Genomic DNA, 48,551 nt, shown 5'->3' with positions numbered 1-48,551 from the left:
CTTTAACTGATCGGCATTAGCCTCATGAAGGCGGTTTTATTTATCAATCAAACTGAAGCTTAATATTACGCTTGCTGTTTTTGTAGCTCAGCTTCTTTCGCTTCGTCTTCGATTAGAGAATCAACGATGACTGCACATGCTGCATCACCAGTGATGTTTAGAGCAGTACGGATCATGTCGAAGATACGGTCTAGAGCGAACAACAGAGGTAGACCTTCAATAGGGATACCAGCTGCTAGAAGAACCGCAACCACTAGGAAAGAAGGACCTGGAACACCTGCTTGACCAACTGCGCCTAGAGTCGACGTTACGATGATAGCAATGTAAGCGCCCATAGACAGGTCGATGTTGAACAGCTGTGCGAAGAAGATAGCAACTAGGCCGTAGTAAATTGCGTTACCAGACATGTTGATCGTCGCACCAAGTGGCAGAACGAATGAAGCCGTAGAGTTACGAACGCCAAGTTCTTTCTCTACCGTTTCCATTGTTACTGGCAGTGTCGCCATTGAAGAGGCTGTTGATAGTGCAACCGCTTGAGGCTTCTTCATTGCCACTAGGAACTTCTTAGCAGAAGTCTTAGTGAAGATTTGAATCATTAGCGGGTAAGCAACAAAGCCGAAGATCAGAATCGCAGCGATGTAGACAACGAACAGTTTGAACACAACCATAAGTGCGCCAAAGCCGAATGTACCCACAGCTTCTGCCATTAGGCCGAATACGCCTAGTGGTGCAATGATCATAACCTTGTTGATCATCCAAACCATAGCGTCAACAATCGCGTTTACGCCATTGATGATAGGGTCACGTTTCTCTTTCGCTTGTTTAGAAATCGCAATACCGAAGAATAAGCAGAAAACTAGAATTTGCAGAATGTTTGCTTCATTCAGTGATTGGAAAACGTTGGTCGGGATCATGCCTGTGATGGTTGCCCAGAACGTTGGAAGTTCACCTTTCGCAGCGTATTCAGAAGAGAACATGCCTTCAACGCCAGAAACATCGATACCACGACCTGGTTCGAATATTTCACCCATTACTAGCGCTAGTGCTACAGCAAGTGCAGACGTTAGTGCAAAGTAACCTAGAGTGGTCACGCCCACTTTACCTGCTGATGAGCTGTTGCCTAGACCAGCAGCACCTGAAATTAGGGCAACCGCGACTAGAGGGATAACCAGCATCTTGATCAAATTGATGAAGATAGCACCCAGTGGAGCGAACATAGTTGCGCTGTCACCCATCATCGCACCGACTAGGGTACCGATGATCATTGCAATAACGACTTGAACGCCGATGTTGCTTAGTAAACTCTTTTCTTTTAACACTTCCATAACCTCTGTGCTACTAAATATAAAAATCCCAGAACTACTCACCAATGTACGATGTACCATTGGATTAATATTTCGCGAGAAGTTTTACACGTATCTTTTACATTTATCAATATGAGCAGAGATGAAAGAACACCAAAAAGCAGTAATCAAATGTCATTTGATGATTTTTCACACTAAAGCAAACGTTTGCTTTTTGATTTGTCATTATTTTTATAAATGGTGGTGATGTTTTGGTGGGGTATTATAGGTGTGCTACAGGTTTGTATGAGGTGTTGTTTTTGTCAGAAATTTAACAATTGAGAGGGTTTGGACGTGTTCTCGGAGAAAAACTCCCACAGCGCTAATTATCGCACTAGTGGGAGCCTATTTATTATTTTTGCGTTGCCGCTTTCATTGGCGTAACAAATTCAGCAAGTGCTTTAAGCATTGCTTCTGGTTGTTCAACGTTGTTTTCAATGATTTTCACAACCGCAGAGCCAGAGATAGCACCAGCAGCGCCAGCTTCGATGGCTTCTTTTACTTGCTCAGGAGCAGAGATACCGAAACCAAGCAGTGCTGGTGGCGCATCAAACTTGTTCAAACGGTCAAGTAGGGCTGTCACAGGCATGTTTGCTTTGGTTTCTGCACCCGTTACGCCAGCACGAGAAAGTAGGTAAGTGTAACCACCACCTAGCTCAGAAACCGATTGAAGCGTCTCATCACTTGCTGTTGGTGGAGCAATAAATATTGGGTGAATACCAAACTTCTTAGCTGCAGCAACAAACTCGCCACTCTCGTTGGTTGGTACATCAGCAATCAATACTGAATCGATACCTGCATTCGCACAACGCTCGTAGAAGTTCTCGATACCACGTGCGTACACCAAGTTTGCGTACATCAGTAGGCCGATTGGCAGATCTGGGTATTTAGCACGAATTTGACCAATAAGATCAAAACACACATCTGGCGTTACTTTTGAATCTAACGCACGAATGTTTGCACCTTGGATTGTCGGGCCATCTGCAAGCGGATCTGAGAATGGAATACCAAGTTCAAGTGCATCAGCACCCGCTTCAACGAGTGTTTCCATGATCTTAAGAGACTGCTGAGGGGTAGGATCGCCAACCGTTACGAATGGTACAAATGCGCCCTGATTCTTTTCAGCTAAGCGAGTGAAGAGTGATTGATAGCGATCCATTATAATGCTCCTTTCTCTTTAAGAATGTCGTGTACAGAGAAAATGTCTTTGTCACCACGGCCAGATAAGTTAACGACTAATAGCTGTTCTTTCTCTGGGTCGTCATGAGCCATTTTAACAGCATGAGCCAAAGCATGAGATGACTCTAGCGCTGCGATAATACCTTCTTTACGTGCAATCAATTGGAACGCTTCTAGCGCTTCGTCATCGGTCACGTTGTCGTATTCAGCACGGCCAATGGCATTTAGGTGCGCGTGTTGAGGACCCACTGATGGGAAATCTAGACCCGCAGATACAGAGTAAGACTCTTCTACTTGGCCGTTCTCATCTTGCATCAGTGGTGCTTTCATACCGAAGAAAATACCTGTTTTACCGTGTTTAAGTGGTGCGCCGTGTTGGTCGGTATCAATACCTTTACCAGCAGGCTCTACACCGATTAGGCGTACAGACTCTTCTTCAATGAAATCTGCGAACATACCGATAGCGTTTGAACCACCGCCGACACAAGCGATAACCGCATCAGGAAGGCGACCTTCACGCGCTAGAATCTGGTTCTTCGTTTCTTCACCAATCATGCGTTGGAAATCACGAACAATCGTTGGGAATGGGTGAGGGCCCGCTGCAGTACCCAATAGGTAGTGCGCGTCTTCATAAGTTGCCGACCAGTCACGTAGCGCTTCGTTACATGCATCTTTTAGCGTTGAAGAGCCAGAATGAACAGGGATAACCTCTGCGCCCATTAGCTTCATACGGAACACGTTCGGGCTTTGACGTTCAACGTCTTTTGCACCCATGTATACACGACACTTAAGACCTAGTAGAGCACACGCTAGAGCCGTTGCCACACCGTGTTGGCCTGCCCCAGTTTCAGCGATGATTTCCTGCTTACCCATACGTTTTGCTAGCAATGCCTGACCAAGAACTTGGTTTGTCTTGTGAGCACCGCCGTGAAGCAGATCTTCACGCTTTAGGTACAGTTTGGTTTTTGTACCTTTTGTTAGGTTGCGTGCTAGCGTTAGCGCCGTTGGACGACCAGCGTACTCTTGAAGAAGCGTCATGAATTCGCTGCGGAACTCAGGATCGGCTTGTGCATCGATAAATGCTTGTTCAAGTTGGTCTAGTGCTGGCACTAGGATCTGCGGTACGTATTGACCACCGTATTCACCAAAGTAGGCATCGAGTTTAGCCATTGTGTTATTCCTTCAATTCTACTGATGTGTATTCACACCAAGTCATTTAATCTTGTTTGAGCTTCGCAAAAGGCAAAGCTCACAAATATGTTTTTAGTTTCTGCTTTCTAATTTCTAGCGCCGAGGTTGGACTAGTAATTGCGAATCGCTGCAAAAGCACGTTGCAGTTTGTCTGCGTCTTTTTTTCCTGGAGCGGATTCAACGCCAGAGTTTAGGTCTAATCCTAAGCAACCCAACTTAGCGGCTTGGTTAGCATTTTCTGGGTTTAGGCCACCCGCCAACATGATTGCGCTTTGGTTGTTGATTAGGTTCCAATCGAACACTTGGCCTGTGCCACCAGTTTGAGAACCCACTTTAGTATCTAGCAGGTGACGAGTCACGTTGCTTTCCAGTAATTCTGGTAGCGAGCTCTCAGCATCGGGAGAAACACCGTAAGCTTTCCAAATCTCAACGCTTTCAGGTAGTGACTGTTTTAGCTCATCGACAAACGCTTGAGACTCATCACCGTGCAATTGCACAGCGAACAGGCCTAGCTCAGAAACCGTTTTCGTAACGTCAGTAACGCTGTGGTTTTGGAACACACCCACGTAGTTCAAAGGTGCGCCGCTCATAGTCAAACGAGCCGCTTCGATATCCACATGACGCTTAGATGCTTCAACGAATATCAGACCACCGAATACCGCACCAGCTTGATAAGCCTTTGCTGCATCGTCAGAGTGAGTTAAACCACACACCTTGTTTTCACCCAGTGTTACTTTGCGTACCGCAAGCTCGAGGTTCTTCTCTGCCATTAGAGAGCTACCGATTAGGAAGCCATCTGCAAACGTTGAAAGGTCACGAATTTGTTGGTGAGTGTAGATACCAGACTCTGAAATCACAACTGCGTTTGGAGCCAGTTCGCGAATCAGCGGCGCCAACTCTTTAGTACGGTTCAAATCAGTCGAAAGGTCACGAAGATTACGGTTGTTAATGCCGATCACCTTAGCGTTTAGAGCGACTGCACGGTGAAGCTCTTCTTCGTTGCTGACTTCGGTCAATACACCCATGTTGAGTGAGTGAGCGACTTCCGCCAGCGCTTTGTACTCTTCGTCATCTAATACCGATAGCATTAGCAAGATAGCATCAGCTGAGTAATGACGAGCTAGATACACTTGGTAGGTATCAACCATGAAGTCTTTACACAGGATAGGCTGCTTAGCAATGCTGCGAACTTTAGGTAAAAACTCAAAGTCACCTTGGAAGTACTTCTCGTCTGTCAGCACAGAAATCGCGTTTGCGTGGTTGTTGTAAACAGACGCAATGTAGTCGAGGTCAAACTCGTCACGGATTAAACCTTTTGACGGAGAGGCCTTTTTACATTCAGTGATGAAAACCGTTTGTTCTCCGCTCAGAGCGTCATAAAAGCTGCGGTCTGTTGCAGTTAGTGACGCTTTAAACTCGTCTAATGGTTGAGTCTGCTTACGCGCTTCAACCCATTGGTATTTATCACGAACGATTTTTGCTAATACTTCCGCCATTTCAGCTTCTTTGACTGAAACGTGGGTCGACAGTTTATCGGTAGTCTGTGTCATGTTCTTTGTCTCAATTCGTCGTTCGTTAGGCGTGTGCAGCAAGCTTATGTACAAGCTCGTACGCTTTGCCAGAGTTCATCGCGTCAATCGCTTGCTGAGCGTTGGCTTTTAGGTCTTCGTGACCAAATAGACGCATCAGCAGAGCTACGTTGACTGCCACTGCTCCAACTTGAGCATCAGTGCCTTTACCCGTCAGGATATCAGTTGTGATGGCTTTGTTCTCTTCTGGCTCGCCGCCCTTAATCGCTTCAAGAGGGTGAGTGTTCAAACCAAAGTCAGCCGGAGTCACTGTGTACTCGTGAATCTTGCCATCTTTAATCTCAGCAACGATAGTCTCGCCGTGAATCGCTACTTCATCTAGGCCGCTACCGTGCACAACAGCTGCACGCTTTATGCCCATTTTCAGCATGGTTTCTGCTATAGGGCGTACCAGCTCTTTGCTGTAAACACCCATTAGCTCGATGTTAGGGCGAGCAGGGTTAATCAGTGGGCCAAGAATATTGAAGATAGTGCGCGTTTTCATTGTTTGACGAACCGGCATCGCGTGACGTACACCAACGTGATATTGCGGAGCAAATAGGAATGCTACGCCAAGTTCATCAACAGCCGTACGTGTGTCTTCAGCTGTCATCGCTAGGTTGATACCGAACGAATCCAGTAAGTCAGAAGAGCCTGATTTGCTCGATACGCTGCGGTTACCGTGCTTCGCGACTTTTAAGCCACACGCTGCGGCAACAAATGCAGAAGTCGTCGAGATATTGATGGTGTTGTGACCGTCGCCACCTGTACCTACGATGTCTGCGAAATCGTAATCAGGGCGCGGGAACGGGTTTGCATTCGCAAGTAGTGCTTTTGCTGCGCCTGCAATTTCATCGGGCGTTTCGCCTTTGATTTTCAGTGCAGTTAGCGCAGAAGCCATCAAGATTGGGTCTAGTTCACCCTTGATGATTACATCAAATAACTGTTGGCTTTCTTCTTGAGTAAGAGACTGCTGTTCGTAAAGTTTATTAATCTTTTCCATGATCGTTTCCTATATCGTCTTTTTCTCAAGAGCCCATTCGATAGCGTTTGCTAGAAGCGTTGCACCGTAGGTCGTCATAATTGATTCAGGGTGGAATTGGAATCCACACACCTTGTCTTGTTCTTGAACCACAGACATCACCAAATCATCTACTTCAGCGGTCACCGTTAGGCTATCAGATACATGCGTTGCCACTAAAGAGTGGTAGCGAGCGATAGCCAATGGCGAAGGTAAGCCTTGGTAAGTCGCATGGTTTTGGTGTTCCATCATCGACACCTTACCATGAATGATTTCGCCAGCGCCTGCAACGGTGCCGCCATAGGCTTCAACAATCGCTTGGTGGCCTAAGCAAATACCAATCATTGGCACTTTACCTTTTAGAAGCTGAATCAGCTCTGGCATACAGCCCGCATCTGCTGGAGCGCCAGGGCCTGGTGAAAGCAGTGCAACAGGGTTGTCTAGTTCGTTGATCGCCGCTTCAACTACTTTTGCAGGAATGTTGTTACGGTAAATTTTTACGCTGTGACCTAATGAACGAAATTGGTCTACAAGGTTGTAAGTGAACGAGTCGAAGTTATCGATGAATACAATATCAGCCATGATTACGACTCCTTCTTATTTGTTAGGTTCTTAGTATGAGCTGCTTGAATCGCTGAGATAACCGCTTGTGCTTTGCCGCGAGTTTCATCGGCTTCTGCTTGTGGGTCTGAATCGAATACCACACCAGCGCCAGCTTGTACTTGTGCTACGCCATCTTCAACGTAAGCAGAGCGAATTACGATACAAGTATCTAGAGTCCCTTCACCGGTTAGATAACCGACTGCACCACCGTAGCTACCACGACGCGTTTTTTCTACGTCACGAATAAGCTGCATTGCGCGGATTTTTGGTGCGCCCGTTAGCGTACCCATGTTCATACAAGCTTGGTAAGCGTGTAGAGCATCTAAGTCTTCACGGAGCTGACCAACAACACGAGAAACCAAGTGCATTACATGGCTGTAGCGGTCTACTTTCAGTAAGTCTGCTACGTGGCGAGTGCCAGCTTCGGCAATACGTGCCACATCGTTACGCGCTAGGTCAACTAGCATCATGTGCTCGGCGTTTTCTTTCTTGTCGGTACGCAGTTCAAGCTCGATACGGCTGTCTAGGTCGAAATCGATTTGACCGTCAGGGCGCTTACCACGACGACGAGTACCTGCAATCGGGTAGATCTCGATTTGGTTGGTTTCTGTCTCGTATTTCAGCGCGCTTTCTGGAGATGCACCGAACAGAGTAAACAGCTCGTCTTGCATGTAGAACATGTAAGGGCTTGGGTTGCTTTGTTTGAGTTCTTTATAAGCCGCCAGTGGGGCAGGGCAAGGTAGAGTGAAGCGGCGTGAAGGTACCACTTGGAATACATCGCCTTTAACTACGTACTCTTTTAAATCACGAACCGTTTGGCAGAAGTCTTCATCTGAAACGCTAGGTACAGCTTCAACGTTGTCTAACGGCGTTACTTCAGTGATGGCTTTCAGGGACTGACACTGAGTTTGAATGTCGGCTAGACGGTCAGTTAATTGCGCTTTGATGTTGTCATCTTGAGCAAATAAGCTCGCGTGAAGTAGGCCTTCGTTCTCTTGGTGATCGAAACGCAATAGTGTTTCAGCTACATAGAAGACAAAGTCAGGACAATTGTTGGTTGCTTCAGCATCACCTAGTGGCTCAAAGTTTGCCACGATGTCGTAAGCGAATAAGCCCGCCATGAATAATGCGTGTTTGTTATCCGCGTCTTGCTCAAAGCTGTGCTGAACCAAACGCAGTGCATCGAATGAAGAGGCTTCTCTTAAACGTGAGTCTTCGTCTAATTCGTTGCTTGGTTCGATAAAAGTCAGCGTCAAAACGTTATCAGTAAGGTCAGATTTAATTTCTGCTTTCACGTTTTGAGTGAGATGTTCGATAAGCGCTTGACCGTTTTCAGTCAATGCTTGAAAGGTTACTTCATGTCCGCGACATACGATGCGAACAGCAGAGTCGATAAGGAGTAGGCTTGTCAGGTTCTGTTTAGATTCAATCTCGGCAGATTCCAACAAAAGACTATCAGTTTTGTTTTCACACAAAGTATGAAAAACGCTGGTTGGATCTTGCGAGTAAGGAACTGAGGAATTGATGACCTCAATGGTTCCCAGCTTTTTGATTTCAATGGCCTTGTTCACAAGACCTCCTTTATGATTCTTTAAATTTCCTGCCGTACATAGTCGCATAAAGATACCTTTCACCCAATCTAGAATATGGTCAATTCGATGATTTGTTAGTCAGTTGAATGTGAGATGTTCGACAAATTAAAAAGCCCGCTATTAAAGCGGGCTTAGTGATAACTTTTTTATAAACAAACTGTTTAACTAGAAGTACACGTTAGCCCACCAAGAACTTGTCCAAGTGCGCCACCAATTAAGCTCTGAACTTGCTTCTACTGAAGAAAGTTCTAAAACTTTATCTTTATGGTTTTGGTTAAATTCTTGTAACATGGTGAACCTATCAAATGTGATACTTCGTATTTGTGTACTAGTTAACTAGTTTTCTGCTTGCGGGTCAAGTGTGTTGACACAAATATAACGATAAAAATTGAAAACAATGAAAAAGAATATATGAGAATTGATCTACATAGTCATACAACAGCCTCAGATGGCCGACTTACTCCACCTGAGCTAATTGACCGAGCGCTTGGCTTTAACATCGAAGCGCTAGCGATTACAGATCATGACACGACTGATGGGCTTGCTGAAGCACGCAACTATATTGCTGATAACAATCTTCCTATTCAGCTGATCAACGGCATTGAGATTTCGACTGTTTGGCAAAACAAAGATATCCATATTGTTGGGTTAAACGTTGATCCTGAGTCACCAGAGCTTAAAGCGCTCATTGAGCAACAGAAGCAACACCGCATTGGACGTGCAGAGATGATTGCTCAACGTCTTGAGAAAACGACTCGTGAAGGGGTACTAGAAGAAGTTAAATTGATTGCGGGTGATGCGCCTATTACTCGCGCTCACTTTGCTAAGTGGTTAGTCGATAACGGCTACGCAAAAACCATGCAGCAGGTGTTTAAAAAGTTTCTTACTCGCAATAACCCAGGTTATGTGCCGCCAACGTGGTGTTCAATGAGTGATGCTGTCACGGCTATTCATGCTGCTGGTGGACAAGCCGTGCTCGCTCACCCTGGGCGATATGGCCTTACAGCCAAGTGGGTTAAGCGCCTGCTAGCGGCATTTGTTGAAGCGAAAGGGGATGCGATGGAAGTCGCTCAACCTCAGCAAGCGCAACAAGAAAGACGCACACTCGCGGATTATGCTATACAATACAAACTATTAGCCTCCCAAGGCAGTGATTTCCATTACCCATCTCCGTGGATGGAACTTGGACGCAATCTCTGGCTACCTTCTGGGGTCGAAGAAGTATGGAAAGATTGGGAGTTTCAAACGGTTTCACCATCTGAATAGTCTTTAGGTGAGCCAGCTCCTTCTGATGATAGAGTCGAGAGATTCGATAACGAGGATCAACAATGAGCCAGTTTTTTTATGTACACCCAGATAACCCACAAGCACGCTTAATTACTCAAGCGGTTGCGATTATTCGCAATGGCGGCGTTGTGGTTTATCCAACAGATTCCGGTTATGCGCTGGGCTGTCAGCTTGAAAACAAACAAGCACTTGAACGTATCTGTAAAATTCGTCGCATCGATGACAAGCACAATTTCACCTTGTTATGCCGTGATCTTTCTGAGTTATCACTGTATGCACGCGTTGATAACGTGGCTTTCCGTCTGCTGAAAGCACACACGCCAGGTGCTTACACGTTTATCTTTAAAGCAACTAAAGAAGTGCCAAAGCGTTTGATGAACGCCAAGCGTAAAACGATTGGTATTCGTGTCCCAGACAACAAGATTGCACTCGACCTGTTGGAAGCGATGGGCGAACCACTGATGTCGACGTCTCTGATTCTTCCGGGTAACGAGACTACAGAGTCGGATCCAGAAGAAATTCGTGACAGCCTAGAGCATGCGGTTGATGTGATTTTGAATGGCGGTTACTTAGGTGAGCAACCGACGACGGTTATTGACTTCAGTGACGATGATGCCGTGGTTCTACGTCGTGGTGCTGGCGATCCTGCGCCGTTTGAATAATCGCTTTACTGATTAACAGTCTGTAACGATACAGCAAACCTGCCACAGTAAATAACAAGTGCTTTTTGGCAGGTTATTTGCGATAATACGCGACCGCGATTTGGTCGCGAAAAATTCATTCGACGTCTGTGAAGACGACAATTAGGTAGAAAAGAGTAAATGAGCGAAAAATTACAGAAGGTTTTAGCGCGAGCTGGTCACGGTTCTCGTCGTGAACTAGAAGGTTTAATCAAATCTGGTCGTGTAAGTGTTAACGGTCAAGTTGCGAAACTGGGCGAGCGTCTTGAAGACGAGAACTCAGTGATCCGTATCGATGGCCATACTGTTTCAGGCAAGGCTTCTGAAGAAGTGGTTTGTCGTGTACTTGCTTACTACAAACCTGAAGGTGAGCTTTGTACTCGTCACGATCCTGAAGGCCGCCGTACTGTTTTCGATCGTCTACCTAAGATCCGTGGTTCTCGTTGGATTTCAGTTGGTCGTCTTGATGCAAACACATCAGGCCTTTTGCTTTTCACTACTGATGGTGAGCTTGCAAACCGTCTAATGCACCCAAGCCGTCAGGTTGAACGTGAGTACCTAGTACGTGTATTCGGTGAAGTGACTGAGCAGAAAGTTAAAAACGTTACTCGTGGCGTACAACTAGAAGACGGCATGGCTCGTTTTGAAGATGTGGTTTACGCTGGTGGTGAAGGTATGAACCATACTTTCTATGTAGCGATTAACGAAGGTCGTAACCGTGAAGTTCGTCGTCTTTGGGAATCACAAGAAACAACAGTAAGCCGCCTGAAACGTGTACGTTACGGTGATATCTACCTTGATAAGAAACTGCCTCGTGGCGGTTGGAAAGAGCTAGATCTTCAAGAAGTTAACTACTTGCGTGAGCTTGTTGAGCTTAAGCCTGAGAAAGAGACACTGTTGGATCTTGATCCTTCAAACACTTCTCGTAAGCGTGAGCGTTCTCGTAGCCAAAAAATTCGTCGCGCTGTTAAGCGTCACGAAGAGCGTGCAAACGCACCAAAAGGCCGTAGCAACCAAACTAAGCGTAAGAAGCCTGCAACTCGCGGTACTACAACACCTGATTCAGGTCGTAGCGCTCCAGCTGCAAACAAAGGCAAACCTCAGGCTAACAAAAGTAAGCCTAAACTGAACAACGGTCGTCCGGCTAAACCAGCTAAGCCAAGAACACGTCAGTAATTACGTAATTTATTGCGCGTAAAGCTTCATTAGCTAAAAGCACTGAATACTAAAAAACCTGCTCATTGAGCAGGTTTTTTTACGTCTAGAAGAAATAAAAGATTCGGGATGCGAGTAATCGAGTATCGAAAACATACTGCCATAATCGGCAGTAAGCATGCTCTTCGCATCTCTTATCTCGTTTACACGTATCTATAAATCTTTTCGCATCTCGTATCTCGTTCTATTTACTTATGATTCGAGAAGTTATCGCCTTTCGCTAATCGGTCGTAAAGCACTACATTCACTGATGCTGCTAGGTTCATGCAGCCGTTGGTCGGAACGTAAATCGTCTCACGACAGAAATCTGTGATCTCTTTCTTTAGCGTGCCATCTTCTGGGCCAAAAATGTAAAACGCGCGTGGTGGGTGCTTGTAATCAGGTAGAGGCTTAGCACCTTCAATCAGATCAACAGCAACCGGCACGCAGCCTACTGGAATAATATCTTTCAGCTCTTCAACACCAATCAAAGGCAGGGCTAAGTGCTTTTCTTTGGTGTCGGTATGGAATTTTCGCGCATGGTCGTAGCGTGTGCCAGTGTAAAACACAGAGTTGGCGCCGTAGCAGCCAGCAGCTCGCATTACAGAGCCTACGTTTTCAGGCGTCTTTGGGTTAACTAGGCCAATGCAGGCATAGCCTTTTGATTGTGTGTCTGTTTTTGCTTTGGTCATAATCAGTGAATCTAACGTTGATGATGAAAGTGAGTAATCATGATGAGAAATGGCGTGATAAAAATAGCCGAGCAATGGGCTCGGCTAACTTTTAACTCGCTTACATGAATACTTGTTTACTCATGCTGATGAGCGTCAACAGCGGTATTAGTCACGTTTCCACAGCATGTGACAGAACTTATGTTCTGGATCACGGCTGATTAACATGCGAGCAAATACGTCGTCTAGAACGTCATCAGCTTCATTCACAAGACCAATGCGCACTTCAGCGTAGATCTCTTTGTCGACTTCAAAGCCAACATGTTCAACCCAATCATCGCCAGTTTCAACAAGCTCTGCTGCGCCACGATCTTCAAACTGAGCAGTGAAAAGAATCACGTCTGCAGGCTCTAGGTTGTCAGGTGCCATCTCTAGGAAGATGTCGTATGCAGTGTCAATTGCGTCGTCATAAGACATTAGGTCGTTAGCTTCGGTCATAATAAGTATCTTAGCTTGCGCGGTTCATGTATTTACGTTCAGCAGTGTTTACTACTACTTTGTCGCCAGTCGCGATGTATTCAGGTACTTGAATAGTAAGACCTGTAGAAAGACGAGCAGGCTTAGTACGAGCAGACGCTGATGCACCTTTGATTGAAGGATCAGTCTCTTCGATAACTAGTTCAACAGATGTTGGTAGCTCAAGCGTTGCAGCGTTGCCGTCGATAAGGATCGCGTACATGCCTTGAGTTTCTTCGTTGATGAACAGTAGTTCGTCTTCGATAGTCTCACCGTTGAAGATGAATTGTGTGTAATCTTCGTTGTCCATGAAGATGTACTCGTTGCCATCAACGTAAGAGAACATTACTGCACGCTTAGTTACGTCAATAGTTTCAACAATTTCGTCAGCCTTGTGGCGAACTTCAGTTTTAACGCCAGTTGCTACATCGTTACCACGGAAGCGGTAAATCTTTTGGCCGCCACGGCCGCCTGGTGTTGTTACTTCGATATCTTTAACGATCACTGTTTTGCTTTCTACTGTGATAGCAAAACCTTTTTTAATTTCACTTGCTCTAGGCATTTTGTGTTTGTCCTTAGTGGGTCTATCCGCTGATTATATCTCGGAGATGCTATAAATAGGAATAGCTTGAATCATAAAGTCACCTAGGCGATCATAGAGTTATAGTTAAATCATTATTTTATTTACCGAAACGACCTATGCAGCTACCCGTTATTGACCCAACACAGCCTTTTCAACCTGAATTTCAACCTGTGGTTAACGATCTGATTACCTTTCTAAAAGGTGGGTTAGGATCTAATCTGCACAGTATTTATATTTATGGCAGTGTGGCTCGTAAGCAAGCCGTCTTCGGTCGCTCCAATCTAGATGTGGTTGTGGTGACCCATCGACCGTTTCCTGACCAACGAACCACTTTGTTGAACACCATCAAATGGCGTTTCCAAAAGAGCTTCCCTCAGGTAACTCAAGTGGCGATAAAAACTACCTTAGTGAGTGAGATAGTCGATTTCGACAATATCTTCACTTGGGGTTTTATGCTCAAGCATTTAGCCGTGTGTGTGCATGGTGAAGACTTATCAGACTGCTATGGTGATTTTGAAACAAGTTGGGAAATCGCTAAGCACTGGAATATGGATGCGGAAAACTGGTTGGCGGTGTATCGCAACAAGATCGCACGAGCGACAACGCCAGAACAACAAGTCGCTGCGCAGGTGATTATTGCCAAGAAGCTTCTACGGGCGAGTTACTCACTGGTGATGTATCGTGACAAATATTGGTTCGATGACCCAATAGAGTGTGGTCAACAGTTCTTGAAGTATCACCCAGATAAAGACGTCGAAATCCACAGGTTAGGCATTTTACTTTCTGGTAAACCGATTCCTAAACGTTCGGTAATAGGGATTCTTGATGGTTTTGGGGAATGGCTGGTTAAGCAATATCAAAAAACTGAGTTTCGTATCGGATAGAGATTAGTAACCTCCCAATGAATACTAAAAAGCAGAGCGGGCTGAGTAACACAGCACTTCTCTGCTTTTTTGCTTCAATGACCACTTTGGAAGAGGATTCAATCTAGAACAGACCTAGCTGCTGCCCGCTAACTCTTTCAAAATCCAGTCCTATAAACGGCAAAATTGCTTCTGCAACCGGTTTGATTTGCTTGTCGATATAGTGCTGATAATCGATACCACTCTTTAAATACTCCTTGGGCTCAGGGCCACTCAGAGTAATCAAATACTCAATGCGTCCTTTATTTTGGTATTGAAGAGGGCGCCCTAACTGAGCATTGATCTCATCGGCCATACGAGCTGCGCGAACCTGCGGCGGAATGTTCTTTTGGTATTCATGTAATTTGCGGCGTAAGCGCTTTTGATACACCAATAAATCATCATGTTTGCCAGCAGAGGTTTCATCAACAAACTGTCTGACGTAGTCGGTTGGATCTTGATCGTGAAACACCATCTCATACAAGGTTTGTTGGAATTGCTGTGCGAGAGGTGTCCAATCGGTGCGTGCACTCTCAAGCCCTTTAAATATGATATTTTCTTTATCGCCTTGAGTGATTAATCCGGCATAACGTTTCTTCGAGCCGGTTTCTGAACCTCTAATGGTCGGCATTAGAAACTTGCGATAGTGAGTCTCGTATTCCAATTCGAGTATTGAGGTTAGGTTGTGGGTCTCTTTTAAGTGATTCGTCCACCAATCGTTGATGTAAGCGACCAGTGTGTTCCCGATCTCGTCTGCTTTTTGCTGATCATAACTGCCGTTCAGAGACACGAAGGTTGAATCGGTATCGCCGTAAATCACTTGATAGCCTTTGTCTTCGATCAGAACCTTGGTTTGCTTCATGATCTCATGTCCACGCATGGTAATTGAAGACGCTAACCGGGTATCGAAGAAACGACAACCAGACGAACCTAACACACCATAGAATGAGTTCATGATGATCTTAATCGCCTGAGAGAACGCTTTCTCGTTGTTCTTCTTCGCCACATCACGTGCAGCCCAAAGGTTTTCGATCATCTCGGGCAAGAAGTGTTTAGAGCGGTGGAATTGCCCACCTCGAAAGCCATCAACGGCTTGGTTTTCTGCTGGGCCTAGTTCAAGCTTCAACCCTTCAATTAGTCCCATAGGGTCAATCAGAAACGAGCGAATGATCGATGGATACAGGCTCTTAAAATCGAGTACCAAAACCGAGTCGTACAGATTGGGAATTGAATCCATCACATAACCGCCGGGGCTCGCAATCCAATTCTCTGGCTCTAAGTTCGGTGCGACATAACCCGCTCTGTGGATTTGAGGCAGATATAAGTTAGTAAAGGCCGCAACAGAGCCACCAACGCGATCCAGCTCAACACCGGTTAATCGAGAGCGCTCAATCGCGAAGTCGAGTAGGTGAGTGTGCTCGAAGATGCTGTTTACCAGTACGCAGTCTTGAAGGTTGTACTTAGCGAGTGAGGGTTTATCGAACTTAAACATTCGGTTTATCTCATCCATACGGTCATGAACGTTATGGATGTCTTTGCCTTCCCCAAGCAGCTCTTGCGATACCGACTCAAGAGACCAAGAACGGAAGTGGTAGGTCGCTGTCTTGAGCATATCAATACCATCCAAGACAACGCGCCCCGGAATCGTGATAAAACCTTGCTGATTTTGAGCAGAACTGCGGAAAAAGCTCGGTTGGTTGTCTCTGCCGATGTTGAGCTTCACTTCGTTCCATTCTGAACGTTTGTGCAGCAGCCTAAAATCGAAGTCGATAACATTCCAGCCAATGATGATGTCAGGATCAAATTCAGAGAACCAAGCTATCATGGCTTCAAGTAGCGCTTTCTCGTTGGCAACCCATTGGATATTGGTTTCAGCTTGTTGTGCTTCGCCGACCATGATTACTTGGCTGTCCATCGGGCTGTCTAGGCCAATTGAATAAAGCACGCCTTTTTCCGAACACTCAATATCAAGCGAGACCACAGATAGACTGGGTAAGTAATCACCTGCTCGGCATTTTGCGTTTGAGACTCGACGATGCTGATTTTTTTGCACAGCAGATCCGGTGAACTCAATACTTCCCTTGATAAAACGTTCCATCAAGAATCGATCGGCGAGTCGAATATCGCTTTCAAAGGTTTGGATTTCTTCGTTGTGAAAGGCTTGCGCTAAACCAAAGCTGCTTCTCGACAGTGAGGTGTAACACGCGGCGAGAGGTGTTTGCTCGAATGTGGCTAATTCTAGAGGCTTAAATTGGCAATCGATCGACTCTTTCGCTGCGATTGCCTGACATGCCTCAACGTCAGATTGAGCGACAAAAAATACCGGTTTTTCATTTTGAATCGTCAGCAGAGTAGGGCCTTGAGGGGTGCTTAACCACAAGTCGATTTGTGTGCGCCCTGAAAAATCTCTTGCTTGTCTTGTGAGTACAAAGCCTTGCTGAATATCCAATGTAGTAACCTATTGAAATGGGGAATCGAATACTACCATCTAGCGACCCTCTGCGCACAAAAGGCAGTAAAAATACTAACTAAATTCTAGTTAGTAGAGGCAAATAACGGGACTCTATAAGCAAATAAGTGAAATTGTCGCGAATGGTTATTCAATGGTATTGAAAATATCTTTATCTTATGTAATTTTATTGGGTGTTGTTTTAACTGGTTGATTTTTAGAAAAAGCTTGTTGTTTTAGTTAGCTTATTTGTTAATAAGTACTTGCTAAAGTTCGTGTTTCAGCACATATTCAACAGAGCTTTTTTTTAGTAATTAAGTTAAGATGTACTCAATGCTGCGATCCACTGTTCCTTTGTTTAATTGTTTCAAACAGATGAAATGACACAGTGGTTGCAGAGCCAATTAATAGTGTGGAGATACAAGTTTGATAAATGTTTTCCTTGTAGATGATCACGAGCTGGTTCGCACAGGGATACGACGTATTATTGAAGACGTCCGTGGAATGAACGTAGCAGGGGAAGCTGAAAGCGGTGAAGATGCTGCAAAATGGTGTCGTACTAACAATACTGACGTTATTTTGATGGATATGAATATGCCTGGTATTGGTGGCTTAGAAGCAACCAAGAAGATCTTGCGTTTCAACCCTGATGTTAAAATCATCGTTTTAACTGTTCATACGGAAAATCCGTTTCCAACGAAAGTGATGCAAGCTGGAGCTGCTGGTTACCTTACTAAAGGGGCAGGTCCGGATGAAATGGTAAATGCAATTCGAGTGGTTAATAGTGGCCAACGATACATTTCACCAGAAATTGCGCAGCAGATGGCTTTGAGCCAATTCTCGCCTGCGTCTGAAAATCCATTCGCAGACTTATCTGAACGTGAACTTCAAATCATGATGATGATTACCAAAGGTCAGAAAGTGACGGATATTTCAGAACAACTCAATCTAAGTCCTAAAACAGTCAACAGTTACCGCTACCGCTTGTTCAGTAAGCTGGATATCAGTGGCGATGTAGAGCTGACGCATTTAGCGATTAGACATGGAATGTTAGACACTGAGACCCTTTAACACTGAGATCGTATAGTGACCAACTTGTTTGACTCAGTCTCATTCCTCAAGACAGTAACAGAGCAGCCCGGCGTTTATCGAATGTATAACGCCGAGGCTGCCGTTATTTACGTCGGTAAAGCTAAGAACCTCAAAAAACGCCTTTCCAGTTATTTCCGTAAAAAAGTCGACAGTGAAAAAACACGCGCTCTAGTTAGTAATATTGACAAGATCGATGTCACTGTAACGCACACGGAAACAGAAGCGCTCATTCTTGAGCACAACTACATCAAGCAGTACTTGCCTAAATACAACGTACTTTTGCGTGATGATAAGTCGTACCCTTATATTTTTATTAGCGGTCACAAGCATCCTCGTTTGTCGATGCACCGTGGTGCTAAGAAGAAAAAGGGCGAATACTTTGGTCCTTACCCTGATTCCGGCGCTGTGCGTGAGACGCTACACCTAATCCAAAAGATTTTCCCTGCCCGCCAGTGTGAAGATACGGTTTATGCCAATAGAACGCGCCCGTGTTTGATGTATCAGATTGGTCGTTGTGCTGCGCCATGTGTTAGCTCAATCATCTCTGATGAAGAGTACAGTGAACTTATCGACTACGTTCGTCTGTTCCTGCAAGGGAAAGACAAATTAGTCCTTGAGACGCTCATCGACAAAATGGACAAGGCAAGCCGTGAGCTTCGTTTTGAACAAGCTGCCGCTTTCCGTGATCAAATCCAAGCGATTCGACGTGTGCAAGAACAACAATACGTATCTGACGATTCAATGGAAGATATGGACGTGTTGGGATTTGCTCAAGAGAATGGCGTAGCGTGTATTCATATCTTGATGATTCGCCAAGGCAAGGTTTTAGGCAGTAGAAGCCATTTCCCTAAAATTCCCAACAATACGGTGCGAGAAGAGGTCTTTTCGAGCTTTTTAAGCCAATACTATCTTGCGCATAGTGAAGCGAGAACCATCCCAACCCGTTTGATTCTCAATGCCGATTTGATGGAAGATGTCACACCGATTCAAGAAGCCTTGTGTGAAGTAGCGGGTCGTAAGATTCACTTCAATACCAACCCTTCAGGTACTCGAGGTCGTTACCTTAAATTGTCTAATACCAATGCATTGACGGCTATTACCACCAAGATTAATCACAAGATGACGATTAATCAGCGCTTCAAAGAGCTCCAAGAAGTGCTGTCGATGGATGCTATCAAGCGCATGGAATGTTTTGATATCAGTCATACCATGGGTGAAAGCACGATTGCGTCGTGTGTGGTGTTCAATCAAGAAGGCCCGGTTAAACCAGAGTACCGTCGTTACAACATCACCGGCATTACAGGTGGCGATGATTATGCAGCGATGGCTCAGGCGCTTGAGAGACGTTATTCGAAGCAACTCGATGTCGACAAGATCCCAGACATCATCTTTATCGATGGTGGTAAAGGTCAGCTAAACCGCGCTCATGAGATCATTTCTCAATATTGGGGTGATTGGCCGTTTAGACCAAGAATGATGGGTATTGCGAAAGGCGTGACGCGTAAACCGGGTTTAGAAACTTTGGTAACCCTTGAAGGTGAAGAGTTTAATTTACCTAGCGATGCACCAGCGCTGCATCTTATCCAGCACATTCGTGATGAGAGCCATAATCATGCGATTGCAGGGCACAGGGCGAAACGTGGTAAAACGCGCAGAACCAGTGCTTTGGAAGGAATTGAAGGGGTAGGACCTAAACGTCGTCAAGCTTTGCTGAAATATATGGGTGGCTTACAAGAACTTAAGCGTGCAACTGTCGAAGAAATAGCCAAAGTGCCGGGCATTAGTCATTCTTTGGCAGAAAACATTTATCAAGCATTGAAACAATAGTAAAAATCCCGCACCATTAAAGCGCAATTAATAAGAGCCCAATAATATGCGTTTGAATATACCTAACATTTTGTCCTTACTGAGACTATTTTTGATCCCAGTATTCGTTGTCGTTTTCTATCTACCTTATCAATGGGCTCCTTTCGCTGCTGCGATGGTGTTTTGGGTAGCCGGTTTCACTGATTGGCTAGATGGCATGCTAGCTCGTAAGTTAGGGCAAACGTCTCGCTTCGGCGCCTTCATTGACCCTGTGGCTGACAAAGTGTTGGTCGCTACGGCTCTTATCCTGATTACAGAGCATTACCACTCTATTTGGATAACTATCCCAGCCGTGACTATGATAGCTCGCGAGATCATCATCTCAGCGCTTCGTGAGTGGATGGCTGAAATCGGCAAACGCGCAAGTGTTGCGGTATCTTGGGTTGGTAAAGTAAAAACGGTTTCTCAGATGTTCGCCCTTTGGGTACTTATCTGGCGCTATGACGATTGGATGGTATGGGTCGGATACATTGCGCTGTATGTCGCAACCGTACTTACTTACTGGTCAATGGCACAATACTTGATGGCCGCCAAAGACGATTTGTTGGACGAAAAACATCATTGATGAAGAAGCGAGCTGAGGCTCGCTTTTTTGATCTTTAACCTAAGGTTAAGTTATCAATAGTGGATATCTAATGTGATATAGATCTCCTTTGAATAACCCGCTCACAGTGTGTTTTGAACATAAAGTCAGCTATTTGGCTTGTTTCGTATGAAATCTATTCAAACGAATTAAAAATACAAAAATAATATTGACTCAATCGCCTGAATCCGTAGAATGCATCCCGTACCCAAGAGGATGGCAATGAGCGATTCAATTGGAGTTACTAAGGCGCCTTGGCAGAGTGGCTATGCAGCGGATTGCAAATCCGTGGACCTCGGTTCGACTCCGGGAGGCGCCTCCATTCTCTCTTTCTTCTAGAAAGAATTTGAATGAAAATGCGATACTAGCTCAGTTGGTAGAGCGCAACCTTGCCAAGGTTGAGGTCATCGGTTCGAACCCGATGTATCGCTCCAAATTTTGTAATGTTGATTGGCGTCAGCATTAAGATGGTGTTTTACTTTTCAGTAATCGGCATCGCAATAAAGAATTGCGTGCCCTGGTGGTGGAATTGGTAGACACAAGGGATTTAAAATCCCTCGGCGTTCGCGCTGTGCCGGTTCAAGTCCGGCCCGGGGCACCATCTATTAAAGTCTTTATCTCGATAAAGCAAATGCGATACTAGCTCAGTTGGTAGAGCGCAACCTTGCCAAGGTTGAGGTCATCGGTTCGAACCCGATGTATCGCTCCAAATTAAAAAGCCCGAACAGAAATGTTCGGGCTTTTTGGTTTCTGACGTATAGCTTTTACGTTTAAGAACTCTTCTTGTTCGAATCCGCACTCAACATTCATTTCTATCTCTGTTTCAAATTTTGCAATCAAGTTAGTTTTTAAAAGCGAGATTCCCTATGAACTCGTTCCTCGTGCTAGGGAATGACGGAAAGACGGTATGACCTCAAAGTCTCTCTAGTAACGTTTATAAATCCACGTCGTCATCCTCGGGCGTGAGGAACGAGCGAACCGGGGAGCTCTTGCCGCTTGCTGATTAACTTCAGTTTAATCTATTGCATCAGATAGTTTCTGAATAAAACAATACATCGACATGTTGTAAGGGACTCCCAATGAACTCATTCTTCAGGCTAAGGAATGACGGAAAGGCGCCACAGCCTCAAAGCCATCACTAACACCGCCTGTACACCCACGTCGTCATCCTCGGGTGTGAGGAACGAATGAACCGGGGATCTCTTGCCGCTTGCTGATTAACTTCAGTTTAATCTATTGCATCAGATAGTTTCTTGAATAAAGCAATACAATGACATGTTGTAAGGGGTTCTCTATGAATTCATACCTCGCTCTAGGGAGTGACGCCATGACCTAAAAGCTTCTCTAGCAACGTTTATAACCCCACGTCGTCATCCTCGGGTATGAGGAACGAATGAACCGGGGATCTCTTTTCCAAACGATAGTGTGACGATATTTACAGCAATTGCTTAGCCACCGCTGCTATTTATCAAGCTATTACTAAAAACTATTGATCGTTCATTTCACTTTATGTTACTTTCCCGCGCAATCTCGGAATGAAAATGTTCAAGAAGAGCAACGATTGCTTCTGGGGGATACGCGTAGTGACCATTCTTGCTGATTGGGACATTACGTAGGGTAGGTATTGGCTAGTCCTTTAGCTGATAGACGGGATACTTATGGCGCAGTTCGTCATGTTAATGGGAAACCCAACATTGAACACACTAATTACAACATTGCTAATCAGCTCTGCATTTCCAAAGGGACCAGCTCCTCATAGCTGCCCGATCCTGCAAAAATGTCCAATTCTTCAAAACAGTAGCATTACTGAACCTTGAGCTCACGCTAACAATTTATCGCTGTCTTAAGACGGCTTAATTTCGTATTCGTCATTTGACTTATGCGAGCGTACAGCTATATCTCATTTCTAGACAATACGTGTACTTCACTATGAACTCTCTCCAAATTTAACGAGAGTTGGTGGGTAATTGCGTCTGATGGAGGTGAGTATGAACACATTCAAGGGGACTTTTATGACTACCGCCTTTGAAGTCGATATCAATATTATCGCAAATTCATTTTCAACTATGGTTCCTATCTTAGAGGGAACGTACGACCTAACACCTGACGCTATTTTGCTAGAGCAAGAACAGCATGAGTCGGATGTTCGCTCTTACCCAAGACGCCTGCCTATTGCTATTAAACGAGCATGTGGCGCTTTAGTTGAAGATACTCGTGGCCAACTCTTTCTCGATTGCTTAGCCGGTGCAGGTACACTTTCTCTGGGTTACAACCACCCTGAGATTAACCAAGCACTTAAAGACCAACTCGATTCTGGTTTGCCATACCAAACACTTGATATCACGACTCAAGCAAAAGAGACGTTTATCAAGCGAGTTAAAGCTTTTCTTCCTCAAGACTTTTCAAATAACTCGGTTCTTCAATTCTGTGGCCCATCTGGCGCTGACGCTGTGGAAGCGGCGATCAAGCTCGCCAAGCAAACCACAGGTCGCAACACCATGTTTGCTTTCCGTGGTGCTTACCATGGTATGACGAACGGCACCATGGGTATGATGGGTAACCTCGGCACTAAAGAGCGTCGTAGCGGCTTGATGTCTGATGTGCACTTCATGCCTTTCCCATACAACCTACGCTGCCCGTTTGGTATTGGTGGTGAAGCGGGTGCTAACGCGAGCATTCGTTACATCGAACGTATGTTGAATGATGACGAGTCTGGCATCATGAAACCGGCGGCGATGATCGTTGAGCCTGTGCAAGGTGAGGGCGGTGTGATTCCTGCTCCAGCATCTTGGTTACAAGGCCTACGTCGCATCTGTGATGAGCACGGCATCCTACTGATTTTTGATGAGATTCAGTGTGGTGTGGGCAAAACTGGCCATCGATTTGCGTTTGAAGAGTCTGGTGTTAATCCAGATATCTTATGTTTATCTAAAGCGATTGGTGGCGGACTGCCTATGTCGCTGCTTGTGTTCGATAAGAGCATCGATACATGGAAAGCGGGTGAGCACACCGGTACATTCCGTGGTAACCAATTAGCAATGGTGTCTGGCGCTAAGGCGTTGGAAATCATTGAACGAGATGGTTTGGTTGAGCACGCGAACATCGCAGGCCAATACTTACGTCATGGGCTTGAGAAAATTCAATCACGCGTTAGCTGTATTGCTGAAGTTCGCGGTAAAGGCTTGATGCTTGGCGCTGAGATCAAGCAACCAAATGGTGAGCTTAACAAGTTTGGCGAACCACAATCAGACGGCGAACTGACTCTTGCGATTCAACGTGCGGCGTTAGAACGCGGCTTGATGGTTGAAAAGGGTGGTCGTGATGGTTCGGTCATTCGTTTCCTTCCGCCAATGATTATCTCTTTTGAGCAGATTGACTTTGCATTGCGCGTCATGGAAGAAGCGATCATCGCAGCAGGTGGTGGTCTACAACAAGACCCAGCTTCAAGCGAGCAAGCAAACCAAGAATGGAACAAGCATTTTATCCAGACGGGTTTAGGCGGTAGCGACGAATTTGCTAGCGTGATGAACCAAACCACTCAAGCGATGAAAGCGGTTTTTGAACAGGTTGAAACCCCTTATTCGGGTTTAGATCCAAAAGTGCTAGAAGCAGCCATCAATGCTGTCGACCTTGACAACAATCAACACGCTTTGGTTGATGTTGTAGATAGCACTGCAGACCTTGTCGCTGCAAACTCCATCTTCGTGCAACACCCAGATTGTATTGCACACCTTCACACTCCGCCTCTTATGGCTTCGGTAGCAGCTGAATCGATTATCGCGGCGTTGAATCAATCAATGGATTCATGGGACCAAGCATCGGCTGCGACTTATGTTGAGCAGCGTGTGGTGGATTGGATGTGCGAAAAATACCAACTTGGCGCACAAGCTGACGGTGTTTTCACCAGCGGCGGCACGCAAAGTAACCTAATGGGTTTATTGCTTGCGAGAGACTGGGTTGCGGATAAGCACAATGGTTATTCTATCCAAAAGCTTGGCTTACCAGAATACGCGAGTAAGCTGCGTATCTTATGTTCAAAGAAATCGCACTTCACGGTTCAAAAGTCTGCCTCTCTACTAGGGCTAGGCGAAGCGGCAGTGTGCTGTGTTGACACCAATGCAAACGGCACTATCAAACCTGACTTGCTAGACACAGAAGTGAAAGCGCTTAAAGCACAAGGGTTGATTCCTTTTGCTGTTGTCGGTACGGCGGGTACGACCGATCACGGTGCTATTGATGACCTTGAAGCGATTGCTGACATCGCCAACCAACAAGATCTTTGGTTCCATGTCGACAGTGCTTACGGTGGCGCGCTTATCTTAAGTAGCCATAAAGCTCGCCTGAAAGGCATCGAGAAAGCGGATTCAGTGAGCGTTGATTTCCACAAGTTGTTCTTCCAAACAATCAGCTGTGGTGCTGTGTTGCTGAAAGACAAAGCGAACTTTAAGTTCCTACTGCATCACGCAGACTACTTGAATCGCGAGCACGATGAGCTGCCAAATCTTGTCGATAAGTCTATTGCGACCACCAAGCGTTTTGATGCATTGAAAGTCTTCATGACGATGCAAAGCGTTGGGCCAAAGCAGTTGGGTGATATGTACGATCATCTCCTAGAGCAGACGCTTCAAGTTGCAGACCTGATTCAGAAGCATGACGATTTTGAACTGCTTGCTGAGCCGTCACTGTCTACTGTGCTGTTCCGATCGGTGCCTCGCAATGGGCAATCAGCAAACGGTGAGCTAGATTTAGACAAACTGAATCAGACGTTAAGGCTGGAGGCGCTGACTCGTGGCATTGCTGTTCTTGGCGAAACGGTCGTTGATGGTAAAAGCGCGTTGAAATTTACTATCTTGAATCCGTGCTTAAAGACATCAGATTTCAAATCTCTAATTAACAAAATTCAAACTCTAGCCACTGAGCTAGCAGAACAACAAGGGTAATTAATACTATGGCTATTCTACAAATTGGTGCAGGCGGCGTTGGTTGGGTTGTTGCACACAAAGCAGCACAAAATAACGAAGTACTGGGTGATATCACAATCGCCTCTCGCACAATCGCGAAGTGTGAAAAAATCATCGAATCTATCAAGGGCAAAAACAACCTTAAAGATTCAACTAAGAAACTAGAAGCACGTTCAGTAGACGCTGATGATGTTGATGCGCTTGTTGCTTTGATTAAAGAAGTTCAGCCGGATCTAGTGATCAACGCTGGTCCTCCTTGGGTAAACATGGCAATCATGGAAGCATGTTACCAATCTAAAGTTTCTTATTTAGATACATCGGTAGCGGTTGACCTATGTTCTGAAGGTCAACAAGTACCACAAGCTTACGATTGGCAGTGGGGCTACCGTGAGAAGTTCGCTGAAGCAGGCATCACAGGTATTCTTGGTGCTGGTTTCGATCCAGGTGTGGTATCAATCTTTGCTGCATACGCGGTTAAGCACTTGTTCGATGAGATTGACTCAATTGATGTAATGGATGTGAATGCTGGTGACCACGGCAAGAAGTTTGCGACAAACTTTGACCCAGAAACCAACATGCTTGAGATCCAAGGCGATTCTTTCTACTGGGAAAATGAAGAGTGGAAACAAGTACCTTGTCACTCTCGTATGCTTGAGTTTGAATTCCCGAACTGTGGTTCTCACAAAGTTTACTCAATGGCGCACGATGAAGTTCGTTCAATGAAAGAGTTCATCCCAGCTAAGCGTATCGAATTTTGGATGGGCTTTGGTGATGCATACTTGAACTACTTCAACTGCATGCGTGATATCGGTCTTCTTAGCCCAGATCCGCTAACACTGCACGATGGTACTGTGGTTCAGCCTCTGCATGTTCTTAAAGCACTACTACCGGATCCAACATCTCTAGCTCCGGGTTACACTGGTTTAACGTGTATCGGTACTTGGGTTCAAGGTAAGAAAGATGGTAAAGAGCGTAGCGTATTCATCTATAATAACGCAGACCACGAAGTGGCTTACGAAGACGTAGAGCACCAAGCGATCTCTTACACAACTGGTGTTCCAGCGATTACCGCTGCACTTCAGTTCTTCCGTGGCGAATGGGCTGATAAAGGCGTGTTCAACATGGAACAGCTAAATCCAGATCCGTTCCTAGCAACTATGCCGGAAATTGGTCTAGATTGGCATGTTCAAGAGCTTGAAGCAGGCCAAGGTCTTCCAGTGATTCATGAGCTGAAAAAATAAGAACTGATTTCTTGTTTTGATTGCTAATTAAAGGGGACATGGATTGTTCCCTTTTCGATGATGATAGCCTTGAAGCTTTGGTATCATTTATTTTGATTTTGTAACTCACTGCGCTCGGACAGGACAAAATCAAAATAAATCACACCAAAATTGTTAATTTACCTTTCCATCTATAGATGCTGCTTGAGTGTTTACAAAAATGACGTTTAAGAAAGAAGAACTAAAAACCCCATATTTCATGATCAACGAAGACAAGTTGATTGCGAACTTAGAAAAAGCCAAGCAACTGAAAGAGATTTCAGGTGTGAAATTGGTACTTGCGCTTAAGTGCTTCTCGACTTGGGGCGTGTTTGACATCATCAAACCGTACCTAGACGGTACTACTAGTTCTGGGCCTTATGAAGTGAAATTAGGTCACGAAACTTTTGGCGGTGAAACTCATGCTTACAGTGTGGGCTACAGTGAAGATGACGTGAGAGAGGTTGCTGACATCTGCGACAAGATGATCTTCAACTCTCAAAGCCAACTTGCTGCTTACCGTCATATTGTTGAAGGTAAAGCTTCACTGGGTTTACGTTTAAATCCGGGCGTGAGCTACGCAGGGCAAGACTTGGCGAATCCAGCACGTCAATTCTCGCGTTTGGGCGTGCAAGCTGACCACATCAAACCAGAAATTTTCGATGAGATTAATGGTGTGATGTTCCACATGAACTGTGAGAACAAAGACGTCGATGCGTTTATCGGCCTGCTTGATTCAATCTCAGAACAGTTTGGTGAGCACTTAGATAAGTTGGACTGGGTGAGCATGGGCGGAGGTGTGTTCTTCACATGGCCTGGCTATGACATCGAAAAACTCGGTCTTGCGCTGAAAGCCTTCTCTGAAAAGCACGGTGTGCAGATGTATCTTGAGCCGGGTGAAGCGATCATCACTAAAACAACCGACCTAGTTGTGACAGTGGTCGATATTGTTGAGAACGTGAAGAAAACAGCGATTGTGGATTCAGCGACTGAGGCGCACCGCCTTGACACGCTTATCTACAATGAGCCCGCATCAGTATTGGAAGCATCAGAAACAGGCAGCCATGACTACGTGATTGGTTCGTGTTCATGTCTTGCGGGCGATCAGTTCTGCGAAGCGAGCTTTGATGAGCCACTTAAGATTGGTCAAAAGCTGCATCTGTTAGACAGCGCGGGTTACACAATGGTGAAATTGAACTGGTTCAATGGCCTTAAAATGCCTTCAATCTACTGTGAACGTAGCAGTGGTGAAGTTCAGAAGCTAAATGAATTCGGCTATGAAGACTTCAAACGCTCATTATCACAATGGTCAGTTAAGTAACTGAATCACAAGTTCAGAGCAATACAAAGAGCAGCTAATGAGCTGCTCTTTTTTGTTCTTTAATTTTGTTTATTTAGCTTTCAATCATCACACGAGTATCTTCACTGAGCGTTTCGAGTTCATTAACTACGTCGTCGATCTGTACTTCGATTGGCAGCTTAACGGCGATTTTTGATGTGAATAGACTTGAGCTAACACCGCCGCCACCAGCGATAAAGACGCGGTGACAATCCATATCGAGAATACTGATTCCTTGTCTATCCAATACATGAGTCACTTCGTTGACGATACCTGCTCGGTCGTTAGAGTCGAGTCTCAAGTGATGGACCGTGTCTTGAACATTGTGTGTATGATCGGAATCGACAAACTGCACGATGAGATCTGGATTGGCGCTGAACGCTTCTTTTACAATCGATTCGTTGATGGCTGGAAGTTGAACCTTTAGTACGCCTGCGACTTGGTCTTCAATAAAGTTCACTTTACTGATGAGCCATTTGCCGTCGTTTTCGTGAGTAACCGCAGCAAGCTGTTTGATTGTTGCTGGTGATGCTTTTCCTATAAAGTTTACGATAAATGTACTGTTCATATCAGCCCCCAAGGTTTCAATTATTCTTTGCTAATTAAATGTTTGATATCACGCGATAAAGTTCTTTAATTTCAGTGTAGAAGGTTACATCGAACAATGTTTGACCTAGGTCAATTTTTGAAACTAAGCTTCGATGCAAAAAAAGAGAATGAAGAGTAGGGCACAAAAAAAGCGGCTAGAGAGCCGCTTTTTAGAAGAGTTGTCACTGTGATTGATGATTCAGCAACTTATATTCAATAACTTATATTGAGTAGTACTAGAGACGAATTAGAACGTTACTTTGAAGTTCATACCAACAAACTGAGAGTCGTATGGTGCGCCAGCATCGTAAGCAAAACGTGCAGCGTCTTGGTTATCCCACCAAGGGTTAGTATTCAGGTTAACTTCTGCATCACCGCCCCATGCGTCACTTACCCAGTAGTGAATGTGTCCAACAGGGTTAAGGAAGAATAGCGACACATCACCCATGGTTTGAGAGCCCATCACTTCGCCACCTGAAGCAATGATATCCTGCTCTGCTTCTAGCATCATTTCACCGACAACCGCACCGAAGAAAGGTGTGATGAAGAGATCTTGCCATGAAGGTACTTCTGCAAACGCTTCTACGCCGTATTCCCAGAAGAACGTCGACATAGTCCAAGAGTATAAGAATGACTCAAACTCGTCGTAACCTGCGTGTCGAGCTGCGGTGTAGTAAACACCACCGAAATATGGGTGCATTACGTAGTTTAGGAAGTGTTCGTCACGGTCCCATGTTGGACCAGCAGAAACGTTATCTTTCCACTTTTTACCTAATGAGCTGATATCACGTTGGTCATCATCCCACTTAGTAATACTTTCAGGGAGCAGAGTCATTAGACCCACTGTCGCGACACTCAAGCCAAGAATGGTGTAGGTTTGACCCATTAGGTAATCCCAATCTTTCTCCTGACTCACCAACATGTGTTTTGGTTGTTGGATTGAGAAGTCGTACTCATCACTCGACTCGCTCAGTGCGTAATTGGTACTAGGCTTGTAGGTGTACAAGTTGTCATTAAAACAGTAATCTTGAGCACATTCATCCGAGTAAGAAAGGTTGATTGGCTGGTCGAAGTCGTATTGGCTTGCAACCGAGTTAACTGACATTAGCATTGAAAATGCGGCAGTAACCTTTGTTAGTAACGGTGATTTGGCCACAAGGGTCTCCATGAGAAAGTTTGGAATTGATCAGGATCACAATTATCTATTAAATGCCTGATTTAGGGAACTAATAATTTATAGCTTTTCCTAAGAAAACCTTAGGTTTAACATTATTAATATTAGTGAAAAGGCGAATTGCTCCAAATTCAACCATAGACCAGTTTGTAAATAATGCAGTGTCTTTTTATGACAACAAGGGATAGAAATATGACGAAAATCGCAATGTTAAGCACAGGTGAAGAAGTTCTTCATGGAGACATTGTAGATACAAACGCAGCTTGGATGTCTGCTGAGTTTTATCAGCATGGTTTTGCGCTTGCTAAGCGCTCAACTGTGGGTGATCAAATGAATGCTCTTGTTGAAGAACTGCTGATGCTGAGCTTTAACTATGATGTGGTTATCGTTAATGGTGGTTTAGGCCCGACAACCGATGATATGAGTGCTGTCGCCGCTGCAGCTGCTTCCGAGCAGAAACTCGTCATGTTCCCTGAATGGCTTGCTCGTATGGAAGAGATGTTCTCTGGACGTGGCATGCCAATGCCAGACAGCAACCTTAAACAAGCTTTGTTACCTGCGAGTTCAGAGATTGTCGATAACCCTGTGGGGACGGCTTGTGGCTTCAAACTGAAAATTAACGATGCGACTTTCTATTTCACGCCGGGTGTACCAAGTGAATTCAAGCGCATGGTGACGTTTGAGATTCTTCCTGACTTGTCGTGTACCTACCCTCAAGTGGTTGCCTCTGAATGCAGTCGACTGTTTACGTTTGGTTTGTCTGAGTCCGGTATCTCTGATGTTTTGGATCAACTAAAGCTGCCAGAAGGTTATGAACTTGGTTATCGCTCTTATCTGCCGTTCATTGAGGTCAAACTGTTTGGTCCTAAGGCAGACTTAGAAACTCGCGTTAAGCTTCTGCAGATGGTTTACAAGCTGCTAGAGAGTAATGTCGTTAGTGTTGATGAGCCGATGATTGACCATATTGGACACATCATGGCGGAAAAAAAGAAGACGTTATCTGTGTCTGAAGTGTCGACCAAAGGTTCACTGTCAGCGTGGCTGCAATTGAATGAGCAGATAGAAGATTGCTTCGGACACTCATGGGTGATGGCTGAGCCAAAAGAGAGCGAACTTGAAAAGAGCGATCCATTAGCCGCGACCTTTGCGCTGGCTGGAGCAACAAGAGATAAGTGCGGAACTGAATTGGCTTTGGTGACTGGTAAGCTGGAAGGCAACACATTCAGCGTTGCATTGTCGACTGAAGCAGGCGAGTGGGGGCAGGTACTTGAGTTTTATCGTCAGTACTCGCGTGAAGACCAACGCAACGTGATTAAGACCGTTGCCGCCGATATGCTGAGAAGGCATTTAGATAACAAACCGATGTTTGGTACTTATTCTTCGGTTAAGCGATTAAAAGACATGTTTATTCCAGCGGCTATCATTAAGTAGCTATGTAAGCTAACGATGTAAGCGAACTCGCTAAGTCTGTATTAAAAACGCTAGAAAAAACGAAATAAAAAGGCCCAACATCTAAATAGGTGTTGGGCCTTTTGTTTATCTAGCCTTCTAGATAACCAAACAAGCAGCGATGTTTACACGCAACTCATGTCTGTAATAACTCGATTACAAACCGCTTGTCATATGTAGGCTGTAGAACAAACCACGGCCGATTAACTCTGAAGCCAAGAACAATACTAGTGCTAAGCCAAGGTTAACTGGGTTCACTTTTGCTTTGTTCAGCATAGGTAGAATCCAAATCAACAAGCTTGCCATTAGCAGTGCCACTTGAAGAATCACATAGCTACCTAAACCATCGACTAACTCAGACGCTTTTGCCGCTGAAGTTTGGATGTCTCCGATTAGGTTCAGTTTTCCTACTGTCACAAGCAAGCTGATAGCAACAGCGATAACAGCCAACATGGTGATGTTACGGTCAACCGTAAAGCGGCTGTCGTTTGCGAATACAATCACGAACTGAGATAACAGCAAGCCACCCACAACCATCGTCATGATGAAGCTCAGTGGTGTGTAGATGTTGTCCCACGTCGGTACTGTGTTGATCATGTATACGTTGATCATCGCGTACATGAAGATAACACCCAGTACCATCGCGCCAACCATCAGTGCTTTCTGGATAGCAACGCCACCTTTCTTGACTAACGACAGTAACCATTGCAGGCCACCGACAGCGAAGAATGCCGCACCGAAGAACACTTCGTTAGACAACCAAGCCGAACCTAGCTGATTAAAAGCGTTAAACGCGCGCAGTGGAGAGCCAAGGTGCGTTGTCGAGAACATGAAGCCAAGACCCATCAGTACCCATAGGATAAACATTGGAACCTTGTAGCTGTTCAGCTTCTCTTCGTCATGACCAAGTACCAGTGCACGTGCGCCAATCAGTAAGTAACCACCAACCGCAGTTTGCGCCAGCACCGTAAAGAAGATTAAAGACCACTCATGAAAAATCATCTTACACCTCCTTCGGGTTTGCTAGGTGACCGCTGGTATCGCCAGTCGGCTTCGCGTTTTTGTTCAGCTTAATCACGATGTTTGGTAGCGTTTCTGTTGAAGATGGCAGTGGAGCCACATCCGCACCAGAGCCGTACTTCTCGCGAAGTGTATTGATTTCACCAAACTCCAATGCACGAAGTGGGCAAGACTCAACACAGATAGGCTGTTTGCCTTCAGAAACACGTTGGTAACAACCATCGCATTTCGTCATATGACCTTTCTTAGCATTGTATTGTGGTGCGCCGTAAGGACACGCATTGCTACAGTGCTGACAACCAATACATACACTCTCATCAACCACAACCAAACCGTCTTCATCACGTTTGTGCATCGCGCCCGAAGGACACACTTTCACACACGCTGGGTTAGTACAGTGGTTACAAGCGATAGAAAGGTAGTAAGAAAAGACATCTTTCTGAACCCAAGTATCGCCATCTTGAGTGAAGCCACCACCTGCGTATTCGTATACGCGACGGTAGTTCGTTTTGATATCTAGATCGTTATAATCTTTACAAGCAAGCTGACAGGTTTTACAACCCGTGCATTTACTTGAATCAATGTAAAAGCCGTATTGTTTCATTCCAACCTACCTTATGCTTTGTTTAGCGTTTTGATTTGAACTAGGTTTGTATGCTGAGGGTTACCCTTAGCAAGTGGGCTCGGGCGCTGAGTCGTCAGCACGTTAATAGAGCCTGCATGGTCGATCTTCTGACCATCTGGTGCGTACCATGCACCTTCGCCTAGTGCGACAACTCGAGGAAGAATCCTAGGTGTCACTTTCGCTGGAATGTGTACTTCGCCACGGTCGTTGAAAATACTGACCATGTCGCCATTTTTAATACCGCGCTCTTGAGCATCAATCGGGTTGATCCACAACTCTTGCGGTGCTGCTGCTTTGATTTCAGCAACGTTGCCGTAAGTCGAGTGAGTACGAGCCTTATAGTGGAAACCGGTTAGCTGAAGTGGGTACTTCTCTGCTAGTGGATCGTTATGACCTTCAAAAGAGTCCGCGTAAATCGGAAGTGGGTGAATCACTTCGTCTTCTTTCAGCTTCCAAGTCTTCGCGATATCAGCCAGTTGCTCTGAGTAGATCTCGATCTTGCCACTTGGCGTGGTCAGTGGGTTCGCTTCTGGATCTTTACGGAAGTCTTCGTAAGCAATGTAGTGGTGGTCGTAGCTACGTTTGTAGATACCCAGCTCTTTCATCTCTTCGAAGGTTGGCAGTGTTGGATCGTTCTTACGAGTTTCTGCGTAAAGGTGCTCAATCCATTGCTCTTGAGTACGGCCTTCGGTGAACTCTTTTTCTACGCCCATTCGTTTCGCAAGCTGAGTACACATCTCGTAGATAGATTTTGCTTCAAACTGAGGCTCAATCGCTTTCTGCGCGTAGATGAAGTAAGGCATGTTCGCCGCTTTACCGTCCATACACCAGTCGTCTTGCTCAGACGTTGTTAAGTCTGGCAGGATGATATCGGCGTACTTCGCTGAAGACGTCATATGGTTATCAACCACGACAATCATTTCACACGCACTTTCATCTTGAAGAATCGCGTGAGTCTTGTTGATGTCTGAGTGTTGGTTAATGATGCAGTTACCTGCGTAGTTCCAGATCATCTTGATTGGGTTCTTAAGGCGCTCTGCACCGCGAACACCATCAGTGATGTCGGTCATTTCATGGTGACGGTAAATCGCGTCTGTCCACATGAACATTGAAATAGACGTTTCAACTGGGTTTGGCACGGTAGGGAAGCGCACAAATGGAATGTTGATGTCGCTTTCACGAGCGCCTGTTGAACCGCCTGATACGCCCACAGAACCAGTGAGCAGTGACAGCATCGCGATTGCACGACACGCTAGTTCACCGTTCGCAGTGCGTTGTAAGCCCCAACCTTGGTGAATCGCACATGGTTTCGCTGTGCCCATTTCACGGCCAAGCTTAACGATGGTGTCAACTGGAATACCCGTGATCTTAGAAGCCCATTCTGGTGTCTTCTCTACGCCATCTTCACCTAAACCTAGGATGTAAGATTTGTAGTCGCTGTTTTTAGGCGCTGATGCAGGAAGGGTCTTCTCATCGTAACCGACACAGTATTTGTCTAGGAACGGTTGGTCGACAAGGTCTTCAGTGATCATCACGTGTGCAAGACCCGCTACCAATGCCGCATCTGTAGAAGGACGAATTGGGATCCATTGATCTTCACGGCCACCGGCAGTATCGGTGTAGCGAGGGTCGATGATGATCGTTCTTGCGTTTGATTTGTTTTTGCTTTCAACGTAGTGGTGGATCTGGCCGCCACCAGACATACGCGTCTCAGCAGGGTTGTTACCAAACTGAATGTTAAGTTTAGTGTTCTCTAAATCAGAGAAAGAGTTGTTGTTTGCCCAACCGCCGTAGGTGTAGCTCAAGCCTTTCGTGATTTGCGCTGTTGAGTAGTCACCGTAATGGTTTAAGTAACCACCACTTAGGTTCATTAGACGAGCAATCAGCGTTTGAGCTGGTGGCCAAGATTTAGTAACCGTGCCGCCCAGCGTACCTGTACCGTAGTTTAGGTAGATAGTGTCGTTACCGTAGTCTTTGATAAGGCGTTGCATGGTGCCAGCGACTTCATCATAAGCCTCTTCCCAGCTAATACGCTTAAACTTACCTTCACCACGTTTACCCACACGTTTCATTGGGTACTTTAGGCGATCTGGGTTATAAACACGGCGGCGCATCGAGCGACCACGTAGACACGCACGAACTTGGTGATGACCGTATTCGTCAGTGCCTGTGTTGTCTGTTTCTACGTATTTGATTTCACCGTTTTGTACATGCATACGCAGTGGGCAGCGAGAGCCACAGTTTACTGTACATGCACTCCATACGATTTTCTCATCCACATTTTCAGCAACTGCAGCCGCTACTGGTTTGGATTTGAAAGGTAATGCAATACCGCCCGCAAGTGCAGCTGCACTACCTACTGCAGAGGAAGCTTTCATGAAGCCTCTTCGAGTAAGATTCATTACCCCAGATTCTTTCTTATTCGTCATTCTAAGATGCCTTTTGCTATTGATAGCTAGCACTTTATAGGTAGTTTGTTCTTTATGTATTTATTTCGAATTATTGATTGATTGGCATCAAATAAGTGTGGAATTTAAAGTTTATGAATTGAATGTATAAAATAGATCAAAGAATGAAATGAGTTAATTAATATAATTATCTTTAAACCTATAACGGTATAAATAATAATGATTATCGATACGCATAAATTGTTGGGTTCGCTATTTTATCAAGCGACAAGTAAAGAACAGTTAATCACCATTGTCGAAGCTTTGGTTGAGAGCGAAGTACTCTCTGAAGAATGCTTGCAGGCATTAAGAAGCGAAGACGAAGATGCGCTCGCAGCAGAGTTCAGCCGCCTGTTTGAAGGCGTTGGAGACATGCCAGCTCCGCCTTGGGGTTCTGTGTACCTAGATAAAGACCGCGTTGTGTTTGGTGCTTCTACGGTTGAGTATCGCCAGTTTTTAGAATTGAATCAGATTGAATTAGACACTGGGTTAAGAGAGCCGGAAGATCAATTTGGTTTAATGTTATTCGCTCATGCGTATTTGTTAGAAAATAATAATATTAATTCAGCCGGTGAATTACTTGAGGGTCACTTATTAACTTGGTCTTCTGTTTATTTAGAAAAACTAAATAAAGCATCAGAGTTATCTTTTTATAAAAAGCTATCGGTTGATGTAATAGATTGGTTTAAGTACTTAATATCTGAATATAATTTAAACGTTGCTACTAAAAAGTTATATATCGACTAATGTCTGAACAAATAAATTCAAATAGACGCGGTTTCTTAACTCGACTTTCTAAACCGGTTAAAGCAGCCGCGAATTATGAAGAGATATCACAGCGCTTGCATGCAAGACCGCCAAGAGCGGTCGATGAGGTGCTGTTTGAGCGTCTTTGCGACGGTTGTGGATTGTGTGAACAATCGTGTCCAAATAGCGTTATTGAGATGCTAGAGGGCAGTGCGCTGCTGAATTTGGATTACAACAGTTGTTCTATGTGTAACAAATGCACTGAAGTGTGTCCGACCGGCGCACTTCATCCAACGGTCACGCCTTATATCGACCTCAAGCCGAGCTTTGCGGATAGCTGCAATAATTACATGCAAATGGACTGTTCAGCATGCCAAACGGCGTGTTCAGCTGGTGCAATACACATCGAAGTAGGAGAGTTGCCTACAGTGGACAAAGATAAGTGTAACGGCTGTGGAGAGTGCCGAAGCGCTTGTTATATTGGCTCTGTGACTCTTAACCTGACTCAGCAATAAACGTTTGGCTTTGTATGACACAAGCCAACAGGAAGATTTGGTTGAGTGATAGACGAGTCGCTTTAGATACCTAAAGACATAAATAGAAAAGGGTCCGCATTCCTAAAGGAAGCGGACCCTTTTTTGATTCTTATTGACGATATTCGAACAAAGTGACCTAAAGCCAGCTGGCTTATGCGCGTTTTTGCTTGTTTCTATGAATAACGTTACTCAGCGATAGCTCAGTCTTTGCTTTACAGATACAAGGCAATATCTCATTACCTTGCGTGTAAGCCATAGCAAAACCAACGTACTCGACCTCACCAGAATCCAACGTGCAGCGGCAAGCGCCACAGTGACCATCTCGGCAGTTGTATTCTGGCTCTAACCCAGCTTGTTCCATTGTTTCCAACAGAGTGTTTGAAGGGTTAGATTCAATTGAAGTCAGTTTGTTGATTTTGATTGTTGGCATTACAGCTCAAATCCTTCAAAGTCGTCAGCTTTTACTTCGTTGTCGATTTGGCCAACTAGGTAAGAACTGATTTCTGCTTCTTGTGGAGCAACTTGAACGTTATCTGAAGACAACCAAGCGTTGATCCATGGAATTGGGTTCGACGTTGCTGCTGGGTAAGCCGTACCTAGGCCAACAGCCTGCATACGGATGTTGGTAATGTACTCAACGTATTGGCAAAGAATGTCTTTGTTCAGACCAATCATAGAGCCATCTTTGAATAGGTATTCTGCCCACTCTTTCTCTTGCTCAGCCGCTTCTTTGAATAGGTCGAAACACTCTTGCTTACACTCTTCAGCGATCTGCATGAATTCAAAATCATCTTGACCATTGCGTAGCAAGTTGATCATGTGCTGTGTACCAGTAAGGTGAAGGGCTTCATCACGAGCGATTAGCTTATATGTGTACAAAACAAAACTCACAGAAATAACATAACTCACCCCTTTATTGTTTGCATACTTATTTAAGATAGATTAGTGTGAATAATTATAAGTACACAACAATACTAACATAAGTCTGAGGGGATAGGGCTGAAATGCGCAGAGGCGAGCAGTTATACTACAAAAGGTACATCAAGGTTAAAGAGCACCGTGGGAAGTTATTCCCAGTATTTTTTATGTTTGATGGAACCCTGTCGCATGAATTGATGTTGTTTTATGATTTCGAGTACAAGCTGGATCGTGGGCAAGATGATGGGATGACAGCGACCACTGTAGCTGAACTGTATTTTTACTCAAAGAATGTTGAACATAGTGATAGATACGACACTCATCCACATTTATTAGTTCTCGACTATGCGTACTCGCGTCAGCATGATAGCGAGCTGTGGGGGAGATTACTGACACACAAGCAGGTTGTGAGGCGCATCAAATCCCTGACATTGCTTGAGCAGGCTATGAAGGCGACATTTGGCATAAACGTTGTCAGCTCGGTAGATTTGTTCGAAAAAGGTGTTCGCACTAGCGCATTTCGAGATAATAATGACTATTTACTTAGTCACTTGAAGGGTGCTGCCTCTAAAGCCAGAAATAACGAAGCACGGACTACATCATCATTTAACGTTGAGAACAGAAGTGGTGGTCGTGCTCAGCTATACAAGAGTTTTCCCGCTGAACGCATAATTGAGCTAATCAACGCAGAGAAAGACCCGAATCAAAAAGTGGGCTACCTGTTACAAGCTGGAGCAGCATTTCGTGCCTCAGAGCTATTTCATTTGTTGCAAAATGATATTGGCTTCAATTCGTCTGGCGGTAGGGTCATATTTCCCAAGCCAAACAGGGAAACACTAAGTGACGATCTGAAGGGGGTAATCCTTCGTGAAGAACATTTTGAATACTACGACAAGGTCAACCCGAAGCTAGACTATGGTCAGACGGACTCTGAGATTAAAAAAAATTGGTTCCTAAACAATATCAGTGAGCGCAGTGCGCTGCCCCGCAGTCACCTGCTATGGGCTGGATACAAAGGAATTGATCCTCAAAATGAAACAACAGATGTCGGTAGTAGCATCGAGTTTACCCACAGTGCTATCGAAACACTGACACTAGAAATCATAGAAAACGAAATAATACCTCAAAAGCGCGTGAGAAATCATCCGTTCCTGCTCTGCGACAAAGACGGGTATCCTCTGTGTAAACAGACGTATGAACGCCGATTTAAGCGTTTCATTAAAAAGAATTTCGCCCTCCAGTTGGGACCACACAGCTTACGTCACCATGCGGGATGCTACATGGCAAATAACCTAGAGATGCCAATTGAAAGTGCGAGAATGATGATGCGGCATGTGCAAACTAGTAGCACGCAGGTTTACTACAACTTAGATAGTGTGACCATTAGGAATAATCTGACTAAAAATGATTTTAAAAATGCCTATAAAGATCTTGATTATAATGAGCTTAGAAAATAATGATTGTAGTTAATGAAAAAGACGCAACATCAGTAAATACTGAAAATGGCTACATGTCGGAAAGAGAAGTGTATTACAACTCTTCAATGGACGAGGCGGTTATGATCAGAACCCCATCGATCGAAGAGTTCCTAGCTGAAATTGATACAGATTATGCTCTACAAAATGACCCTGATGTAAACCCATGCCTAAAAGCCAAGAGGGATGGTTTTGTTCACCCCTCATTGCTAAATTTGCGTGAGCTGGGTGCTGAAAGTACACAGCAGTTGCTGCAATTCGCCATTGACCTCGCAGCAGAAGCGAAACAGGAATCGACAAAGATAGGATACGATTTAAGACAGATCAGTAAGCTAATACAAAAAGGAGCTATTTCTGGACGTATAGAGGATTTCAAAGATCGGAAACTATATAAACTGTTGTGCATTTTGAGACCAAAATTTAGGTTCAAGAACAATGAATTCGATTTTGGTGATGAAATAAGTATTGATAATGCCATTCAGAGGAAACATTTTAACACCAAACAGCAGAGTACATTATTTAACTCTCAATTATTCCATATTGTTTCAATGTTTAAAGACCTCATTACCTACAGTGTCGCCAAACGTATCATAATCATACCTGCATACTCATTGGGCGAGTATATGTGCCGAAGCCCCTACCACACATTGAAAATGCTCTCTAATGCTGTCATTTTTGAAGAGAGCACATTGGCAATAGACTCTTTTTTCGAGATGGATTACCGTGGTCAAAATGAACATACGAGTTCAGCGAGGAAGTTTAAAGAGAAAGCAGTAGCACAGCTATTTTCAGCATCTGTGGTCGAATCACTCGCTGATGTACCCTACAAAATGTTGACTGACATCAACCAAACTAGGTTCGGGGATAAAGGCTATAACTCTACCTCTGGCTCGTTCACCAAGCCGTTAGCCACACTCATTGAGCAACTGGAGAGGCAAGACTCTTGGACTAGTGAAAGTAATTATAGGTCATTTGATAAATCTCTAGTTAGGGTTCAGAGCGCTATCCGTAAGCAGAATCATGACTTAGAAAGAAGTAATGCCTCACTAGGTTATGCAGTAGGTAAAATCGATGAGCCTTTGAGACTGAGATTGTCGAAGCTATGTGAAAACTTGAGCGGAGAAAATATTAAAAGAGCAGGATTATTTGTTGACTATTTGACCTACCTAGAAGAACAAGGGAAGAGCGTACAAAACCTAAATGAACTGTCCCATCGCCACTTTCATGACTCATTGAATTTGCTGGATGTGAAATCCTTCTTTGATTTTTTTTGCGAAAGACAGGGAAGCAACGCATACGCGACAAGAGTTGCAAATTGGCAATCTATCAGATCTCTGTATGAAAGCATGATTCGTGAAGAGGAAGCTATTTACCTGAGAGCGTTTGACCGAAATATGCCTAACGCTAGAGTTATGTTTGGAGGTAGAGGATCAAACTCAGGGGCAGGTGTTACGGTGCGTGCATCGATGTCGTCCTTACTGCACGAAATGTGCATCGAACTACTTACTGCTGATAACTACGCCTTTGCTCGTGAACACAGCAGCCACCACTACACCGTAGCGTCACAGTATAATTATGAAACAAAAGAATGGGACAAAGATATCTTCCATCCGAATGTAGCACATGCATTGCACCTACTCTTAATCTTTCCTGCTAGGACGCACCAAATATTATGGTCTGATGAGGGGCTGATGGATGAACTGACATATGACCATGACAAGAAAGAGTTTGTTGAAAATACGCACCCTATGCGCAACAAGGCATTTATTACTAAATATGAAGTTGGTACGCATGCGGAGTTGTTTAAGTCTCAAGGGTTTGTCGTCCCAGATGGAACAAATCAGGGAGAAATTTGCCTACATTTCAACACCAATAAAACTAAACTAATTACTCTGCAAAAAGAGGGCAAAACAGGCTATCTTGTTCCATGGATGAAGGAGTCTGGAATTGGGCATCTAGACGATGTTTTAAAAGTGGTGAATCTGCAAAAAGAGTTCAATCGGAAATATTCGCCACGTGACCTAGTGCCAGTTAATCCCATGGATCGGCACAGTGGTACATACGGACGAGATGTTTACGATCTACTACCTATGGGGACACCGCTATTTCGAGATTTAAGAAATCCAACTATTTCGAACTTTAACCCTGAAAAAACGGGACTTTATCTACCTGTTAGTAATGCAAGTGTTCGAAAATTATTCATTAAATTGTTAGATGCAGTAGATAAAGAATACGCCGCTCGGTTTGGTGCAACAAAGAGTTGTGTTAGAGATAGAAACGGAGAGCATATTTATGACCTGCATGGCTTGCGGGTCTTCGGCATTACTGACCTCCTGAAAAAAGGGGTTGAGCCTAGTGTTGTTCAGATGCTTGTTGGTCACGCGACTGAGATAATGACGATGTACTACAAAAAGCTCTCTAATGAGGAGTTTAGGAAAGTAGTATTAGAAGCTAGAAAAAACGCAGGACAGGCTCCCCAAAATATTAGGGAGTATATTGAGAACCATGCTGATGATGAACTCATTGCCCTATTCGACTTGCTTCCAGAATGGAACGAACACGGTCATCTGCGACCTGACTTTAGCCTAGGCGGCAGACCTACGAGAATGAAGGGAGGCATTTGTTCGCAATTTGATTGCAAATCAGGGGGCATTGAAATTAATGTCATCAACTCTAAAGCTGAGGAGGTGAAGATAACACCTATTAAGGCTGGGGCGATGACTTGTGGTAACTGCCGTTATTGGCGCAGCGCCCCTGAATTGATAGCCGACCAAATTTATTACATAAATCTGCTAGCCGTAGAAATTCATGAATTAGCACTGGAGCGAATTCGCTTGATGGATAAGTCGCAGGATGTGTTTAATGACGAGGCAGTTAGCGAAGAAGCAGCCAGATTAGCCTCAGAGAGTTTCCTTGCCAAAGCTGATGAGACTACTGAAAAGTCAATTTATAAAATTGTTGAGCGAATGAATCGAAAGCAGATGTTTAACGAATGTGTTAATAGGCTGAGTGAGAAAATAGGTATGCAGCTTCCTACAATCTCTGGCAATGATAGTGAAGTTCGCTTAGACCTCAGTGAATCTGAAAAGTGTATGGAGTTGTTAATTCAAGCAACTGCTCAAGGTATAGATCAAGAAGACTCAATAAGTATGCGAAAAGTTCAGCGCTTTTTAGCTCAGTTGTATTCAGCCACTAATAACGAGAATCCTTTCTTATTTATGCCAAGCGATGAGGTAAAACAACTCGCTGTGGTTAGCAAAATGTATGAAGCACAAACACTGCTGGGTGGAGTTGATGATATGTCTTTTGAAGACCCTCGACTACTAATAGACACAATAGAAAGTGAGCAGCTTCAGTTATTACAAAAAACGCTGAGAGAGGACACTGCGCTTCTCCTAGCTCCGACAATAAAAGAATAATATGATGAAAAGTAAAACTAGAGACTACGCTGCACAGATAGCCACAAGAGATCACCTTATTTCTCAATCAAAACATGCAGGTGAAAAAGCAAACATTCAAAATGTTTTTGACGCTTTAGTTAAGCTGTCCTCAGAAAACGTAGCAATCAAAAAGGTAAAAGTCGCAGAGTACATCAAAAATAATCTTGGCGGTAAACCCTCTGAGGGAACCCTAAACAATGACCCTAAAGGCATATATAGACAACTGTTTGAGTCCTTTGAGAAGGTTGATCTAGAGCAAGTCAGCGTTCCTACTTCAGCAAAAACGAAATCAAACGAGGAGCTTATTGCTGATAACGATGCACTACGCAAAAGTTTGTTGCGAGCAACTAGAAAGATTGAAGTTCTTGAGAATGTTATTACCAAGAATTTCGAAGACCTGAGCGCTAAAGGTGAAGAGTTTTCTACAAGAAAATACCTATTAGAGAGTAATGCTGATGATTCATCACTTAAACAGGCTCTCGTTTCACCTCCAACAGAAGATGAAGCCACGCTGAAAGCTTTTGCAAAAATGTATGATCACTTCGCCAAGCAAGGGCTTGTTAAAACATCTGGCAATCTGTTGGTTGATGCAGATACTGGTATGGTGATTCTTATACAGAGTGAAGTCGAGCTTCTCATGCGCTATACCAAAAAGTAATTGCACATAAAGGTATACTTTCTGAACACAATGAAGCAGCGCCTACAGGCGCTGTTTTTGCATGTCCAAAAAGGTTGATTTCTCTTTATTGACACGGTGTTCAAAAAGGTTAATATTGTTATTGAACACAAGGAGGGATACTTATGAGTCATCGCGTTGGTTACATACGCGTATCGTCAGCAGAGCAGAATACAGATAGGCAGTTAGCTGATATGCGGCTGGATAAGGTCTTTGTCGAAAAGATAGGTGGCGGTTCTACTGCGAACAGAGTTGTTTTACGGGAGTGCATGGATTATTTGCGCGAGGGCGATGTCCTCTTTGTACATTCCATCGATAGACTGGCGCGTAACCTATTAGATTTGCAGAACATCATCGAAACACTAAGTAGCAAGGGCGTGCGAATTGAATTTGTGTCAGAGAACCTAGTGTTTTATAAGGATGCCGAACCAATGAATATGCTAACACTCCAGTTATTGGGTGCATTTGCTGAATTTGAGCGAAAGCTAATAAGAATGCGGCAGAAAGAGGGAATGCTGGCTGCCAAGGCAAGGGGCAAGCACATTGGTAGAGCAACAATTATCAATGATGATCTATTGCAGCAAGTTCGGTTACGAATAAGCAAAGGGGTGAATAAATCTCAGATCGCCAAAGAGCTTCATATATCGAGGACAACGCTTTACAAGGTGATGGATAAACTAAAGGATGGTTAGGCTTGAAGCTAAGTAACTTAGAAAAATTTCAAATGTGGTCGGAACGTGCTCTTGAGCAAGATATCAAACAGCTTGTAAACCGTAACGGTGACAAGCTAGTAAGAAAAGACCTCTGTCAAGAAATAGGTATTGGTTTAACCTCATTCAAAATTGGTTCGGAAGCAAATACCAAAAACATCCAAGCGTTAGAAGCCTTTGAAGACGAGTTAAGGAAGCAAGGGGTTCTCAAGGAGCTAAAACCTAAATCAGAGGCAGAAAATAGCAACACTGCTTCAGTGAACAAGCTGGAAATCAGCGATGGAAACAACAGTGAAATCCAAAGAATTTTGAGTGAAAAAAAGGCTGTGGAGAATGCGCTTCAGAAAATGACCAAGCGATATCTAGAAGAGAAGGCTAAGACCAGAAAACTCGAAGAGCTTGCCGCTATAGTTGCTGAATTAGGGTTGCTGAGTAATGAGAACTGATTTGTTGAGAGGCAGAATTAGAGTAACGAGTGTTGCTAAATACTCTGATGAAGAAACAATTTTCCATGGAATGAGCGTCAAGCGTGATAATGAGCATTTCAATCAGAACGGGATTTCTTACGTTACTGTTCGATGCACTGCCAATATGTGCAATGTAGAGCCTGTCAAGGGGCAGGTCTGGACAGTTTTGGGTAGGTGGGAAGATCGTAGGAAGGAAGGGCGTAGAACAAATTATTATTGTGATATGCCACGGGAACTTGGAATGGTAATACCTGAGGGAGATGAGGAATTTAAGCACTTTATCGCCCAAGACAGCAAGTTTGTGGGTATCGGGATAGCTACAGCAGCAAAGCTATTCACAGAGCATGATGGTGCAATTCTTGATGCACTTTCAACGGGCAGACTGGTTGATGTGCTAGAGCTAGAAAAGCAAAATACCAATCCAACGCTTAAGCCCCACCACTACCAAGCACTATATGACGGCTACCGCCAGTACGACAATCTTAAGTATGCTAGATGGTTTGTAGAGATGCGCATCCCGCCATCAGTGCAGCAACGACTTTTCAAGTTTCATGGTGTCGAGGCTGTTGAACAAATAAAAAGCGACCCCTACATTCTGCAAAGCTTTGGTTTACCTTTCTCTAAGGTGGACACATTGGCTAGAGATACCTTTGGTGTTAAACCTACCGACAAAAGACGATATCGAGCAGTCGTTAGTAAAGTTTTGAATGAGCACTGCGCCAAAGGTGGTCATACATCCATATCGCTTGAGTTACTGGTCAGCAAGGTCAAAGATCTTCTAGTATTCCAAACTCTTGAATCTGAGTCCCACAGGGACTCTGGAGTGATGGTTGGGATTGAGACAGAGGTTGTTAATGCAATTGTCTCAAGCAAGGCAGCATTTGACTGCCACTACGAAGAGAAAACAGATACTGTACATCCAGTGCCTTTGTACATCATGGAGTCTGTAGTTGCCAAAAGGTTCACTAACCTATTAAGTGGTGAGGTTGCATGGAGTGAACTCCATACTGTTGCCGTATCTGACGCTGCAAGTGAGAATCCCTTTGCGCTATCAGAAAGGCAATATCAAGGTGTGATTACCTCAGTAGAATGCAATCTATCTCTTCTTACAGGTGGCGCGGGAACAGGGAAAACGACAGTACTTAGAACAATCGCGAAAGCTTACCATAAGCTCGGTTACGACATTCACGCGATGGCTTTGTCTGGTCGGGCGGCGAAGCGCCTAAATGAATCTATTGGTTTTGAAACATCGACAATTGCAAGATTCATCAAAGAGAAGATTAAGGATGTTCAAGATAAGTCAGTAGTCATTATTGATGAAAGCTCCATGGTGGATATTTACGAAATGTACCGACTGATAATTGGTTTGTCGCCTGACGTAAGAATTATTTTAGTTGGAGACCCTGCACAGCTCCCTCCAATCAATGCAGGTCTAGTACTATCCGAACTATTGAAACTGGATTTTGTTCCAAAAACGGAATTAGATATCGTTCATCGTCAGAGTGGCAGTACAGGTATTCCTGAATACTCTAAGTTGGTTCGAGAGTATAAGTTACCGCCATCTCTTAGCTATAAGCGCATTATTCATCACGAAACGCTACCTAAGGCGTCAGCTCTCAGGGATAAGTGTGTGGAATTAATGGAAAAGTACAATGGGGTCGCACAAGTCCTGTGTCCTACAAACTCGTTAGCTAAAGCAGTTAATAAAGAATGCCAAGCCAATCTCAACTCTGAGGGTGCAAGGGTGTTAATGCAATTTAGTGATGAGGTTAGTGATACGGGATTTAGAGTTGGAGACCCCGTAATATTTACCAAGAATGACTATAAGCTTGATGTCCGTAATGGAACCCTTGCCAGAATAGTGTCACTCAGCAAAGAGGAAGGTTCATCAATAGATGTTCTGCTCGATGATGGACGCACTATTGGTCTGAAAGAAATTAAAGACCTGCAACTAGGATACGCTATAACCCTTCACAAAAGCCAAGGGAGTCAATTTGAGCGCATTATTGTTGCTGTTGCAAGTATGCCTATGGTAGACAACGCATGGTTTTATACGGGCGTTACGAGGGCGACTAGCTATGTACATTTAGTTGGGGCTAAAAAATGTATTATCCGCTCTATTTACCAGAAGGCATCCACACTGAAGCGCAATGTATACCTATCTCAGTTGATGAAAGATGGGTACGAAGGTAGCAAGTTAACTGCTTAAAATTTAGAGCGCACGGTTTTTTGTATAACTCGCTAGCGAAGCGAGTTATATGAAAAATGCGCAAATTAGGTAATGCTAAATGGAAGTGCGGCCACCGTATACTTAAAAGGAGCGATTAATGGATTTATTTGGTAGTACAGGCTGGACGCTGGATAAGTGCTTAAAAGAGGCAGAAAGATACTTTAATAAGGGGCAGTTTCAAGAGCAGTCACCTGTTGCATTTATTGAAGCGAAAAAACAAGGCTTCATGGGAGAAATAGAGGCTTATTATGCTCAGTTATCCGCACCAGAGGTTACGGATGAAACTACTTATGAAGAAATAAGCAAAGTCGCTGCAACGACTAAATCTGCTGCTGAATTCAGGCGTATTGCCCCTGCGTTTTACAATTATGCTACGGACAATAACCATATCCCTACGTTATCTAGGAAGTTTTGGCAAAAAGCACCTTTTAAAACACTAGTGTCCAAAGCACGAAGTCAATTTAATTCCTACATTGCATGGCGAGAAGCAAACCCTGAGACATATAAAGACCTTTTAAAAAAGGGTCATTGCTCAAAATTTGTCCGATTGTTTTATCCAAACTTGGATTATACAAAAGTCCTGATGGACTCAACACGGTACAGTTCGCGAGAAGAGTGGATGGCTGGTTCGCCAGACTACTTCGAGTGGGCGAAGGCTAATGGGCTTTGCCAGCGAATACATGCTGGCAGAATATTCTTCCGCTCAAAAGTGCTGCCAGTAGGTTTCAATAATGATTTATTCACTATAAGCACGCTTGTATGTCAGGCACACTCTGTCAGGATTAATGAGTGCTCGAAAGTTATTGTTGCGAATCCAAGGGATCATAAGAGGAACTGGACAAAAGAGCGTGCAGCACAAGAAGCTCTGAAACATACGGTAAGGTATAAATTTCGAAAGGCGGCTTGGAGTGCTTATCAATTTATCGTAGATAATGGGCTTTATGATGAGTTGTGCTCGCACTTCGTTGAGAATACACCGAAGGGGTACTGGACTGAAGGCAGGGTTCGACTAGAAGCATCAAAATGCATAAGTGCAGAAGACTTTTACAAGTACTCATCGAGAGCATATCACGCTGCTAACCGCTTGGGGATTCTGGCATCTATTACTCAAGCCATGACGAAGAAACGCAGTGAGCCTTACACCTTGGAGTCAGCTAAAGAGCTTGCAGAAAATTACAAGACTATGCGAGAGATTCGAGCAAATGCTTCAGGCTTACATAATTGGTTGGTTCGTTATCCTGATAAAAAAGCGATTGATACATTGCTTGCGGAGGCAGGTGTAGAGCGTGGTACGCCTAAAGGTACTCTAACTAAGGAGTATTGTGTATCTATCGCGCAAGACTATACAGACTATTGTCAATTTAGAGATAGCGCCAATAGCGTTTACGTCAAGTGTGCCAAAGAAGGTTGGCTAGAAGAGGCTACATCCCATATGCTGCGTGCTCGATTTCCTAGAGGCTACTGGACAGAGGAGCGCTGTTGGGAATATTTCGCAGGCTATGATGGCGAAATAGAGAAGTTAAAGAAAGACTTTTCGGGTTGCGCCACTGCAATTCGTAGATTCGGACTGCTAGAGGAATTTAGGGAAAGACTTGATGCTGTTCAAGCATTGAGTTGATTTTATTTATCGTTGCTAAAAATGAAAGAGGTATACAAATGGAATTAGTCGTAGCATCTTCAAGTCATGGAAATTGCACAATCAGGTTAACAGATTCCTTTTTGTTGCTAGATGTGCAGTACGAGCAGGACGCCTTCTTGGTGAACCTGTTTGATGGTAAATCGCACCAGTTTTTGGTTCGCTATCTTGAATGCTCTCCTGTTGAAGCTTGGTATATCAACGGTGACGAAAAATACCAAGTAGATGTTGACGTAATTGACTTTATCGAGCGGAACGAGTTTGCTTTTTCGAAGGAGAATGTTGGGGGCGGCGGTTTGGTAATTACAGTAAGTAATGCCATCATCGAAAGTTTGTCTGCATAACACCCAGACTGTGTCGGAGTGAAAAAGCGCTCCAGTTTGACTAAACTGGGGCGCTAGTATTTTATTAGCGTGGATAATTTAGTTGTATCGACTCATACACGATCTGATCTCTTTGAAGGTGAAGCGTGACCTAGTCGTACAGGGCTGCTCCTTGTGTTCGCCAAAATCGCTTCTGGACAAAAGCTTGCTA

Annotated in this window: 39 protein-coding genes, 4 tRNA genes, 1 pseudogene and 1 other annotated feature; of the genes and pseudogenes, 25 read left to right on the top strand and 19 right to left on the bottom strand. The window is 44.4% G+C overall.

What is annotated here, in order from left to right:
• Positions 1-65 precede the first annotated feature (65 nt).
• From AB4209_RS02940 to AB4209_RS02905, 8 genes are all read right to left on the bottom strand, one after another.
• The gene (locus tag AB4209_RS02940) at positions 66-1,385 is read right to left on the bottom strand and encodes a dicarboxylate/amino acid:cation symporter (RefSeq protein ID WP_346393668.1); all 1,320 of its coding nucleotides are present in this window, start codon (positions 1,383-1,385) and stop codon (positions 66-68) included.
• Positions 1,386-1,695: 310 nt separating this feature from the next.
• Positions 1,696-2,502 carry a tryptophan synthase subunit alpha gene (gene trpA / locus AB4209_RS02935; RefSeq protein WP_372054796.1) on the bottom strand — a complete coding sequence of 269 codons (807 nt, stop codon included), beginning with the start codon at positions 2,500-2,502 and terminating at the stop codon, positions 1,696-1,698.
• Complete coding sequence (trpB, locus tag AB4209_RS02930) at positions 2,502-3,692, bottom strand: tryptophan synthase subunit beta (RefSeq protein WP_017067402.1); 1,191 nt, start codon at positions 3,690-3,692, stop codon at positions 2,502-2,504. Before trpB ends, trpA begins: the two co-directional genes overlap by 1 nt.
• Before the next feature lie 131 nt (positions 3,693-3,823).
• Positions 3,824-5,263 (bottom strand): bifunctional indole-3-glycerol-phosphate synthase TrpC/phosphoribosylanthranilate isomerase TrpF, encoded by a 1,440-nt coding sequence (gene trpCF, locus AB4209_RS02925; RefSeq protein WP_372054794.1) that lies wholly within the window; start codon positions 5,261-5,263, stop codon positions 3,824-3,826.
• 25 nt (positions 5,264-5,288) lie between these two features.
• On the bottom strand, positions 5,289-6,284 hold the full coding sequence (gene trpD, locus AB4209_RS02920) for an anthranilate phosphoribosyltransferase (RefSeq protein WP_372054792.1): 996 nt from the start codon (positions 6,282-6,284) through the stop codon (positions 5,289-5,291).
• Positions 6,285-6,293: 9 nt separating this feature from the next.
• On the bottom strand, positions 6,294-6,884 hold the full coding sequence (locus tag AB4209_RS02915; protein ID WP_010438041.1) for an aminodeoxychorismate/anthranilate synthase component II: 591 nt from the start codon (positions 6,882-6,884) through the stop codon (positions 6,294-6,296).
• A 2-nt stretch (positions 6,885-6,886) separates the two neighbouring features.
• Complete coding sequence (locus AB4209_RS02910; protein WP_017063545.1) at positions 6,887-8,476, bottom strand: anthranilate synthase component 1; 1,590 nt, start codon at positions 8,474-8,476, stop codon at positions 6,887-6,889.
• Between the two features lie 125 nt (positions 8,477-8,601).
• Positions 8,602-8,716 (bottom strand) — a sequence feature (Trp leader region).
• Positions 8,663-8,788 (bottom strand): trp operon leader peptide, encoded by a 126-nt coding sequence (locus AB4209_RS02905; RefSeq protein ID WP_009848753.1) that lies wholly within the window; start codon positions 8,786-8,788, stop codon positions 8,663-8,665. It overlaps the preceding feature by 54 nt.
• A 120-nt stretch (positions 8,789-8,908) precedes the next feature.
• Here AB4209_RS02905 and rnm point away from each other — a divergent pair, with 120 nt between their 5' ends.
• From rnm to rluB, 3 genes are all read left to right on the top strand, one after another.
• A complete protein-coding gene (rnm, locus tag AB4209_RS02900; protein ID WP_171732022.1) occupies positions 8,909-9,763 on the top strand; it encodes an RNase RNM in 855 nt (284 codons plus the stop codon).
• Between the two features lie 62 nt (positions 9,764-9,825).
• Entirely contained in the window at positions 9,826-10,446 is a 621-nt protein-coding gene (locus AB4209_RS02895; protein WP_009848751.1) for an L-threonylcarbamoyladenylate synthase, read from the top strand.
• A 159-nt stretch (positions 10,447-10,605) separates the two neighbouring features.
• A complete protein-coding gene (gene rluB / locus AB4209_RS02890; RefSeq protein WP_017055112.1) occupies positions 10,606-11,640 on the top strand; it encodes a 23S rRNA pseudouridine(2605) synthase RluB in 1,035 nt (344 codons plus the stop codon).
• Between the two features lie 227 nt (positions 11,641-11,867).
• On the opposite strand, the gene AB4209_RS02885 is transcribed toward rluB, so the two are convergent.
• The 3 genes from AB4209_RS02885 to yeiP form a co-directional block, all read right to left on the bottom strand.
• A complete protein-coding gene (locus tag AB4209_RS02885) occupies positions 11,868-12,350 on the bottom strand; it encodes an RNA methyltransferase (protein WP_017061495.1) in 483 nt (160 codons plus the stop codon).
• A gap of 147 nt (positions 12,351-12,497) precedes the next feature.
• Positions 12,498-12,827 carry an HI1450 family dsDNA-mimic protein gene (locus tag AB4209_RS02880; protein ID WP_004741258.1) on the bottom strand — a complete coding sequence of 110 codons (330 nt, stop codon included), beginning with the start codon at positions 12,825-12,827 and terminating at the stop codon, positions 12,498-12,500.
• A gap of 10 nt (positions 12,828-12,837) precedes the next feature.
• Positions 12,838-13,407: an elongation factor P-like protein YeiP gene (yeiP, locus tag AB4209_RS02875; protein WP_017055115.1), complete on the bottom strand. Its 570-nt coding sequence runs from the start codon at positions 13,405-13,407 to the stop codon at positions 12,838-12,840.
• Positions 13,408-13,544: 137 nt separating this feature from the next.
• Here yeiP and AB4209_RS02870 point away from each other — a divergent pair, with 137 nt between their 5' ends.
• Entirely contained in the window at positions 13,545-14,312 is a 768-nt protein-coding gene (locus tag AB4209_RS02870; protein ID WP_017067407.1) for a hypothetical protein, read from the top strand.
• Between the two features lie 103 nt (positions 14,313-14,415).
• On the opposite strand, the gene AB4209_RS02865 is transcribed toward AB4209_RS02870, so the two are convergent.
• On the bottom strand, positions 14,416-16,779 hold the full coding sequence (locus tag AB4209_RS02865) for a DNA polymerase II (RefSeq protein ID WP_372054790.1): 2,364 nt from the start codon (positions 16,777-16,779) through the stop codon (positions 14,416-14,418).
• A 426-nt stretch (positions 16,780-17,205) separates the two neighbouring features.
• On the opposite strand from AB4209_RS02865, the gene uvrY reads away from it, so the two are divergent.
• From uvrY to nspC, 10 genes are all read left to right on the top strand, one after another.
• Positions 17,206-17,850, top strand: coding sequence for a UvrY/SirA/GacA family response regulator transcription factor (gene uvrY / locus AB4209_RS02860; RefSeq protein WP_004729778.1), 645 nt, complete (start codon positions 17,206-17,208; stop codon positions 17,848-17,850).
• 15 nt (positions 17,851-17,865) lie between these two features.
• The gene (gene uvrC / locus AB4209_RS02855; protein WP_029235668.1) at positions 17,866-19,698 is read left to right on the top strand and encodes an excinuclease ABC subunit UvrC; all 1,833 of its coding nucleotides are present in this window, start codon (positions 17,866-17,868) and stop codon (positions 19,696-19,698) included.
• A gap of 46 nt (positions 19,699-19,744) precedes the next feature.
• The gene (gene pgsA / locus AB4209_RS02850) at positions 19,745-20,302 is read left to right on the top strand and encodes a CDP-diacylglycerol--glycerol-3-phosphate 3-phosphatidyltransferase (protein WP_017061490.1); all 558 of its coding nucleotides are present in this window, start codon (positions 19,745-19,747) and stop codon (positions 20,300-20,302) included.
• Between the two features lie 266 nt (positions 20,303-20,568).
• Positions 20,569-20,642: transfer RNA gene (locus tag AB4209_RS02845), tRNA-Cys, on the top strand.
• 36 nt (positions 20,643-20,678) lie between these two features.
• Positions 20,679-20,754, top strand: a tRNA-Gly gene (locus AB4209_RS02840).
• An 80-nt stretch (positions 20,755-20,834) separates the two neighbouring features.
• Positions 20,835-20,921 (top strand) — tRNA-Leu (locus AB4209_RS02835).
• A 32-nt stretch (positions 20,922-20,953) separates the two neighbouring features.
• Positions 20,954-21,029, top strand: a tRNA-Gly gene (locus tag AB4209_RS02830).
• A 1,279-nt stretch (positions 21,030-22,308) separates the two neighbouring features.
• Positions 22,309-25,260 carry a pyridoxal phosphate-dependent class III aminotransferase gene (locus tag AB4209_RS02825; protein WP_372054788.1) on the top strand — a complete coding sequence of 984 codons (2,952 nt, stop codon included), beginning with the start codon at positions 22,309-22,311 and terminating at the stop codon, positions 25,258-25,260.
• Positions 25,261-25,268: 8 nt separating this feature from the next.
• Positions 25,269-26,522 (top strand): carboxynorspermidine synthase, encoded by a 1,254-nt coding sequence (locus tag AB4209_RS02820; RefSeq protein WP_017061002.1) that lies wholly within the window; start codon positions 25,269-25,271, stop codon positions 26,520-26,522.
• A gap of 199 nt (positions 26,523-26,721) precedes the next feature.
• Positions 26,722-27,861 (top strand): carboxynorspermidine decarboxylase, encoded by a 1,140-nt coding sequence (gene nspC, locus AB4209_RS02815; RefSeq protein ID WP_017063550.1) that lies wholly within the window; start codon positions 26,722-26,724, stop codon positions 27,859-27,861.
• Positions 27,862-27,934: 73 nt separating this feature from the next.
• Here the strand turns inward: nspC and AB4209_RS02810 are convergent, their stop codons facing one another.
• The gene (locus AB4209_RS02810; protein ID WP_017061000.1) at positions 27,935-28,447 is read right to left on the bottom strand and encodes a glycine cleavage system protein R; all 513 of its coding nucleotides are present in this window, start codon (positions 28,445-28,447) and stop codon (positions 27,935-27,937) included.
• 267 nt (positions 28,448-28,714) lie between these two features.
• On the bottom strand, positions 28,715-29,623 hold the full coding sequence (locus AB4209_RS02805; protein WP_017060999.1) for a DUF3943 domain-containing protein: 909 nt from the start codon (positions 29,621-29,623) through the stop codon (positions 28,715-28,717).
• A gap of 210 nt (positions 29,624-29,833) precedes the next feature.
• Here AB4209_RS02805 and AB4209_RS02800 point away from each other — a divergent pair, with 210 nt between their 5' ends.
• On the top strand, positions 29,834-31,072 hold the full coding sequence (locus tag AB4209_RS02800; protein ID WP_017060998.1) for a CinA family nicotinamide mononucleotide deamidase-related protein: 1,239 nt from the start codon (positions 29,834-29,836) through the stop codon (positions 31,070-31,072).
• 174 nt (positions 31,073-31,246) lie between these two features.
• On the opposite strand, the gene AB4209_RS02795 is transcribed toward AB4209_RS02800, so the two are convergent.
• The 3 genes from AB4209_RS02795 to AB4209_RS02785 are packed head-to-tail and all read right to left on the bottom strand — an operon-like array spanning position 31,247 to position 35,164.
• Entirely contained in the window at positions 31,247-32,092 is an 846-nt protein-coding gene (locus AB4209_RS02795; protein ID WP_372054786.1) for a dimethyl sulfoxide reductase anchor subunit family protein, read from the bottom strand.
• A gap of 1 nt (position 32,093) precedes the next feature.
• Positions 32,094-32,714, bottom strand: coding sequence for a DMSO/selenate family reductase complex B subunit (locus tag AB4209_RS02790; protein ID WP_004733360.1), 621 nt, complete (start codon positions 32,712-32,714; stop codon positions 32,094-32,096).
• A gap of 11 nt (positions 32,715-32,725) precedes the next feature.
• Entirely contained in the window at positions 32,726-35,164 is a 2,439-nt protein-coding gene (locus AB4209_RS02785; RefSeq protein ID WP_372054784.1) for a DmsA/YnfE/YnfF family dimethyl sulfoxide reductase, read from the bottom strand.
• Between the two features lie 198 nt (positions 35,165-35,362).
• On the opposite strand from AB4209_RS02785, the gene AB4209_RS02780 reads away from it, so the two are divergent.
• Positions 35,363-35,929, top strand: a complete 567-nt coding sequence (locus tag AB4209_RS02780; protein ID WP_017060995.1) for a molecular chaperone — start codon at positions 35,363-35,365, stop codon at positions 35,927-35,929.
• Entirely contained in the window at positions 35,929-36,444 is a 516-nt protein-coding gene (gene napF, locus AB4209_RS02775) for a ferredoxin-type protein NapF (RefSeq protein WP_017060994.1), read from the top strand. The genes AB4209_RS02780 and napF overlap by 1 nt, the downstream gene beginning before the upstream one ends.
• A 172-nt stretch (positions 36,445-36,616) precedes the next feature.
• On the opposite strand, the gene yfaE is transcribed toward napF, so the two are convergent.
• Both yfaE and AB4209_RS02765 read right to left on the bottom strand, forming a co-directional pair.
• Positions 36,617-36,895 (bottom strand): class I ribonucleotide reductase maintenance protein YfaE, encoded by a 279-nt coding sequence (yfaE, locus tag AB4209_RS02770; protein ID WP_010438115.1) that lies wholly within the window; start codon positions 36,893-36,895, stop codon positions 36,617-36,619.
• Positions 36,895-37,332, bottom strand: a pseudogene (locus AB4209_RS02765) (ribonucleotide-diphosphate reductase subunit beta); the annotation flags it as partial. The pseudogene AB4209_RS02765 and the gene yfaE, both read right to left, overlap by 1 nt.
• A gap of 137 nt (positions 37,333-37,469) precedes the next feature.
• Here AB4209_RS02765 and AB4209_RS02760 point away from each other — a divergent pair.
• From AB4209_RS02760 to AB4209_RS02725, 8 genes are all read left to right on the top strand, one after another.
• Positions 37,470-38,840, top strand: coding sequence for a tyrosine-type recombinase/integrase (locus tag AB4209_RS02760; protein WP_372054782.1), 1,371 nt, complete (start codon positions 37,470-37,472; stop codon positions 38,838-38,840).
• Positions 38,840-42,277: a VPA1269 family protein gene (locus tag AB4209_RS02755; protein WP_372054780.1), complete on the top strand. Its 3,438-nt coding sequence runs from the start codon at positions 38,840-38,842 to the stop codon at positions 42,275-42,277. Before AB4209_RS02760 ends, AB4209_RS02755 begins: the two co-directional genes overlap by 1 nt.
• Position 42,278: 1 nt before the next feature.
• Entirely contained in the window at positions 42,279-42,956 is a 678-nt protein-coding gene (locus AB4209_RS02750) for a hypothetical protein (RefSeq protein ID WP_372054778.1), read from the top strand.
• A gap of 143 nt (positions 42,957-43,099) precedes the next feature.
• Positions 43,100-43,666, top strand: coding sequence for a recombinase family protein (locus tag AB4209_RS02745; RefSeq protein ID WP_372054776.1), 567 nt, complete (start codon positions 43,100-43,102; stop codon positions 43,664-43,666).
• 2 nt (positions 43,667-43,668) lie between these two features.
• Positions 43,669-44,130, top strand: coding sequence for a hypothetical protein (locus tag AB4209_RS02740; RefSeq protein ID WP_372054774.1), 462 nt, complete (start codon positions 43,669-43,671; stop codon positions 44,128-44,130).
• Positions 44,120-46,360 (top strand): AAA family ATPase, encoded by a 2,241-nt coding sequence (locus AB4209_RS02735; protein WP_372054773.1) that lies wholly within the window; start codon positions 44,120-44,122, stop codon positions 46,358-46,360. The genes AB4209_RS02740 and AB4209_RS02735 overlap by 11 nt, the downstream gene beginning before the upstream one ends.
• 118 nt (positions 46,361-46,478) lie before the next feature.
• A complete protein-coding gene (locus AB4209_RS02730) occupies positions 46,479-47,999 on the top strand; it encodes a hypothetical protein (protein WP_372054771.1) in 1,521 nt (506 codons plus the stop codon).
• Between the two features lie 38 nt (positions 48,000-48,037).
• Positions 48,038-48,361 (top strand): hypothetical protein, encoded by a 324-nt coding sequence (locus tag AB4209_RS02725; protein ID WP_372054769.1) that lies wholly within the window; start codon positions 48,038-48,040, stop codon positions 48,359-48,361.
• The last annotated feature ends 190 nt before the right edge of the window (positions 48,362-48,551 follow it).

This window comes from Vibrio sp. 10N.286.48.C11 (assembly GCF_041469805.1).
GTDB classification, from domain to species: Bacteria; Pseudomonadota; Gammaproteobacteria; order Enterobacterales; family Vibrionaceae; genus Vibrio; species Vibrio crassostreae_C.
Note: the sequence above shows the minus strand (reverse complement) of the source record. Positions and strands in the feature narration are given on the sequence as shown.

Coding starts and splice junctions, on each gene's coding strand:
- AB4209_RS02940 (WP_346393668.1), bottom strand. CDS start 1,385: ATGGTACATCGTACATTGGTGAGTAGTTCTGGGATTTTTATATTTAGT.
- trpA (WP_372054796.1), bottom strand. CDS start 2,502: ATGGATCGCTATCAATCACTCTTCACTCGCTTAGCTGAAAAGAATCAG.
- trpB (WP_017067402.1), bottom strand. CDS start 3,692: ATGGCTAAACTCGATGCCTACTTTGGTGAATACGGTGGTCAATACGTA.
- trpCF (WP_372054794.1), bottom strand. CDS start 5,263: ATGACACAGACTACCGATAAACTGTCGACCCACGTTTCAGTCAAAGAA.
- trpD (WP_372054792.1), bottom strand. CDS start 6,284: ATGGAAAAGATTAATAAACTTTACGAACAGCAGTCTCTTACTCAAGAA.
- AB4209_RS02915 (WP_010438041.1), bottom strand. CDS start 6,884: ATGGCTGATATTGTATTCATCGATAACTTCGACTCGTTCACTTACAAC.
- AB4209_RS02905 (WP_009848753.1), bottom strand. CDS start 8,788: ATGTTACAAGAATTTAACCAAAACCATAAAGATAAAGTTTTAGAACTT.
- rnm (WP_171732022.1), top strand. CDS start 8,909: ATGAGAATTGATCTACATAGTCATACAACAGCCTCAGATGGCCGACTT.
- AB4209_RS02895 (WP_009848751.1), top strand. CDS start 9,826: ATGAGCCAGTTTTTTTATGTACACCCAGATAACCCACAAGCACGCTTA.
- rluB (WP_017055112.1), top strand. CDS start 10,606: ATGAGCGAAAAATTACAGAAGGTTTTAGCGCGAGCTGGTCACGGTTCT.
- AB4209_RS02885 (WP_017061495.1), bottom strand. CDS start 12,350: ATGACCAAAGCAAAAACAGACACACAATCAAAAGGCTATGCCTGCATT.
- AB4209_RS02880 (WP_004741258.1), bottom strand. CDS start 12,827: ATGACCGAAGCTAACGACCTAATGTCTTATGACGACGCAATTGACACT.
- yeiP (WP_017055115.1), bottom strand. CDS start 13,407: ATGCCTAGAGCAAGTGAAATTAAAAAAGGTTTTGCTATCACAGTAGAA.
- AB4209_RS02870 (WP_017067407.1), top strand. CDS start 13,545: ATGCAGCTACCCGTTATTGACCCAACACAGCCTTTTCAACCTGAATTT.
- pgsA (WP_017061490.1), top strand. CDS start 19,745: ATGCGTTTGAATATACCTAACATTTTGTCCTTACTGAGACTATTTTTG.
- AB4209_RS02825 (WP_372054788.1), top strand. CDS start 22,309: ATGAACACATTCAAGGGGACTTTTATGACTACCGCCTTTGAAGTCGAT.
- AB4209_RS02820 (WP_017061002.1), top strand. CDS start 25,269: ATGGCTATTCTACAAATTGGTGCAGGCGGCGTTGGTTGGGTTGTTGCA.
- nspC (WP_017063550.1), top strand. CDS start 26,722: ATGACGTTTAAGAAAGAAGAACTAAAAACCCCATATTTCATGATCAAC.
- AB4209_RS02810 (WP_017061000.1), bottom strand. CDS start 28,447: ATGAACAGTACATTTATCGTAAACTTTATAGGAAAAGCATCACCAGCA.
- AB4209_RS02800 (WP_017060998.1), top strand. CDS start 29,834: ATGACGAAAATCGCAATGTTAAGCACAGGTGAAGAAGTTCTTCATGGA.
- AB4209_RS02795 (WP_372054786.1), bottom strand. CDS start 32,092: ATGATTTTTCATGAGTGGTCTTTAATCTTCTTTACGGTGCTGGCGCAA.
- AB4209_RS02790 (WP_004733360.1), bottom strand. CDS start 32,714: ATGAAACAATACGGCTTTTACATTGATTCAAGTAAATGCACGGGTTGT.
- AB4209_RS02785 (WP_372054784.1), bottom strand. CDS start 35,164: ATGACGAATAAGAAAGAATCTGGGGTAATGAATCTTACTCGAAGAGGC.
- AB4209_RS02780 (WP_017060995.1), top strand. CDS start 35,363: ATGATTATCGATACGCATAAATTGTTGGGTTCGCTATTTTATCAAGCG.
- napF (WP_017060994.1), top strand. CDS start 35,929: ATGTCTGAACAAATAAATTCAAATAGACGCGGTTTCTTAACTCGACTT.
- yfaE (WP_010438115.1), bottom strand. CDS start 36,895: ATGCCAACAATCAAAATCAACAAACTGACTTCAATTGAATCTAACCCT.
- AB4209_RS02760 (WP_372054782.1), top strand. CDS start 37,470: ATGCGCAGAGGCGAGCAGTTATACTACAAAAGGTACATCAAGGTTAAA.
- AB4209_RS02755 (WP_372054780.1), top strand. CDS start 38,840: ATGATTGTAGTTAATGAAAAAGACGCAACATCAGTAAATACTGAAAAT.
- AB4209_RS02750 (WP_372054778.1), top strand. CDS start 42,279: ATGATGAAAAGTAAAACTAGAGACTACGCTGCACAGATAGCCACAAGA.
- AB4209_RS02745 (WP_372054776.1), top strand. CDS start 43,100: ATGAGTCATCGCGTTGGTTACATACGCGTATCGTCAGCAGAGCAGAAT.
- AB4209_RS02735 (WP_372054773.1), top strand. CDS start 44,120: ATGAGAACTGATTTGTTGAGAGGCAGAATTAGAGTAACGAGTGTTGCT.
- AB4209_RS02730 (WP_372054771.1), top strand. CDS start 46,479: ATGGATTTATTTGGTAGTACAGGCTGGACGCTGGATAAGTGCTTAAAA.
- AB4209_RS02725 (WP_372054769.1), top strand. CDS start 48,038: ATGGAATTAGTCGTAGCATCTTCAAGTCATGGAAATTGCACAATCAGG.